The following is a 57,671-nucleotide window of genomic DNA, read 5'->3' as shown; positions in this document are numbered from 1 at the left end:
GCCGGAGCAAATGTGATCCAGGGAACAAATTCTGCTTTAAAAAAGGATGCGTCCTGGGCGAAGTTGGTCTGCTCGAACTCTGTTTTATCGCCGAAGCTCGCCTTGTCAAAGTATGCGACGTCTTCAAAGGAGGTCCTACGAAACGATGCTGTACCTTGAAATGCTGTCCCGTAGAAGGAGGCATGGCCAACGAAAGTTGCACCGTCAAATACTGCCATTTCCTCAAAGTACGTTGAACAAAACTCAGTTCTGCCGACAAAGGTGGCGTCGATGAACTTTGCATAGCCAACTGTGCACCAGTAGAGATCAAAGTCGATCAAGGTGGCGCCGGTGAGGTCGATTGTGATTCGTCCCCAGTGATCCGGGCCCTTCTCGCCGTGCTCTAGCTGTAGGTGGGTCTTGAATATGGCCTGGGCGGCGAGTCGGACTTCGCGTTCTTGTCGATGGTCAGTGGTGTTCTGGTGCTCGTCGGCCATGCCGTTGGCCGATTGATGCTTGCCACTATGGTCAAATGGCATACGGAGGTAGCCGCACAGCAAGTTCGCTACGGTTTGTCTCTGGGAGGGGTGGAAGGCGGCGAGGCGCTCCAGCGCGTAGAGTCCGGCCATGCGGATAGGTGCCTTATCGGAGCCGAGTTGTTCAGCAGCCTTGGCATAGAGCTCGGTGGCGCGTCGTTCAGACGCGTCGTACTCCGTCGCGCGGTTTGCATGTTCGACCGACCACTGGCGGCGGCCAGTGAGAACGAGGGCGACCGCTCCTCCGGTGCCAGCGCCGACTCCTAGTCCGGCTTTGACCAACTCGATGAGGTCTCGGGGCTCGGTGACATTGATGGTCGCCAGCAACACGCTGATTGCGAGTGCGGTCAGGGCTAGTATGGGGACGATTGTTGCGAGGAGGATAGCCCACCATTTGCCGGGCTTATTGAGGTGTTGGGCCGTTGGCATGGCGGCATCGGGTTTCATTATTGCCATCTCGACTCCATTTTAGTGCAGCCGGTTCAGGTAATTCGCGTCGCCTTTTGGAGCGCGGTCACCTTGTCGAAGAGGCGTTCGCCTCCCTTGGGAATTGACACTGGATGCCGAATCGAATCCAAATTGCGCGGAAGCTCGTCACTCACGGCCGACCAGCTGGCTTCTTTGATCGTCGGCGTGGGCCGCCGAGGTTCAGCTGTTGCTTGATGCCGCTGTCGAGTTTGAGCTGGTCGGGGGTGCCGTTGAAAGCGCGGATGGCATCGAGCAACGTCCGATCGCGGCGGCCGGTGAGTTTCGGTGTGATGAGGTCGAGGAGTTCAGCCCACTTGGTGCGCGGCAGTTCGTGTTGGAGCCGGCTGGCGATCTTACTATCGGCGAAGACGCGGAGCGCGATCCTGGCCTGACTGGTATCGAACTTGCCGATCAGCTCCTTGTAGATTGGATCAGCGCTCCAGGCGATTCCGTTGCCGTTGGTGAGGAAGACGTAGATGAGCTGGCGAACATAGGTCGGGCCGATGCCTGCCGGGACCTGACCGTATTTCCCCACGAGGTTCAACAGTCGTTTAGCAACGGGGGGTTCCTCGTAGAAGTTGTTCCAGCCTTCGTGGGCGTTGGTGAGCTCCTCGATGGCCTGGGTGAGCTCGGCTTCGCGGTCGGTTTCGGGCAGGTAGGCGGTTCCGTCGACGAGATCGAGCAGGTCCCGGGCGCGTTGTGCCCGGTCGGTGTCGCCGTTGGCCCGGAACCGTGCGAGCTTGATGCCGCACTCGTTGCGCTGCTCTTCGCCGACGTAGGGCCAGAGCTCCGGCCAGAGCTTGCGGACGTTATCCAGCGTATCCGGGGTGGCGTCAGGCGGGTTGAAGATGCCGAAGAGGCCTGCTGCGAGGTTGTCGGCCTGGTCGGGCGGGAGGTTGTCGAAGAATGCCGCGGCGTTCGTCAACTCGGTCTCGGTGAGGCGCTGTTTCCTGACGTTGCTCAGGAGGCGGCCGATCTCGGCGACGACGTTGTCTCGGGGAAGGGTGATGACCTCGCGGATGCAGGTCTCCAGCCATTCCGCCAGCTTCAGGCCCGTGAGTGCGACCTGGTTGGGATGCGCGGCACTCGCGTTGTTGCGCATATAGCGGATGTGGTCGAGTTGCTTGTAGCCGACGTCGCTGATCAGCTTGATGCGGTTGGCCGCCTCCATCAGCTTGGCGTCGTCGATCTTGGCCAAGTCATCTGGGGTGCGGAGGGTGCTGCGGCGGGCTGGGTCGGGTTCGGCGATCTCGAAGAAGTATGCGACGTCGAACGAGGCGACTCGGGCCCGCAGCTCGTTGATCGTCTCGTTCCAGAGGTAGTTCAACGCGGCGTCGAACAGGCCCACCGATGCGGCGAGGATCATTTTCGCGACGTACGAGGCGCGTGCTCGTTGGGTGTTGTCGAGTCCTTCAAGAGCGTCAGGTGTGTTCCGGAGCAGCTTCTCCCGTTCTCGGACGTTGATGATGATATCCTCGGTCGGCAAGCCCCACTGCTCGATCAGGGTGAGCATGAGGTCTTCGAACGCCTGCAGGTCCTTACCTGCCGCTTCGACCTGAGCACGTGGGTCCGCCGCCCGCACGACCTCCTGGCCGGTCGTAGTCCGATCTGCGTCACTGACAGCGCGATCGCTCATATTGATGCCCTCCGTAGGTGATGCTCACCAGATCGTTGCCGCCCGGAGCGTTCGTTAACGATTTGCAGCTGTGGGACCTCGATCGTGACTTCACTGTGCTCTGACGGGGCAAGGCGTGCCCAACTCCTGGCCAGCGGTGAGCGGCGGAACCAACTAGATTGCCGGAGGACCGGAAACCAGCCGGCGTCAAGGCGTACCGGTTGAAACGGGCATACCACCACGGGGGACATCTGTGCGCTGTCACACGCGTTCTGCGTCACGGCGTAGGCCAGCTGCTTGTTGGGGCCGGGCGGCGGGCGAACTCGGGAGCTGTTAGGCCAGTCCGGCGCCGACATCGGCGCGACCGACTTGCCACCGGTGGTTTTGCAGTTCACAGAACATCGGGTAGGTGCGCAGCAGTGCATACAGGTTGTACATCCGTTGGATGTGGGTGTGACCGGGAAACCCTGGCACCGCCTGCAGGATCTCGGTGCGTGTCATTGGCTCGGGTGAGCAGGCCAATACCCGGGCTACCTGGTGCAGCAGAGCCTCCCCGATCGAGCCCCGCTCGGCGTCGGCCCAGACCGTCGTGCCTCTTTCGTAGCGTTCGTGCACCTCGGCGGCATGGGTAACCACGGCCTGTCCGACCTCCCGCAGGAACGGCCTGATCTTGACGGCCGCCAATGAGCGCGAACGCCGGTAGGTCAAGAACCCGCCAGCGGCGATTGCTGCAGCGATCATCACGGCCGTCATCGGGCGTTTCCACGCGGCGCGAGCGGTGGCCACGACCGTTCGGGCGGTGCCCTCGACGGCGAGCGTTGCAACCTGCAGGGCGGCGCGGGCTTCGCCCTCGGCTTTGCCGACCTGGCCGACCGCCGACCTGAGTTGAATCCAGTTCTCGTGTGCGAGGCCGCTGCGCTGAAGGTCGCGGTCGTGTGAGACGAGCGCGGCAGGGCCGAGCACCCCGTGCAGTTGCAACATCCCGACGTCGCTCGGATCTTCCTTGGCCAGTTGCTGAGCTTGGGTGGTGTAGGGCAGGCGGTCGGTGTCTACCGTGTAGAGCAGGGGAACATAGGTGCGCCACCAAATCCGTAGCGCTGTGCCAAGGTCGAACGCGCCGCCGTCTTCGCGCCACCGATCTTCCAGCACACGGGGCACTTCGGCCCAGACCCGTCGCGTGATGAACCCGCGAACGGTGCCGTTCTGCATCGCGGCGACGAATGAGGAGGGCGGGATCCGACGGGTTGCCGCGATGACGTCGGAGGTCAGCACCGAGCAGTCGAACACCGCCAGTCGCGGCGGAGCGTGCAATACGCTGAGTCGCTGAAACGGCGACGGGGTGGTGAGCTCGGCTGTCATGGTGACAAGCGTACGACGCCGTACTGACAGGTTCTCCGTGATCTCCGGCTGCAAAGTCGTGCCCAGGACGTCTGCTACGTCGGTTGTCGCTGGTCAGAGCGGCGGGGTCGGCTTCCGAGGACCAGCGATGGTGCGTTCAGCTGGGCGCTACAGGGCCGTGGTGCAAGGTCCGGGCTCCGCTGCGAAGGTAGCTGACGCAGGCCCAGAAGCGGCCGGACATGCGGGTCGATGAGGTCGGGCTGGACCATCGAGCCGTCGACGTAGCGGGGTTTCGGACCGGGAACTCGTCCGGGACGGGGCCGGCTACCCCGGCTTGTTCGCGAAGGGCTCGTAGAGCTGCGCCGCGGTTCGCACGGTCACGAACCCAACACAAACTGGGGTTTTTCAAGCCTGAGTAGTTCATGCGAGGTGATACAAGGAACGCCCAACTCCTTGCACGCGTTAGGTATCTTGATTCTCTTCTTGCAATTGGGGTCGTATTTTTCCCGAGTGACAACGGTGAAGTTGTATGTGAGCGCCTCGGCTACGAGGTAGTAGTCCGCCTTCCGGAGAAAGTCCGACACTGCCGCTGCATCGAACCCCCTGGTTGTCGCCCACGTGCTTACCTTGGCCAGGTTGGGAACCGTCTTTTCGCTCACCTTGATAAAAAAGTTCGCATGCAGTTGCTGTGCCCACTTGGACAGGTCGTCCTGCGCGTCGATCAACTCGTCGCGCACCTTTTCGACGCTCCAAACCAGGCCACTCTGTCCAGCCTTGACGATCCAATCCCAGAATGCGGGACAGAACTCGAATCCGTAGTACGAGTTCTTGGCCTCTATGAAGACGTTCGAGTCGAGAAGGTACACGGCTAGGAAACCCCCAGGTGTTTCGCCAGCTTTTCGAACGTCTCCCTAGTTTTCAGTCCCAGTAGTTGCATCGCTTCGCGTTGAAGAGTTCTGCCCTCGGCGGCGCTTGTCAGAACTGCGCGCGCGAAGCTGCGACTGGTGCGAACGACGTGTGTGTTGTAAAAATTTCCGCCTGGCGACTCTCGTCGATTGGCTAGCAAGGCCTGCAGACGCGCTTCCTCCTGCGCGTATGCTGAGCGGTAGGTTGCCCAGTCGAGCAGTCCTGCCTCGTGTAGTCGACTCAAGATCACAAGAGTGCTCACTTTGAAGAGGGATGCGAGCCTTTGAGTCTCGCCTTGAATATCTGAATCGCGTTGAAAGATTGATCGAACTACGTTCAATGGCGCGAGCACTTCGGCGGCTACTGCGTTGCACCACTTCTCGGAGGTGTTCTCGTCTCCTGTCGAGTGTGGGTCGATGCCGCTCAGGGCTGTTTCTCCCAGCCAAATATGTGCCAGCTCGTGAATAAGTGTAAAGTTTTGCGCGGGCTTCGTGTCGGCGGCGTTGACAAAGACGATCGGAGCGTAGGCGTCGGCTAACGCGAATCCCCGGAACTCGTTCGGGTCGAGGCGGCGATGGGTGTTGCTGCCGACGATGCCGTTCGCCATCACTAGGACGCCGACCTCCTCGGCGGCCTCCGAAATCAGGCGGAACGCGTCAGCGGGGTCCTTCGGGCTGAAGCTTTCCCCTCCGCCGGGGCGGAGGGCGTCACGAATGAGCTGCGCGGCGGTTGCAGCAGGGGTGCGTGTCGTGACTGAGCCGACAATTCCAACTGGATCCTGACCCAAAGAGATCGCGTGGTTGCGATACCACTCTTGGCGTTGCTGCACCATGTAGATGGTGTCCAGCAGGTCTGGGCTCGGCTGAGTTACGCCGGCGTCTCGCCTGGTGCGGAAGTCCGGCAAGGGCACGTCCTCGGCGGGCGGCTCAGTCAAGAAGAAGAACCCAACGGGCGTATGCGTGGCCTCGGCGAATTCCTCAAGCTGGTTGATGGTTGGCGCGATAGACCCACTTATCCAGCTGGGGAGCCTGGGGAAGCGGCGCTCAAGGTCGGCTGCGGGCAAGCCGGAGCGATCGCGTGCCCACGCGATCACGTCTGCCTCCACGTCGACTCTGGTCACCACGCCTCCAGTATCGGATTCAGGCCCAAGATTGTCACAAGATCACCCAGTTGGCCTACTTACTCTGTGTGATCTTTGCTGTTCAGTGCTTCGGGAGGTGCTGATGCGAGGGCCAGTGCCTGGGCCTCCAGGCGACGAATTGACGCCAAGAGGCCTCCGGCGTGCTTGCGCGCCCGAAACGTGTCCGCGGGGGCGTGGCCGCGGTGGCCCAGATCAGTGATCGTGACGTAATGACGCCCGACGCCTCGCAAGGCGATAGCTCACGCCCAGTGCGGTAGCTGGTGAGCAGTCGGCTACAATGCGTGCCGAGTCAAGGCGCGTACGTTCTCCGTCGCTGTCGCTGCCGTCCACGCCGGCTGGTGACGATGTCGACCAAAGGTCCCTGCGGTCCCGCGTAGCAGCAGTCAAGCCCGTTGTCGGTAGGTCTCGTCACGGCAGGGTGTGCGTGGTAAACCCTGCGGAACAGGCGAAGACATGCCCAAAGACAGCCACTCCGCGCGACGTCAGGACGCGAAGCTGCTCGGCCTACTTGTCGACATACCGCACAGCGAGGCGGTGAAACGCCTCGCAGGCGACCGCGGCCCTGAACCCGCTGGCCAAGCCCGGCGCGTCGTCGAAGACTTCCACCAAGCCGCACGCGCTCACACAGCGGCAACCGGCCAATCCGTGCGATCGGCGAAAGACGACCTGCTGCGCGAGCGCGGCCTCCTGCCCGCGGACGCCGCGTTCCCCATCCTGCACGCCAGCACCTACGACTGGTCGGAGATGCACGGTCTCCACACTCGCTGTGAACGCCGAACCGCAGACGTCACACAGTCGCTGACCGGTGTCCTGCTGCCCCCAGTGCCGGGCCAACCAGCTCATCGGCTGCGTGCCGTGCTGACCGCACCTGTCCGTGGACGGGAGCCTGGCGACGTTGTGTTCCTGGATGCCCGGCGGTGGCAGTTCGATTCCAACGTGCCGCAGGCGGACGCATCGACTCCTCGACGTACGCGCTGCACGGCGGGACGTCCCGTCTACACGGAGCTGACGTTGCCGGCCGACATCCTCCTTCCGCTTCCGGCGCTGCGTCGTCGGCGACTGATTCCCGCCCGGACGCAGGCGCCGGTCGCCACGCTGCGAGCAAACTCGGGCCGGCACAGTCCGCTCTACGCTGTGGCTGATGCTGTCCCGATCCCGGCGGAGACACCTCGGCAGGCCCGCGCGCTCCAACGCATTCGTACCTGTGGAACCTGCGACATTGCCTCCGACGAACCGTTCCGTATGGCTCGTGACGGCCAGCGTTACTGCGAGACGCACTTCGACGCTGCTGTCGAGCGGGTGAAACGAGGCGGGCGCGCCCGTGGTCGTGCGGTCAGTGCCGTCTGGGCACGAGACGTGCTGGGTGACCCGGCGACCCTGATGCTCGCACTGCTCGGCGCCGACAACGACAAGATCATCCTCCACGCGGAAAGCCTGGCGGGTGAGGTCGTCTTCGACCACGTCCTGTGCCTGGCTGACGTACCGGACAAGACTGACGTGCTCCTGGGGCAGGTGCGGCTTGACCTGCTGCCGCCGTGGGTCAACGACACCGCGATCCAGACCGTCTTCGGTCGTCGCCTACTGACTGCAGTAACCGAAGGTGCCGACAGCGCGTTCGTCAGCCTGCTTAACGCGGCGCGTGACAGTCGCCAGAGGCACTTCAGTGTCAGGTCGGAGTGGCGCGACCAAGTGTGGCGGCGTTACGAGATTTGGCAGGGGAAGAGGCGACCGGAGCCCGCCCGCTTTGAACTCCGCCGCGCCTTCTTTGAGCCGCAATACCTCGACGCGCCGGTGGGGCGACGTCGTGGTCCGCAGGTGGAGTACGACGCGGCGACAGTGCTGGCCAGCATGCGCGCCATGCTCGCCGAGATGGCAGCAGACGACCTGACTCAGGCAGAGATCGCACACGCCGAGCGCTACCTCGCCGACGAGCCACGTCCGGGGGCCTCCCCGTTCGACCGTCGATCGGACCGCGCCAAGCTGCCAGCGAGCCTGATGCAGGTCTTCGGCGACAAGGACGTGCCGAGCGCCTGAGCACAGACTGGGGTGCCGCGGGCGACCGGGTCCGCAGCACCCCAGGTCCGTCGGGGCTGCAACAGTCAGGACTCCCTACTGGAAGCTTCGGGAGCCACTTCTGTCCATGCGGGGTGGTTTTGCAGGGTGCTGGCGGTGAGTACGCGAGCTTCCTCGAACTCGCCCGGTCTGCGCTCGTAAATCACGGTCATGTCGGGCAGGACATGCCAGCGGTCAACGGCGTTGGGCTGGTCAGTGACGACGTACGTGGTGGCGTTGGCGAGGTCGGGGGCGTCCATCGGCTGTTCTAGCGGCGGCGGTAGCGGCTGGGCTTCTCTTCGAGCTTCATCTCCTTGAGCAGCTGCAGTGCAGCTTCTCGGCCAGGGGCGTGCTCGGCGGTCCCAGCGGAGGCACTGATGAGCTTGGCGAGTGCCATGCCGGCAGTGCGGCGTCCGATCATCTCGAACCAGTGGGCCATCTCGGCAGCATGAACGCCGTGGAATGTGGCCAGCGGCGGGCCGTCGAGGTCGCGGATTATGATCTCGTCGCCGGTATCGTCAAGCCGCCAGAACGGCACCCGCGAGGCGACGGCGTGCACGGCGTCCGCGTGTGCCCGCATACGCTTCGCGACCTCCGCACGCTGCAACTCGCGTTCGTACTTCGTGACCATGGCGTTCTCCTTGGGTGGCGTCGGGCAGGTACTTCCCCTACCTGCCCGACGCTCACCCGAATGTAGAACGCATGTTCGACTGTGACAAGTTGGCGCTGATCACGGCCGCCACTCGTCGCGGTAGCCCGATCGGTCCGCATACGGCAGCGCGAGACGTTGAATCACCGACCAGATGAGCCGGCACTCCATCTCGACGGCGGGATTGGTCGAAGCCTCGCGGCATTTCTGCTCGTAGTGGTCCAGGACCAGCTCGGTGCCGTGCGCTGCACGGGGATCGCCTGCGGCGACCTGGGCACGCAGCCAAGTCGTCAAATCCTCATCCAGCCGGCCTTCACTGTCGTGGCGGAAGTAGACGACGTCGCGCGTCGGGACGGGCTTGCCGTCGTCGGCTTCGAGATCGGTATGGGCCGGTTCGTCCACCATGCCGATTTCGCCAGCTCTGCGCGGCGGGGACCGCTCGTCTAACTCGGGCGGTAGTTCACGACCAGGTGACCTGCTCAGAACGGTCCTCAGTCGACCAGGTAGTGGGCTTCGATGTATGCAACGGTGGAGTCATACGGCTCCCCGACTGGCTTCAACGCGTATCGGCGGAAGACAGCGGCGGTGGCGCGGCGGACGCCGCGGTTGCGGGCGTCGGCGTTGTCCCATGATCGGGCAAGGGTGCGGGTGACTACTTGATCGATCTCCTCGGCCAGGTTCCGCTCCGTCACCGTAAGACCGGGCGGGGCATGATCGTGGATGATTCGCGACAGGACACCCACACGGTCCTCGTCCAACACGATGACGGCTTCGTCAGGGCGCTTCTCGGCGTCCACGATGGCGCGGGCGACCCGGAGTGCTTCCTCCAGGAAATCCAGGGCGTCCTGGGCGTTCTGGATGATCCGGTCACGAAGCTGCCTGATCCGCTCTGCGAGGGCGGTGAACTTCGCGGACCCGGGTTCGACACCCTCCTCGAGCGCGGCTTTGATGCGGTCCAGGATCTCCGCAGCGGACGGCGGCGTCTCGTCCTCGCTGTCATCCTTGCCAGGCTTGGGACGAAAAAGGGCGAGCAGTTCCTTGAGTACGGCGATGCCCTGGGCGTCCAGGACGAGGGCCTCCTCCCGAGCGGCCGCCACGGAGAATGAGTGGACGTGGGCATTGATGATCTCCAGAACCATCGGCCCCAGCTCGCTGAGCCGTTCCCTTCTTTCCTCGTCGGAAGCCTTCTTGAACAGGGTCGTGTAAACGGACCCGAAGAGTCCGAAGCCGTCTTGGTACTTGGTAACCCGCTTGTCGGTGTTGATCAGCGGGTACAGGCGGGCCAAGAGGCGGTAGTCCTTGGTGAACACCTCGGCGGCGCCCGGATTGGCGTCGAGGAAGGCGTTGATGGCTCGAACTGACTCGTATCCGTGGACGGTGAGGTCCAGGTCGTCCACGTCGACGAGGAGATCTTCGATACGAGCGAAGGTGGTACGGAACTCGGCGACCAGCTCGGATAGGTCGGTGACGAATCCGCCACCCTTGCCGGCGGTGGCAGAGGCAGGCTCGACGACGGCCTTCTGCACTTCTTCGGCCAGGCCGATGTAGTCCACGACCACGCCGGATGTCTTCACGAACCCGGTCGGGGCAACCCAGGTGCGGTTCGGGCGGGTGATCGTCTGGAACAGGTTGTGTGCCTTCAGCGGCTTGTCCAGGTAGAGGACGCCCTCGTTGGGTGCGTCGAACCCGGTCATCAGCTTCGCGGTCACCACCAGGAAGCACAGCGGGTCATCCGGGGTGAGGAACCTCCGCTTCTGCTCCTCCTCTGCAGCCTCCGAGAGCCGGAACGGCCGCATGGCGGGGTTTTCGTCCTTGGCATCGGAGACGGAGATGTTCACCTCGGCGGAGATCCGGCCATGCTTTCCAACCTCAGCGAGTACCTGTGTCGCCTCGAAGCCGGCCAGCAGTTCGTTGATCTTGTCGGTGTAGGCGACAGCCAGCTCGCGGTTGTAGGCGACGACCTGGGCCTTCAGACCGTTGCGGTAGGCACCGGCCAGGTAGTGGTCGACGATGTCCTGGCAGACCGCGTCGACGCGGTCGGGGTTGGCGAACACCGAGGTGAGACGCCCGAACTTGCGCGAGAGAGCATCACGGTCGGGATCGTCGAGGTCGAACTCGTCGGCGAACTCGTCGAACTCGGCCTGCAGCTCTTCGTCGTTCATCTCGAAGGCCACCGGGCGCGGGTCCAGCATGACCGGGACGGTCGCTTCGTCCAGCAACGACCGAGACACCGAGTACCGGTGCAGCACCCTGCCGGGGTCGGTCTTCTCGCCGAAGAGGGCGAACGTGTCGGTGGCGAGGTTGCGGACAGGGGTACCGGTCATGCCGAAGAACTTCGCGTGCGGCAACGCCGCGCGCATCTGCCCGGCCAGGGACGCCGTCCTGGCGGACTGGGTGCGGTGTGCCTCGTCGACCATCACGATGATGTTGTCGCGGGTCGAGAGGTTCTTGCCAGCCTCGCCGAACTTGTGGACGGTCGTCGATATGACGCCGCGCACATCGTCGGCCAGCAACGCCCGCAGCTCGGCGCTGCTAGCCGGCTGGTGGAAATAGGCGTCGCCCATCGCAGAGGTGAACACCCCTGAGGTCTGCCGGACGAGCTGGGTCCGATCGGAGAGCAAGATGATCGTGGGCGAGTCGGTACGGGTGTCGGCCAGAAGCAGCGAGGCGGCGAACACCATAAGCAGCGTCTTTCCGCTGCCTTGGTGATGCCAGATCAGACCCTTCTGGCCGCCGGCCAAGACTCGTTGGTGGATCAGGTGGGCGGCTTCCATCTGCGGGTAGCGCGGCAGGTACTTCTGGTCTGCTCCACCACCGGAGGTGTCGAACAAGGCGAAGTTGGCGAGCATGTCCAGGACGGTCGCTGGGTTGAGCAACAGTTCAACGGAGCGTCGCACGTCGGCTTGCCCGGCCAGGTTCTCGTCGTCGGCGGTGGACCGGAATGGCTGCCACAGGTTCGTGGGCGCACCGGCGGCACCGAACCGCAACTTCAGCCCGTCGGAGGCGACAGCGAAGACGTTGGGCGTGAAGAACCACGGGTACTCGGTGGCGTACACGTCATTGATCTCGCGGGCAGCGTCTGTCCACCCGGACTTCGCGGTCGGCGACTTCACTTCGACCACGACCAAGGGCATGCCGTTGACCCAGTACACCAGGTCGAACCGGCGAGAGGTCTTGCCCGGGACCGTGATGGTCACCTCGTCCGACACGACCAGGGTGTTGGCGGTTGGGTCCTCGAGGTCGAGAATCTTGAGCGCGTGCCACACGCCGTCGGCATCGCGGAACTCCTTGAGCCCCCGTAGTAGGTGCAGCACCTGCTCGTTGGCCCGCACGAGACCACCATCTACGGCGTTGACCGTGGCGACGATTTCCGCCACCACCGCGTCCACATCGAACCCGTCGATCACCCCCGGGTTGAGCTCGACGAGGGCGTTTCGCAGTTCGCCGACGAGCACCGTCTGCGTCGTTTCACGCGGCAGCGACCTACCCGCAGTGAAGCTCCAGCCCATCGGGAGGGACCACTGGATCATCAAGTTCTGAAACTCGCGCTCCCGAACGCCTTTCGCCACGTGCTCAGCCCCCCTGCTCGACAGACTCGATGTCGATGGTGTGGTCCAGCAACCCTGCCAGCAGTCTCGCCCGCACGGAACGGAGGCGGTTCGCCTCCGCTCGGGTGGTGGCGACGACTTCGCTCATAGAGTCGAGCTGGAGAGCTATCCGCTTCTGGTCTGCGACGGGTGGAAGGCGTACCGGCATTCGAACTGCACGCATGGCGGTAATGTGCTTGATATTGGTGCCTCCCGCGATATCGAGGAACGTGCCCGACTCATAGGCCCACAAGCACCAATGGTTCACGAAGCCCGAGACGCTGACGCCCTCAATGGCTCGATATCGCATGAGCGTCTTCTGAAAGCAGATTGGCTCTGGTAGCTCTCCGCGCCACACCGCCGGCATGCCGACTGCGGACTGGCTTGCGCTGCCTTCAGACACGAGTACATCGCCGGGTACGAGACCGAATACCTTGCGTTCCTTCAGGTCGAAGTTCATCTCCAACACATCGGTCAAGTCGAGCGTTCCGTACCCTACGTTGGCGGAACGCAGGTACGGCGTCATGTAGGGCCCCGTCGCATACTTGGGTGCCCTCTGTCGTCCCATCGTGATCTCGAACGCCTCGTCAGCACGGATTGCCGGAGTGTCTTGGTTGTTGACCAGTTCGGCACGAAGCTGTCGCAGCACCATGTGTACTGCCCCCGCTTCGGCTTCGAGTGCGGTGATCTGGTCGTCGACTGCGGCGATCACCTCGACGATTCGCTCTTGTGTGGGCAGCGGAGGCAAGGCGAACGGGATGGCACGGAACGATGCGTCGGAGATCGTCTTGCGGCGCAGAACCGTTCCCGAGGCGCGGTCTCGCATCTCATCCCAGAACACCGGTGTCTGGAAGTACAGCCCCAGGAACTCAGGGAGAGCACTCTGGTCTACCTCGTAGGTGATGAAGGCACCAGAGACGTGGGTTCCATCATGTTCCACCCGTGCGACGCCTGCCGGGGCTTCGAACGCTGTAATCGTGCGGAGAACGACATCGTTCGCGCGCACCATGTTCAGGGTTGTGTATTTCGAGACACCACCGACGAATGGTTCCTTCTCGCCGAGGCCGCGCCCATACATCTGGACACTGACTGCCGGGTAGCTAACGCCATCCTGTACCACCACCTTGCGGCGCACTCGAGCCAGCAGGTCACCGAGGGTGATCTGCTTCCAGTCACTCATCGAAGCCCTCGATTCCGGCAGCCGCAAGGACGGCGTGCATGCGTTGCTCGGACTTCTGGCGCTCAGCTCGGGCAACGTTGTAGATGTCGATGAGAGTGCCGAGATCTTGCTGCTCGGCGGCGGCCTGTTTGATGTACTTCCCGATGTCGAGGTTGTACCCGTTCGCTGAGATCTCCGTTGCGGAGACGAATCGCGCGGCGAGTCCACCGTCGCCGTCAGGGTCGGCCGGGTTGCCTTCAGAATCGAAGCTCGAGTGGTAAGCGGTTACCACATCGGCAATGTCCACTTCAGTCAGGACGTTGCGGTTCTTGGCCTTAGTGAACCGCTTGGAGGCGTCGATGAACAGCACCCCGTTCCGGCGCTCCTTCTTCTTGGTGCCGGGCGCGCGAAACACGAGGATGCAGGTCGGAATGGAAGTCGAATAGAAGAGGTTCACCGGCAGACCGATCACGGCTTCCAGGAGGTCGTCGTCCAGGACGCGCTGACGGATGGCTGCTTCCTGGCCGCCGCGGAAGAGGACGCCGTGGGGGAGGACGACGCCAGCGCGGCCTTTCTCGGGGTTCATGCTGGCGATCATGTGTTGTACGAACGCCCAGTCAGCGGACGACTGCGGGGCGACGCCGCCGATGGCGCGCGGGTCGTCGGTCCAGGGCTTCCACTTCAGACTGAAGGGCGGATTGGCGACGATCACGTCGAACTGGGCGACGGACCCGTCGGGCTTTTTGAATCGCGGGTCCTTCAGGGTGTCCCCGACCTCGATTTGAAACTCGGTGAGGTTGTGCATGAACAGGTTCATACGCGCCACACCCGCAGTGTCCGGAACGGCCTCTTGTCCGTGCAGCTTGAGCGTGTAGCCACGCCCGCCGCTGGCCTTCAGAAGGTTCGCGGAGGCAATGAGCATGCCGCCTGACCCGCAGGTCGGGTCATACACCGACTCGAAGTTCTTGGGATCCAAGATCTCGACGATCAGCTCGACGACCTCGCGCGGGGTGAAGAACTGGCCGGCGCGGGTGCCGGACCCATCGGAGAACCGTTTCAGGAGGTATTCGTACGCCCCACCGAGCACGTCGTGGGACATGTTGCCCTCGTGCATCTTCGGAGTACGGTTCATCGCCTGCATGACTGCCGCCAAGACATCCCCTGATAGCACCGCCTCGGAGGTCCAGTTCATCGATCCGAATAGGCGGGAGAACTTGTCAGGGTTCGCCGTTTCGATGGCCTGAAGGGAGGCGCGAACCCTCATGCCGAGGCCTGGCATGGCGACGGTGGCGAGGATGGACGACCAGGATGCGCGACGTTCACTGACCGTGCCGCGATGAATGAAGGGGATCTCGAACGACTGGTAGTCTCGGTACTCGATCTCGTGGGCTTCCTCGGCGGAGAGGTCGTCCAGGCCCTCGTTGTCGGCCAGGAACTCCTGGTGTTGGTGTTCCCAGGTGTCCGATAGGTACTTCCAGAACATCAGCGGGAAGACGACCGAGGAGTATTGCGCTTCGGGCATCACCGCGCGCAGCTCGTCGGCGGCGTCCCACAACCTGTTCTCGATCTCCTGCTGAGTCACTGCCATCAGTCGGTCTGTCCTTCGTCGTGAAAGAGTGGCGGCCGGCAGGCCGTGGCGGTCCTGCTTGTCACCTTATTTCGAGAGTGTGCGGCATGTACACGCCGGGTGCGGCGCTAGTTGACTACCCTGCGTGAACATCACTGCTAACCTGGTCTGAAGGAACCTGGCCGACCGCCAAACCTACGACGAAGGACAGGCAAGGCCATCGTGAAGGTGGACTTCGAGGAGATGCCATTCGCCTGCGGCGAAAGTGCCAGTGGCGGATGCCGATGAAGGGCGGTGGTCCCGGCCGTGGGTGCTGTGCATCGCGGACTTCGACGGGTTCGGCGGCCTCCGCCGGCATCGTCCACGGATGTCCGTGCCGGGGCCTAGCGTTCTCCCCGGTCGGCTGATGCAAGATCTCTGCGGTGACGACGCGGGAGAGCGCGGTGCAGTCGCGTTCCCAGTCGTCGGAGGCTGCGGCTGCGGTGCGGTCAGCGACGCTCGTCCGTCTCCGTAGTGCCAGTTAGACGTCATAGCCGAGATCGCCCGGTTGCGGGCTCGCCCACCTGGGTGATGAAAAGCAACCCTTGAAGAAGGTACTTGCGCGGAGTTGGTTGCGGGACAGGTCCGTCGACGACACGTCGGCCAGCGCCACGGCCCTCCACGACGATCTCGTGGGACTTGGGGGCCGACCCGTCGGCGGCTGCCGTCACGGTGCTCGCATACGAGAGCATCACCAGCTGTACCGCTCGCTCCGAGCGGTCAACGGGGCCCTGGGCAGCGGGCTTGGGCGCGCCGGTTGACCGACCGAAAAGCCATCTCGGTGTGGTGGTAGGCCGCGCCTGGCGGCGTCCTATCTCATGCGCACGCGCGCCACAGCGCCTGTGCAGCTGTGGTCTTGGAGTCCGCGACTGCCTTGTCCCACCTGGCTTGCAGGCTTTCGAGGAGGCGTTGTTCGACGGCGGCGGCGACGTGGGAGTAGGTCTCTTGGACTTTGTCTTGGAGGACGTGGCCGAGGCGGAGGGCTTGGGCAATTTCGGGGATGCCGTCGTCGATCATCCAGGTTTTGTGGCTGTGGCGGAGGCCGTGGAAGGTGAGGCCGGGCTTGGCCGGATGGAGGCGGATGGCCGGGTTGGCGATGTGGAGGTTGCCGTCGGCGGCGGGGCGGAAGGCTCGGCGGGAGAAGTTGCTACGTCGGTGCCATTCGAGGTTGGGGGTGACGAAGACCTGGCGGTGGTTGTGGGAGGTCAGGTGCCAGCGCAGGAGGCGGACGAGGAACGGGGGCAGGCTGATGGTGCGTTCGGATTCGTCGGTTTTGAGGTGGCCGAGGTAGAGCGGCCCGCTGCAGGGTTCGTGGAGAGCGCCGATGTCGGGGTCAAGGTAGATGTTGCCGGTGTCGTCGTCGTAGAGGTGGACGTTGTCGCGGTCGAGGCCGGTGAGTTCGCCCCAGCGGGCTCCGGTCCAGCCGCCGGTGACGATGAGGACGGCGCCGCAGGGCCCGTACTTGAGGGCGGCTTGGTCGGCGACATGGAGGACTTCGGCGGGTTCGCCCCAGATCTTGCGTGGGGTGCGCTGGGCTCGGCGACGGCGCCCGCGGCGGCGGGCAACGAGAGGGTTAGCGGCGATCAGCTTCTCGGGGACGGCGTCGGAGAGCAGGAGTGAGAGGCATTTGATGATGCTGTCGACGGTGGTCTTGGCCAAGCCGGAGGCGCGGAGTTTCTTCTCCCAGGTGCGGATGCCGAGGTTGGTGAGCTCGGCGAAGGCGGTGTTGCCCCAGCGGGGGAGGACGTGGACTTTGAGGAAGCTGCGGTAGTTCTCTTCGGTGCGCTGGTCGATGTCGAGGGAGTCGAGCCAGGCGGGGGCGAACTCGGCGATGGTAGTGCGGCCGTCTTCAGGGGCGATCCAGGTTCCGGCGCGTTGTTCGTGGAGCATCGTGCTGATGTGGTCGTCAGCGGCGTCTGGGGTGGGGAAGCCGGAGATGGCGCCTTTGGTGCCGTCGGTGCGGCGATAGCGGACTCGCCAGGTGTCGTCGCCGGCGGGTTCGGTCCAGGGCACGGTGAACTCCTGCGCTGTGGTGAGGGGGTCGCGTGGTGGTGCGTGTCCAGGACCGCTCCATAGGCGACAGAGAGGAAGCTGATTCGGCGAAGAACCTCGTCGTGGTACCGGAACGGGTGTCAGCGACGGGTGCGGCGTCGGCGTCCGGGGCGGCCGGTCTGGTCGCGGTTGCGCGGTCCGCGGTGGCCTGCGGCGATGATCGCGCGGAGGTCGTCTTCGGTGAAGCGCAGATGCTTGCCGACGAAAGTGCACGGGATGAGACGCTGGCCGGCTTTGCGGCGGAGCCAGGACTCGCCGACGGTCAGCCGCTCAGCCGCGGCTGCCGGCGTGTAGAGAAGCTCGCCCGCTTCGGCGGTGTAGGAGTTGGCGGGCTGGGAGTGGCTCGGTGGCTCGAGTGCTATGGGGTCGGATCGCCGCAGGGCTTCATCGTCAGTTTGCATGGCTGCCTCGCAGTGAGCGACGGGTCGTGGTCGCTGCTAACTCCGTCCAGCCGCATCGGAGGAGACAGGACTGCGGTGATGCGCGGCGAACCGCTTCGTGACGACGCTCGGCGAGAGAGCTGAGCTTGCCGCCGATGGCACGAAGGTGCGCGCAAAGAACCTTTGGCGTCCACCTGTCCGGGGGACGCTACTGGGGCACTTTTCGTGACCCCATTTCGCCGCCCTCGGGCCGGTGCCCCAGTTGTGCCCCAACTACTAGCCGGTAGCTGAACTTCTTCTTGACGAAACTCAAGATCCGGTACAACGAAAAAACCGCCCTACCTGGATCTTTAGATCCGGTGGGCGGTGTTTCGTCACTGTGGAGCTAAGGGGACTCGAACCCCTGACCCCCTCACTGCCAGTGAGGTGCGCTACCAGCTGCGCCATAGCCCCGAGGCGAAGGTGAACTCCGCATCTCGTATGGCCATACAGTACACGCCGCTCCGACGCCCCTGACGCGGGGGTGCCCGCAAGGTCACCAACTAGAGCCCAGCCTTGTGACCTGCAGTTTTAGGACTTATTTTTAGGCGTGTATTGACTCCCGGTGTGTCCGCCGTTACATTTTCGGCGGTTGTGACGCCGAGGTCCCCGCCCGTTACGCCGCGTCTACCCCTAGACCGGGCACGCCTCTGCCGTTTCCTGCTCGAAGGTTGCCGCGTGTGCGGCGGAGGAGGTTTCGCATGAAGACGAGACGGCGGGTGATGACGCTGCTTTCCGCGGCGTTCGTCCTGGTCGGGAGCGTGATCGCGGTGGCGGCGCCGGCGGCTCAGGCCGCGATCACCCCGGACGGGTGGTACACGGTCGCCGCGGTGAACAGTGGGAAGTGTGTCGACGCGCGGGCCGCGGCCAGCGCGAACGGCACCGTCGTGCAGCAGTACAGCTGCAACCAGAGCGCCTCTCAGGAGTGGCAGTTCCAGTCGACCGGTGACGGCTACTTCCGGGTCAACACCCGCAACAACCCGGCCGCGGCCTGGGACGTCACCGACGTCTCGACCGCCGACGGCGGGCTCGTGCAGCTCTGGACCTACTCGAGCGGCCTCAACCAGCAGTGGCAGGCCGTCGACGAGGGGAGCGGGCGGTACCACTTCGTGAACCGCAACAGCGGGAAGTGCCTCGACGTCCCGAGCGCGTCCACCGCGGACTCCGTCCAGCTTCAGCAGTACTCGTGCAACAGCACCACCGCGCAGTCCTTCACACTTACCCCCGTGGGTGGCACGACTCCTCCGACCTCCGGGCAGCCGGACCTCGGCCCGAACGTGGTGATCTTCGACCCGTCGATGTCGAGCGCCAGCATCCAGAGCCGGCTCAACAGCATCTTCAGCCAGCAGGAACGCAACCAGTTCGGCAGCCAGCGCTACGCCGTGATGTTCAAGCCGGGCACGTACTCCAACGACGTGAACGTCGGCTTCTACACGCAGGTGCTCGGCCTCGGGCTCAGCCCGGACGCCGTGACGATCAACGGCGCCGTGCACGTCGAGGCCGACTGGTTCCCGCCGCAGAACGCGACGCAGAACTTCTGGCGTGGCGCCGAGAACCTCTCGGTGAACCCGACCGGCGGCGCCGACCGCTGGGCCGTCAGCCAGGCCGCGCCGTACCGCCGCATGCACGTCCGCGGCGACCTGCAGCTCGACGACGGCGGCTGGGCCAGTGGTGGCTGGATCTCCGACTCGAAGATCGACGGCCAGGTCCGCTCCGGCTCGCAGCAGCAGTGGATCTCGCGCAACTCGCAGTTCGGCAGCTGGAACGGCTCGAACTGGAACATGGTCTTCGCCGGCGTCCAGGGTGCGCCCTCGAACACCTTCCCGTCGCCGCCGTACACCACGGTCGCCCAGACGCCGGTCACGCGCGAGAAGCCGTTCCTCTACATCGACAACGCCGGGAACTACCAGGTGTTCGTCCCGGGTGTGAAGACCAACGCGTCCGGCACGAGCTGGGCGAACGGCACGGCGCCCGGCAGCTCGATCCCGATCGACCAGTTCTACGTCGCCAAGCCCGGCGCGTCCGCCGCGGACATGAACGCCGCGCTGGCGGCGGGCAAGAACCTGCTGGTCACGCCGGGGGTCTACCACCTCAACCAGGCGCTGCACGTGACCCGGCCCGACACCGTCGTGCTCGGCCTCGGCATCGCCACCCTGGTGCCGGACGGCGGCGTCACCGCGATGAACGTCGACGACGTCGACGGCGTGAAGGTGGCCGGCCTGCTGATCGACGCGGGCACGACCAACTCGAACACGCTCATGCAGGTCGGCGCGGCCGGCTCGACCGCCGACCACTCGGCCGACCCGACGTCGCTGCACGACGTGTTCTTCCGCATCGGCGGTCCGGCCGTCGGCAAGGCGACCAACAGCCTGGTGGTGAACAGCAACAACGTGATCGGCGACCACATGTGGATCTGGCGCGCCGACCACGCCGACAACGGCAACAACGTCGGCTGGACCACCAACACCGCGGACACCGGGCTCACCGTCAACGGCAACAACGTGACGATGTACGGCCTGTTCGTCGAGCACTACCAGAAGACGCAGGTCGTCTGGAACGGCAACGGCGGCCGGACGTACTTCTTCCAGAACGAGATGCCGTACGACGTGCCGAACCAGGCGGGCTGGATGAACGGGTCCACGAAGGGCTACTCCGCCTACAAGGTGGGCCCGAACGTGACCAGTCACGAGGCGTGGGGGCTGGGCAGCTACTGCTTCTTCAGCACCAACCCCTCGGTCGCCAGCGCGCACGCCTTCGAGGCGCCGAACACGCCCGGTGTCAGGTTCCACGACATGGTGACCGTCTCCCTCAACTACCAGGGGACGATCACCCACGTGATCAACACGACCGGTGACACCACCCCGCAGGGGACCAAGCCGGTCAACCTGGTCAGTTACCCCTGATCAACCGGCGTGCGCCGTGGTGGCGGCCGCGGCGCACGCCGGTCCTCATGCTTCGTGAATCCTCCGGGCCGGCATCCCGCCGATGGACGCCTTTCCCGTGTGGACGGTCCAAACCGGACAGTCCGAGGCCGGCTGCCGGTCGCGGTGTCGCTGTTCAGCGCCTCTGGAGCAGGTCGAGGCGGGTGAGGTGCTCGTCGAGGGCTCCGACGTCGTCGGCGTGCCGCTGAAGCCGGCCGAACCGGGGGAGCGGACGGCACGACGGTGCTCGCGGACCTGCCCAGCGTGACGGCCGCGGAGCTGCTCCCGGGCACAACGGCGGCAGCCGGCCGCGGACGCGTGAGCCGACGGGCCACTGTGGACCCGTGGCCCGAACGGGTGGTGAACCGCGCCACGCGCCCGAACTGCCGCGATACTGGTCGTCCCGGAGTGCAAAGGAGCGGGACATGACCGCCTTCGGAATCGTCGTCGAACCTCGCCAGGCCTGGCCGCTCACCGCCGTGCGCGGTGTGGTCGCCGTGCTGTTCGGGATCTTCGCGCTCGTCTGGCCGGGCGCGACCGTGCTGGTGCTCGCGATCCTCTACGGCGTCTACGCGATCGTGGACGGCATCGGCGGGCTGATGCAGGCGTTCCGGCCGGGCGACGGCGCCCACCGCGCCGCGTACGGCGTGCTGGGGGTGCTCGGCATCCTCGCCGGGATCCTGGTACTGGTGTGGCCGGGCATCACGGTGCTGCTGCTGGCGCTGCTGGTCGGCCTGTGGGCGATCGTCACCGGCGTCGCCGAGATCGCCGCGGCCATCCGCCTGCGCAAGCAGATCCAGGGTGAGGCGTTCCTCATCCTGGCCGGCGCGATCTCCGTGCTCGCGGGCATCCTCATCGTGATCAACCCGATCGCGGGCGCGTACGGCGTCGCACTGCTGGTCGGCATCTACGCGCTGATCTACGGGATCGTGCTGCTCGTGCTGGCCTTCCGGCTGCGCAAGATCGCGAACACGCCCGCCACGCCCTGAGTACCGTGCGGGGATGTGACCCGCGAACTGGTGGTGCTGGGCACCGCGAGCCAGGTGCCCACGCGCCACCGCAACCAGAACGGCTACCTGCTCCGCTGGGACGGCGAGGGCATCCTCTTCGACCCCGGCGAAGGCACCCAGCGGCAGATGGTGCACGCCGGCGTCGCGGCCACGGACGTCACGCGGATCTGCGTCACGCACTTCCACGGCGACCACAGCCTCGGCCTGTCCGGCGTGATCCAGCGGCTGTCGCTCGACAAGGTGCGGCACACCGTGCACGCCCACTTCCCGGCGTCCGGCGCGCACTACTTCGCACGGCTGCGGCACGCGACGTCGTTCCACGAGACCGCCGACCTGCGGGAGCAGCCGGTCGAGACCGACGGCCCGATCGCGTCGGGCAAGTTCGGCGTCCTCGAAGCGCGGCTCCTCAGTCACCCGGTCGAGGCGTTCGGGTACCGCCTGATCGAGCCGGACGGCCGGACCATGCTGCCCGAGCGGCTGCGCGAACACGGCATCAACGGCCCCGACGTCGGCAAGCTCCAGCGGGACGGACAGCTGGGGACGGTGAGCCTGGACGACGTCAGCGTGCCCCGGCGCGGCCAGCGGTTCGCGTTCGTCATGGACACCCGGCTCTGCGACGGCGTCTACGCCCTCGCCGAGGACGCGGACATGCTCGTGATCGAGTCGACCTTCCTGGCCGAGGACTCCCGGCTGGCCCGTGACTTCGGCCACCTGACCGCGCGGCAGGCGGCGCGGGTGGCCGCCGAGTCCGGCGTCCGGCAGCTCGTGCTGACCCACTTTTCCCAGCGTTACCCCGAGCCGCAGCGGTTCTTCGACGAAGCACGGGCCGAATTCGACGGTGAGATCGTGGTGGCCCGAGACCTGGAGCGGGTCCAGGTGCCGAAACGCCGGTCCTCCCCAGCGGGCCACCTCGCGCCGTAGGCTGCAGGACGTGAGCCAGCCGATCCTGATGACCGTCGACGACGATCCCGCCGTGTCCCGCTCGGTCGCCCGCGACCTGCGGCGGCGCTACGGCAAGGACTACCGCGTCATCCGCGCCGACTCGGGCGCCGACGCCCTCGACGCGCTGCGCGAGATCAAGCTGCGCGGCGACGCCGTCGCGGCGATCCTCGCCGACTACCGGATGCCGCAGATGGACGGCATCGCCTTCCTCGAGAAGGCGATGGACCTGTTCCCGCACGCCCGCCGTGCCCTGCTGACCGCCTACGCCGACACCGACGCCGCGATCCAGGCGATCAACGTCGTCGACGTCGACCACTACCTGCTCAAGCCGTGGGACCCGCCGGAGGAGAAGCTCTACCCGGTGATCGACGCGCTCGTCGAGACCTGGAAGGCCGTCGGCGACAAGCCGGTCGACGAGGTCAAGCTCCTCGGGCACCGGTACTCGTCGCCGTCGTTCCACATGCGCGACTTCCTCGCGCGCAACGCCGTGCCCTACCGCTGGTACTCGGTCGAGGAGGACGAGGGCAAGCGCTTGCTCAAGGCCGCCGACGCCACCGAAGCCGACATCCCGGTGATCGTCACCCCCGAAGGCACCGTGCTCAAGCGCCCCTCCACCAGCGAGATCGCGGACGCGGTCGGTTTGTCGACCCGGCCGGCGCAGGAGTTCTACGACCTCGTCGTCATCGGCGGCGGCCCGGCCGGGCTGGGCGCCGCGGTGTACGGGGCGTCCGAGGGCTTGCGGACCGTGCTCGTCGAGAAGAAGGCCACTGGCGGCCAGGCCGGCACGAGTTCGCGCATCGAGAACTACCTCGGCTTCCCCGACGGCGTCTCCGGCGCGCAGCTGACCGACCGGGCGCGGCGCCAGGCGCAGAAGTTCGGCGCCGAGGTGCTGACCGCCCGCGACGTCGTCGGCCTGGAGGCCCGCGGCTCGTCCCGGGTCATCACCTTCGGCGACGGCAGCGAGATCGCCGCGCACTCGGTGATCCTCGCCAGCGGCGTCACCTACCGCGCGCTGGACGCCGAGGGCATCGAGGAGCTGTCCGGCCGCGGCGTCTTCTACGGCTCGGCCGCCACCGAGGCGCCCGAGTGCAAGGGCGAGCACGTCTACATCGTCGGCGGCGCGAACTCCGCCGGGCAGGCCGCGGTGTTCTTCTCCAAGCACGCCAGCGACGTCAGCATCCTGGTGCGCGGCGAGTCGCTCGAGTCGTCGATGTCGCACTACCTGATCGAGCAGATCGCCGGCATCGGGAACATCCACGTCCGCACCCGCACCACCGTCAAGCAGGCCCACGGCGACGAGCACCTGGAGCGGCTCACGCTCTGCGAGAACGGCGTCACCGAGGAGGTCGACACCGGCCACCTGTTCATCTTCATCGGCGCGGCCCCGCGCACGGAGTGGCTGGGCGACGACCTCCACCGCGACGAGCACGGCTTCGTCTGCACCGGCCCGGACCTCCTGGCCGGTGGCCAGCGCCCGCGCGGGTGGACGCTGGACCGTGACCCGCATTACCTCGAGTCCTCGATCCCGGGCGTCTTCGTAGCGGGCGACGTGCGGTCCCAGTCGGTCAAGCGGGTGGCCTCCGCGGTCGGCGAAGGCGCGATGGCCGTGACGCTGGTACACCGGTACCTGGAGGAACAATGAGCGCACTGCCGCGGGAAGAGCTTCGCGGCCTCTTCCTGTTCGAACACCTTTCCGAGGACCAGCTCGACTGGATCGCCGACAACGCCGTGCTCGAGGAGTACGAGGGCGACACCGTCGTCATCCACGAGGGTGACGAAGCGACCTGCTTCTACGTCCTGCTGAGCGGCGCGATCCGGATGACGAGGATGGTCAGCGGCACCGAGGTGGAGACCAACCGGTCCGACCAGCGCGGAGCCTACTTCGGCGCGACGCAGTTCTTCGTGCACCAGGAGAGCGAGCACCGCTACAACGCGACGGTGCGCGCGCTGTCCGACGTCACGTTCCTGACGCTGCCGTCGCGGGAGTTCTCCTTCGAGTTCCGCCGGTGGTTCCCGATGGCGACGCATCTGCTGGAGGGCATGTACCTCGGCTGGCGCAACAGCGACACCGTGATCGGCTCGCGTCGCCGGCTGCTGGCGCTGGGCGAGCTGTCGGCCGGCCTGACGCACGAGCTGAACAACCCGGCCGCGGCCGCCGTGCGGGCGACGTCCGCGCTGCGCGAACGCGTCGCCGGGATGCGGCACAAGCTGGCCTTCCTGGCGAAGAGGGACATCGATCCCGAGCTGCTCTACCAGCTGATCGACGTCCAGGAGACGCTGGTCAAGCAGGTCGCGCAGGCGGAGAAGCTGACCGCGATGCAGCAGTCCGACCGCGAGGACGAGATCGGCGACTGGTTCGACGAGCACGGCATCGACGGCGGCTGGGACCTCGCCGACATCTACGTCCGCGCCGGGCTGACCACGGCCGACCTGGACCAGGTCCTGGAGCAGGTCGGCGACACCTTCATGGACGGGGCCGCCCGCTGGCTCGCGTACGCGCTCGAGACCGAGATGCTGATGGGTGAGATCGAGGACTCGACCACCCGGATCTCGGCGCTGGTCGGCAAGGCCAAGCAGTACTCGCAGATGGACCGCTCGCCGCACCAGTGGGTCGACGTCCACGACGGCCTCGACTCCACGCTCGTGATGCTCGCCGGCAAGATCGGCGACGGCGTCCGCGTCGTCAAGGAGTACGACCGGAGCCTGCCGAAGATCCCGGCGTACGCGGCCGAACTCAACCAGGTCTGGACGAACATCATCGACAACGCGCTGGGCGCGATGGGCGGCGAAGGCACGCTCACGCTGCGCACGTGGGGTGTCAACGACCAGGTGCGCGTCGAGATCGGCGACACCGGGCCGGGTATCTCCGACGACATCAAGGGACGGATTTTCGAGCCGTTCTTCACGACCAAGGCGGTCGGCGAGGGCACCGGGCTGGGCCTGGACATCTCGTGGAAGATCGTCGTCGAGCGGCACCAGGGCGACCTGCGAGTCGAGTCCGAGCCGGGGAACACACGGTTCGAGGTGTGCCTCCCGACCGAAGAGCAGGCTTCGCTCTGATGGCCACCGTCCCGACGGTCACGACCGAGCTCGGGGCGCTGGTGGGGCTGGCGGGTGAGGGCGTCCGGCGGTGGCGCGGGATCCCGTACGCCCGGCCGCCGGTCGGCGAGCTGCGGTGGAAGGCGCCGCAGCCGCCTTCGCTCTCGGGTGGCGTGCACGTCGCGGTGGAGTACGGGCCGCACGCGATGCAGTCGCCGGACCCGATGAACCCGCAGGCGGTCTGCGACGAGGACTGCCTGTACCTCAACGTCTGCACGCCGGAGGAGCCCGCGCCCGAGGGTGGCTACCCGGTGTTGTTCTGGCTGCACGGCGGCGGCTACCGCGTCGGTCACGGTGAACAGCTCGGTGACGGCGAAGAGTTCGCGCGGGCCGGGATCGTGGTCGTCACGATCAACTACCGCCTCGGCTCGCTCGGGTTCCTGCACCTCGCCGGGATCTTCGGCGAGTCCGAAGCGGACGCCGGCGTGGGCGGCCTGCTCGACCAGATCGCCGCCTTGAAGTGGGTGCGCCGCAACATTTCCGCGTTCGGCGGGGACCCGGCGCGGATCACCGTCTACGGCGTCTCGGCGGGCGCGAAGAGCATCGGGAACCTGATGGGCAGCCCGCTCGGCGCGGGGCTGTTCGCGCAGGCGATCAGCAGCAGCGGCGGCGCGGACCACGTGGCGACGCCGGAAACGGGCACCGCGCTGGCCCGGCGGCTGCTCGACGAGGTCGGCTGCCACGACGTCGAAGCGCTGCGAGCGTTGCCCGCCAAGGAGTTCGTCGAGGCGCAGGAACGGATCCTGACCGGGTTCCAGGCGCTGTGGCTGTGGCGCCCGACGCTGCACCCGCGCGTGCTGCCCGAGGTGCCGGTCGAGCCGATCCGCCGTGGCAGCGCGGCCGGCGTCCCGCTGCTGGTCGGCTGCAACAGCAACGAGGGCAGCACGTACGCGATGATGCTGGGCGACGAGATCGCGACGGCGCCCGCGGAGGACGTCCTCACCGAAATCCTTGGCGCGGAAGGAGCTTCGCAGCTCCTGGAGACCTACCTCCGCCGCGTCCCCGACCTCAAGTCCGCGAAGATCGCCGCGATGGGCGACGAACGCTACGGCGTCCCGACGCAGCGCCTCGCCGACGCGCAGTCCGCGCACGCCCCCGTTTACCGCTACCGCATCGACATCGCGGCCCCCGGGGTGCCCGAACAGCTCGACGGCGGCCACGGCACCGAGACGACGATGGCGTGGAAGGCCCCGCTGCCGCTGTTCGCGCAGGCGTCCGACGTGAACCCGGCCCGCGAGCGCGCGGCGTTGCTCGTTCACCGGTGCTGGGTGCGGTTCGTGCACGACGGCGTCGCGTCCGCCGACGGCCCCGACTGGCCGCGCTACGGCCCGGAACTGCGTCCGGTGATGGTTTTCCGGGAAGACACGGACCTGGTGCTCGATCCACGTGCCGAAGAGCGAAAGGCTTGGGGCGACACGGAATGGGCGTCGGGCACCTGGTTCCCCGTCACCTGACACTGTTCATCTTTCGTTCACTTCGAACTGGTCCCCTCGCGCGTCAAACGAGTCGAAGGCCCTGAAGGATCGGGCCGTCGAGGGGGGTGGCTCGTGAAACGCCGGGTATCGATCGGACTGGCCGTGGTGCTGCTGCTCGCGGTCGTGGCGGTGATCGTCTGGGGGCGCGGGGACGACAGCGCGCAGGGTGGCGACCTGGCCACCGTGCGGGGCGTGATCGGCTCCGAGAAGCAGGCCTTCTTCACCGACCAGCGCGTTGTCGACGCCTTTGCCCGGCACGGCCTGAAGGTCGAGGTCGACACGGCCGGGTCGCGCCAGATCGCAACGACCGTCGACCTCGGGAAGTACGCGTTCGCGTTCCCGTCGTCCTCGCCCGCGGCGCAGAAGATCCAGCGTGACCGCAAGGTGACCACGGTCTACACGCCGTTCCAGTCGCCGATGGCGATCGCCACCTTCGAGCCGATCGTCGCGCTGCTGAAGGCGAACGGCGTGGTGCACAGGGGCGCCGGCGACTACGACGTCCTCGACGTCGCGAAGTACCTGGACGTCGCGAAGGCGGGCACGCGCTGGGACCAGCTGCCCGGCAACACCGCGTACCCGGCCCGCAAGAACGTCCTGGTCACGACCACCGATCCGCGCGAGTCGAACTCCGCGGCGATGTACCTGTCGATCGTCTCGTTCGTGGCCAACGGCAACACCGTCGTCAGCACGCCGGACCAGGAGGCGAAGGTGCTGCCGTCGGTGTCGAAGCTGTTCCTGGACCAGGGGTACACCCAGAACAGCACCGAGGGGCCGTTCGAGGACTACCTGTCCGCGGGCATGGGCAAGACACCGCTCGCGCTGATCTACGAGTCGCAGTACGTCGACCGCGTCGTCCGCGGCGACGGCTCGATCCGGCCGGACATGCGGATGATCTACCCGGCGCCGACGGTCTATTCGAAGCACACGCTGGTGCCCCTGTCCGGCGACGGCGACAAGGTCGGACAGCTGCTCGCGACCGACCCGGAGCTGGGCAAGCTCGCCGCGACGTTCGGGTTCCGCACCACCGACCCGAAGCTCTTCGCCGACGTCGGTGCCCAGGCGCACGCGCCCGCCGATCTGGTGGACGCCGTCGAGCCAACGTCGTTCGAGACCCTGGAGCGTCTGCTCGACGCCGTCGGCAAGCAGTACTGACATGGACGAATTCACCCTGACGCCGCCGGAGCCGGTGACGGCGATCCCGGCCGAGCGGGCCGCCGGGCTCATCACCCTCGGCGAGGACACGCGGTCGGAAATCACCGTTCGCGCCGGGAAGTTCGCCGAACGGCTCGAGGCGCTGGACGTCAAGTCGCCGGAGTTCACCGACCTGCTCGACGAGCTGCTGGCCGTCGGCGAGGCCGACATGCGGGCCGCGGCCGGCGTCGCGGGGGCGATGCTGGACCGCACCAGCCGCGCGCTCACGGCGTCACCCCAGGAACACGTGACGACCAGCCTGACGAGCCTGCGCCGCACGGTCGCCGAGCTGGACCCGGCGAAGCTGCCGCTCACCGGGCGCAAGCTGCTCGGGATGTTCCCGGTCGCGGCGGGCGCCAAGCGCGCGCTGGACCGCTACCGCGCGGCGAACGAGCCGGTCAACGCGCTGGTCGTCGACCTCCGCGGCCGTCAGGACGTCCTGCGCCGCGACAACGCCGCGATCAAGGGCGAGCGCCAGCGGCTGTGGAAGGTGCTGGGGAAGCTCGCCGAGGCGGCCGCCTTCGCCGAGGCCGTCGACAGCGCGATCGAGACCCAGGCCGGGGTCTACGACTTCACCGATCCCGCGCGCGCCAACGCGTTGCGTGGTGACGTGCTGTACCCGATCCGGCAACGGCACCAGGACCTGCTGACCCAGCTCGCGGTCAGCGCGCAGGGCTACCTCGCGCTGGACCTGGTGCGCAAGAACAACGACGAGCTGATCCGCGGCGTCGAGCGGGCGGTGTCGACGACCGTGTCCGCGCTGCGCGTCGCGCTGCTGGTCAGCGGGGCGTTGGCGAGCCAGCGCGACGTCCTGGACGAGGTCGCGGCGCTCCAGGCGACGACCGACGGGCTCATCCGCGCCAACTCCGAGCTGCTGGAGCTGCAGTCCGCGGAGATCCGCAAGGCGAGCAGCGACCCGGCGGTCGCGACCGAGACGATCCGCGCGTCCTTCGACCGGATCTACGCCTCGATCGACGCGATCGACGGGTTCCGCGCCGACGCCGTCCGCACCATGGCGACCACGGTCGAGTCCCTGTCCGGCGAGATCCGCCGGGCCGAGGACCACCTGCGCCGCTCGCACGAGGGGGAAGTATGAAGAAGCTCTTTCTGGTGGCGCTGAGCGCGGTGTTGCTGGCGGGGTGTTCCGACTCTTCTTCATCGGCGCCGCTGGGGGATCCCGAGCCGGGCACGCTCAGGATTCTCGCGGGCAGCGAGCTGGCGGACATGCAACCGGTGCTCGACGAGGCCGAGAAGGCCACCGGCGTCAAGGTCAAGTTCACCTTCACCGGGACGCTGGAGGGCGCCGAGTCGCTGGCGAACGGCAGTGTCGACGGCAAGTACGACGCCGTCTGGTTTTCGTCGAACCGTTACCCGGCGGGGATTCCCGAAGCGGCGAAGCGGCTGGGGAACCAGGTCAAGATCATGAGCTCGCCGGTGGTGCTGGGGCTGTCGGCGTCGTCCGCGCAACGGCTCGGCTGGACGGGGAAGCCGGTCGGCTGGGGCGAGATCGCCGCGCAGGCCGGCAAGAAGGCGTTCACGTACGGGATGACCGACCCGTCGGCGTCGAACTCCGGGTTCTCGGCGCTGGTCGGCGTCGCGTCGGCGCTGGCGGGCGCGGGCAACGCGATCGACGCCCGGCAGATCGCCGCGGTCACCCCGCAGCTGACGCAGTTCTTCAGCGCACAGGCCCTTTCGGCCGGGTCGTCGGGCTGGCTGTCAGACGCGTACACGCGGCGCGCGACCGGCCAGGACCCCGGCCAGAAGGTCGACGGGCTGATCAACTACGAGTCCGTGCTGCTGTCGGCGAACGCGTCCGGGAAGCTGCCGGAGCCGCTCAAGGTGATCTACCCGAGCGACGGTGTCATCACCGCGGATTACCCGCTGACGCTGCTGGCCTCCGCAGGGGATGACGCCCGGTCGGCGCATCAACGACTCGCGGACTACCTGCGCACCCCGGACGTCCAGAAGAAGATCATGGACACGACGCAGCGGCGGCCGGTGGTGCCCGGCGTCGCGCTGGGGTCGCAGTTCGCGCGGCGCGACCTCGTCGAACTGCCGTTCCCGGCGACGCAGCAGGCGGTGGACGCCCTGCTCCAGGCCTACTTCGACAAGATCCGCCGTCCGTCGCGGACCTTGTACGTGCTCGACACGTCGGGTTCGATGGAGGGTGACCGGATCGACGCGCTGCGCACCGCGCTGGCCGGGCTGACGGGCGCGGACAACTCGCTCACCGGGCGGTACCGGCGGTTCCGGAGCCGGGAGGAGGTGACGATGCTGCCGTTCAACACCGGGCCGCAGGCGCCGCGGACGTTCACCGTGCCGGAGCAGGATCCCGCGGCCGAGCTGGCCCGGATCAAGGCGTTCGCCGAAGGCCTGAAGGCCCGCGGGGGCACGGCGATCTACGATTCGCTGTCCCAGGCCTACCGCGTGCTCGAGCCGTTGGCGGCGCGCGATCCCGACCGGTTCACCTCGATCGTCCTGATGACCGACGGGGAGAACGCGAACGGCTCGTCACTGCCGGACTTCCAGGCGTCGTTCGGCTCGCTGCCGCCCGCGATGAAGGGGGTGCCGGTGTTCACGGTCCTGTTCGGCGAGGGTTCGAGCGACGAGCTGACGCAGGTCGCGACCATGACCGGCGGCAAGGTTTTCGACGCGCGAAAGGTCCAGCTTCCCGACGTCTTCCAGGAGATCCGCGGGTACCAATGATGCTGCGTTATCTGGGCTCGACCAAGAACCTCGCCGGCTGCGTCGGCGGGCTCGTCGGCCTGGGGCTGTACCTGACCGGCGTGGTCGGTGCGATCTGGCCGGTGGTCGTGATCGCGCTGTACGCGGTGGGTGCGCTGCTCGCGCCGCCGGAGAAGGTCCGGCTGCTGCCCGACACCTCGGGGGAGCTGCGCGCCTCGTTGGAAACGCTGGTTTCGTCGGTGTCCACCCAGGCGTCGCGCATGCCCACGTCCACTGTGGACACCGTGCGGCGGATCGCGGAAGTGCTGCACGACCTGCTCGCGCAGCCCGCGCGGCTGTCGGCCGATCCGGACCTCCGGCACTCCGTGGTCCGGCTGGTGCGGACCGACCTGCCGCTGTCGGTGGAGACTTTCCTGAACCTGCCGTGGTGGTTCGCGTCCCGGCGGGCCGGGGCGTCGGAAGAGCTGGTGGCGCAGCTGGGTTTGCTCGAGGCGGAGGCGCACCGGATCGCCGAGCGGTTCTACTCGGCGGACGTCGACCGGCAGGCGGACCACACGCGCTATTTGCGGGATCGTGACGCCTGATTCCTTGCTGTGTCAGGGTTTCCTGGTTGTACCCGTGTGAGTGATGTGTTCGAACGGGCGTTCGAGTAGCTTCGGGGGAGCAGGTCAACTCCGGCGAAGGGAAAGCTATGAGCGCGTACCGAGTTTCGGCAGGGTCAGGGTCATCGCCGCGGTGGTCAGCCAGCTCAGCAGATCGGTCAGGGGAATGCGGGAAAGCCGTTCCGGCCATTCCTCCGCCACGGTGTGGAGCACGAGTTCGTCCTGCCGCGGCTCCACCTTCGTCAGCTTTATCCCGGGCGGGAGTTCCGGCAGCGGAAGCACGATGGGGCGGAAGCGTGCCGGTGGTTTCAGCTGCCGGCGTCCGATGTGGAGGGTGCGCGGCACGAGCACAACGGCGTCGTCCTCCACCCGGGCCTCCAGGGTCAGGTGGCCCCACTGCGGGCGCTTGGCCCAGTGGATCTGGAGCAGCCCGCTTTCGGCCGGCGCGGCGACGATCCCGGGGCGGACTGCCGCCACCCGTTCGCGCAGCACGTCCGCGGACACGGCGATCCGCAGCTCGACCCGAGCGGGAATGGCGGCCGGCGTGGGCAGCGAGCGGAGGCGGACGTCCTCGGCGAGCACGGTGACCCGCTTGAGGAGGATGCTGCTCTGCTCACCGGTCTCGTCCGCGGGCTCGGGCCAGTCGACGTCCTCGGCGACGATGCGCACGTCGCCGACGCGTCCGGTGGCCAGTCGAAGGGTGTCGGCCGGGTAGTGGAGTTCGGTGAGCGTGAGGCCGACTTCACGGCCGTCCACCTTGGTGGTCAGCCGCCGGCTGACGAGCTGCTCGGTGACGCTCCGCAGCACGGCGGCGGGGGTGACGGGAACGTTCGGCAGCAGCGAACGCCCGGCCGCGGCCAGCCCGGCCAGCTCAGGCCAGGGAGCCCAGCCGTCGAACCATCTGCCGTCACTCATCCGTCCAGTGTCGCCGAAACGCCCACCGGCCGCTGAAGCCGGGTCGCGGCACGAACGAGTGAGAGGGGGTCCTCGAAGCGAAGGGCCTTGGTGACCAGCCCGAACGCTCAGGCGGGCTTTCGTCAGCCACCAGTGCGGTGGGAGAACTGCTGTCCGCCGAACTCGTGCTTCGTGGACCGCGCACCGCGGCCGTTCGTCGTGCAAACGATGCACCGTCGGCGCTGAGCACCGAAGGACTTGCTGTTTGCAGCGGTAAGAAAGTCGTGAAGTGAAGCCAGATCACCCGATCTGGCCACTCGCACCATCAGCCGACCTACCGCCGTTCACCGTCAGGTGGTCACCCGAGTGGGGTGCCACCTGCCGTCACCGGAGGGGGCGGTGACGGCAGGTGGCCGTTCAGGGGTGTCGGCGGGCGGCGGCCGACCATTACCGGCCGGCGAAGCGGGCGATGATGCCCGTGACGACCAGCCAGAACACCGCGGCCAAGCCGAAGTCCAGGATCACGGCGAGGCTGGGGTTGCTCACCGGGAACAGGCCGGGCCAGAACAACGCGAGAGGAACCGCCAATGACTTGATGAAGACGAAGAAGGAGTTACCGGCATTCGCGCCGGCGAGCACCATGATCATGTAGAGAACTTCGATCCCCGCGAAGATCGCGCCGATCGCCGTGATGACCCGCACGGCCGTGTTCCGTCGAGTGGTGGTTCGCCAAGGAGACATGCCGCCGAAATTCCCGGATGGGGTGGCCCGTCAAACGCTTCAAGGCCCAGATTGCGCCGTTTGGCCGCTGTTATTGCTCTCCGCTCGGTAACGGGCACGCTCAGTGAGTCAGGGTCGGTGTGCCCTTTTTTCGCCGAGCAACCGCGCGATCGCCCAGTCCTGCACCGCGACCCCGACGGACTTGAACACCGTCCGCCCGCCGGCCACCGGAGGCTCCTGAAGCGCCTTTCCCAGTTCCACCAACGAGTCCCGCGGAAGCAGGCCGTTGTCCACGGCGTGGATCACCTCGCCGGCCTCCTCGATGGCGGCATCGATCTGGTCCACCACAACACAGCCGGCCGTCGCGAGCAGCTCGGCGGGGAGCTCCCGCATGGACGGCAGGTACGAACCGATCGCGTTGACGTGGACGCGTTCCGGCAGGGCGTCGACGTCGAAGAGAGGAGTGGCCGATGAAGTAGCACAACACACGATCTCCGCGTCGGAGACCGCGTCCTCGACGCTCGGCGCCACGCGCACGCCGGGGAACTCCGCCCGCATCCGGTCGGCGAACTCGGTCGCCCGAAGCCGGGAGCGTCCGAACACCGTCACCTGCCGCACCGGGCGGACCGCCGCCACCGCGCGGATCTGGTCCGCGGCCTGGGCGCCGGTGCCGAGCACGGCCAGCCGGCTCGCGTCCGGTGGTGCCAGCAGGTCGGTGGCGACGCCCGACACCGCGCCGGTGCGCAAGGTGGTCACCTCGATCGCGTCGGCGACCAGCTGCGCCTCGGGGGTGTTCCACACCAGCGTCCCGAGGATCATCGGGTCGCGGCCGGCGACGAGGCTGAGGGTCTTCACCGCCGTCCGGCCGGTGGGGGTGTGGCAGGCACTCATGACGAGCGTCGTGCCGCCGTCGAACGACAGGCGCTGCGGCACCTCGAAATGGCCCGCGGCGAGGTCGAGGAAGGCCTCCCGCACCGCGTCCACGGCGGCCGGCATCGGCACGGCCGCTCGGACGTCGTCGGCGTCCAGCATGCTTCGGCACCCCTCGTGGTCGGTGGCCGCTAGCCTGGCCGAGTGCCCGATGCCACGCAAGATCCACCCGTCGAAGACCAGCGGTTCCTCCGTGACGACTGGTACGGCGAGGAGATCACCGGACGGCACTACGCGCGCTGCGAGTTCCACGAGGTCGACCTCTCCGAGGCCGTCACCCGGAACTCGACGTTCACCGACTGCGTGTTCGGCAACGTGCGCTTCAACGCGTCGCGGCACGCAGATTCGGCCTTCACCGGCTGTGCCTTCAAGCGGTGCAACTTCTTCGACGCCGAGTTCACCGGGTGCAAGCTCGTCGGGGCCACGTTCAGTGAATGCGAGCTGCGGCCGCTGCGGGTCACGGGCGGCGACTGGTCGTTCGCCGGGCTGGCGGGCGCCGACCTCCGGTCGGCCGCCTTCCACGGGGTGCGGATGCGCGAGGCCGACCTCACCGGGGCGAACTGCGCCGACGCGGTGTTCGCCGACGTCGACCTGTCCGGGGCGATGCTGCACGCCGTCAAGCTGCCGCGCGCCGACCTGCGGGGCAGCGACCTCTCGGCGCTCGACCCGGTGAACGCCGAGCTGGCCGCGGCGATCGTCTCGCCGGAGCAGGCTGCGGTGCTCGTCACGTCGCTGGGGCTGCGGGTCCGGGCGTAGGCTCACCCGCAGCAGGAAGGGAGTGCCGGATGGGTGTCGTGACACCGGGGTTCCAGGGGCGTGCCCGCAGCGGCAACCCGCGCCTGCCACCCGGCCAGTACCTGGCCGAGGACTTCCCGGTGCTGTCGGCGGGCCCGACGCCGCGCGTGCGCACCGAGACGTGGGAGTTCACGGTCACCACCGAGACCGGTGAGAAGCACGCCTGGAGCTGGGCCGAGCTGATGGCCCTCCCGAGCGAGAAGTTCACTGTGGACATCCACTGCGTCACCCAGTGGTCCAAACTGGACACGCGGTGGCGCGGCGTCCCGGTGGACACCCTGATCGGCGGGCTCGACACGGCGGCCGACTACGTGATGGTGCACTCCTACGGCGGGTACACCACGAACCTGCCGCTGGCCGACCTGCTCGACGGCCAGGCCTGGGTCGCCTACGAGTACGGCGGCAAGCCGCTCACCCCCGAGCACGGCGGCCCGGCGCGGCTCGTCGTACCGCACCTGTACTTCTGGAAGTCCGCGAAGTGGGTGCGCGGGCTGGAGCTGAAGACCCGGGACGAGCCGGGCTTCTGGGAGAACGTCGGCTACCACGACTACGGGGATCCATGGCGCGAACAGCGGTATCAGGGCGACTAGCGTGGCGGGTCGCCCGCCTGGCCGAGTTCCGCGACGAGACCCCCACGGCCCGCACGCTGGTGTTCGACCTGCCCGGCTGGCCAGGGCACCTCGCGGGACAGCACGTCGACGTCCGCCTGACCGCCGCCGACGGCTACCGAGCGCAGCGCAGCTACTCGCTCGCCGCCCCGGCCGACGGCGACCGCGTCGAGCTGACCGTGCAGCGCGTCCCCGGCGGGGAGGTGTCCGAGCACCTCGCCGGCCCGTACGCGATCGGCGACCCGGTCGAGATCCGCGGCCCGGTCGGCGGCTGGTTCGTCTGGCGCCCCGCCGACCCCGAACCGGTGCTGCTCGTCGCCGGCGGTTCGGGCATCGTCCCGCTGATGGCGATGGTCCGCGCCCGCCGCGCCGCGGGCGTCCGCACGCCGTTCAAGCTGATCTACTCGCTGCGCACCCCGGCCGAGCTGTACTACGCCGAAGAACTGCGCAAGCCGACCGCGGGCCTGGACGTCACCTACGTCTACACCCGCGAACTACCGGACGGCCGCGAGGGAATCCCGCGCCGCATCGACGTGGCAACGCTCAACACGGCAGCCTGGCCCGCCGAGTTCGGCGCGACCTCCTTCGTCTGCGGCCCGACGGGTTTCGTGGAGACGGTGGCGGACATCCTGGTCGCCCTGGGCCACGACCCCCACCGCATCCGCACGGAACGCTTCGGCCCCAGCCGCGACTGACATCCCGTCGGCCACTGAGTGACCCGGCCGCGCAGCCCCGCCGACGCCGGGCGTCGAGGACTCTCGAGACCCGGCCGGGCCGCCACCTGCCGCGATCGACCCGTGCTGTCGACGACGCTCGAGCAACCGGGCCGCGCCGGGTCCGACCGCACCACCCCGACGGCACCGGGTGCCGAAACCCAGCCGCGACGGGGAAAGCCTCCAGCGCCAGGTGCGGAGGCCGCCAGCCGGCCGCGACTGACCGGCCCGCTCACGTGGGGGTGCCGGGTCTGCCGTTCTCCTCGGCCGAGCCGAGCCTTGGCCGCGCTGCGCGACCCGCCGGCGCCGGGGCGCGGGACAACGGTGCCCAGCCGCGGCCGAGCGACCCGACACAGCCGTGGCTGAGCGACTCGACACAGCCGGGGATGCCGGATAGTGGCGCCTCGGCCGTGGCTGAGCGACCCGACAAAGCTGGGCTGCGGGATAGCGACGCTGCGGCTCGACAGCGCCGGGCGTGCGGCTCCCCGGCCGAGGCTGAGCGACCCGCCGTCGCTAGGAATGTGAGACAGCGGCGCGCCAGCCGGGGCTGAGCGACCAGACAAAGCCCGGGGCTGCTGCGCCTTGGCCACGGCTGAGCGACCAGACAGCGCCAGGCGTGCGGGCCAGCGGCGCGCAACCCCGGCAAAGATCAACCGAGCCGCACAACCAGTTCCTTAGGCGCTGTCGGGCCGAGACAGCAGTTCCCGCAGGGTCGCCAGCAGCTCCCGGCGATCCGCGGCGCCCAGCTTCCCGCGGATGCGGGGCTGCGACGCCCCGGCCACGGCTGAGCGACCAGACAGCGCCAGGCGTGCGGGACAGCGGCGCGCAACCCCGGCAACGATCAACCGAGCCGCACAACCAGCTCCCTAAGGACTATCGGGCCGAGACAGCAGTTCCCGCAGTGTCGCCAGCAGCTCCCGGCGGTCCGCCGCGCCCAGCTTCCCGCGGATGCGGGCCATGTGGTGCTCCACCGTCTTGCCCGAGATGAACAGCTTGCTGCCCGCCTGCTTGTACGTCAGCCCCTCGACCACCAGGCGGGCCACCTCGAGCTCACGCTCGCTCAGCGCCGCCAGGCCGGTGCCCGAGGACGTCGGTTCCGCGGCACCCGCCTCGCGGCGGAGGCCTGTTCCCTGGAACTGGCGGGCCGCCTCCAGCAGCTGGACCATCGCCTTGCGGTCGGACGTGCGGATCGCCGCCTGGCCGGCCAGGCGGGAGGCGTCCCAGCACAGCCCCAGGTCGTGCAGCTCCGCGGCGGCCGCCGAGATCTCGTCCGGGTCGAACGTGCCGCCGAGGACGGTCAGCCAGCCCTTCGCCGCCGCGGCCAGGGCGCTCGGGTGGCGGCCGCAGTGGGCGTGCGCGGTCAACGTCGCCAGGTGCGCCTTCGCGGCTTCGGCGTCCTCCAGCGTGATCGCCGCGTGCAGCTCGTGCCAGACCAGCGAGACCGTCCACAGTGGAGGTTCGCCGAGCCGGGTCAGCAGCGTGTGGGCGCGTTCGAGCTGGCCGGCCAGCTTCGCGTGGGTGCCCGTGCGGGCCGCCGCGATCGCCAGCTCGCCCAGCGGCAGCAACGTGAACAGGTCCGTCTGCTGCCGCATCGACGCCTGGTACGCGCGGGCCCACGACCGCTGCAGCCCGACCAGGTCGCTGGCCCGACGGGCCAGGCCGAGCTCGAGCGTCGCGAAGAACAGTTCGTCACGTGCTTCCAGCGTGTGGCCCGAGACGGCGTCGCGGTGTTCCGCGGCGGTCGCCAGGTCGCCCGCGGTCATCGCCACCCAGCCCAGCAGCAGCCGGTGCCGCACGGCGAGGAGGTCGCCGCCGATACGGCCCTGCAGGGCGCGGCTCAGCACCGACTCGGCCAGCGCCAGCTCACCGGTGTGCAGGGCGGCGAGCGCGGCCAGCGCCGCGGGGCTGTCCGGCAGCAGCGTGCCGCCCAGCGCCGGTTCCAGCATCGCCGCCGCGCCGAGCAGGGTGGACAACGTCTCCGTCGCGCAGCCGGACACCGAATCGACGATGCCGCGGGCCATCCGGGTGGCCGCGCCGGCGAACAGCGTCGGGGCGAGGCCGGGGGCGGGGGAGTCGAGCAGCCGGCGGGCGCCCTCGACGTCGCCGGTGCCGACCAGCGCCGTCGCCGCGAACGCGTTGGTGCCGCCGCTGCCCGCCGCGAGGTGCACGCCGGCACCGGCGGCCCACTGGTAGAGCTCCGCGCCGCGGGCCAGCTCGCCGCGGTGGGCCAGCACGGTGGCCGCGATCTCCGCGCCGGCCGCGCGGCTTTCGGCGTCGGCGGCGCCGAGCATCCCGTCGCCGAGGCGCAACGCCGTGTCGAGGTCGCCGGACAGGCCCGCCGCGCGGGCCCAGCCCGCCGTGACGGCCGGGCCGCGCTCGCCCGCTTCCGCGGCGGCTTCGAAGAGCTGCGTGGCCAGGCGGGCGTCCGTCGGCAGGGCTTCGGCGGCGGCCGCGGCGAACGCGGCCGCCGCGGACGCGCCGGTGCTGCCCGTGCCGAGGAGGGACCGCGCCAGGTCAAGCACCGGGAGACCGTTCGCCAGCTGCAGCTCGACCAGCCGCTGCACCGTCGTCAGGCGCCGGGCGGGCGGCCCGAAGTCGCGGACGGCGCCCGAAGCCAGCGGCAGCAACGTGTCGTCCGGGGCGAGCAGCCCGGTCGCGCGGGCGCCGTCGACGATCCCCGGCAGCTGGTCGGGCGTGCGGTCCAGCAGCGCGCACAGCAGGTCGAGGTTGCGCCCCGCACCGGCTTCGGCGGCGATCAGGTAGTGCAGGACGTCGTCGTCGAGCTCGTCGAGCTCGGGCCGGAACTCCTCCAGCCGCCCGAGCAGCGCGCGCTCGGCCAGCCGGGGCACCCCGCCACTGCCGGCGTGCAGCTCGGCCACGGCAGCCGGGTCGGCCGGCTTGCCGGTCACCGTCTCGACCAGCCGCGCGAGGTCTTCGACGCCGAGCGGGCCCAGCTGCACCAGCGTCCAGCCGGGCGCGATCGCGGCCGGCCGGTGCGCGACGACGATCGGCCCCTCGGCGCCGGCCAGCAGTTCTTCGAGCTGGTCGGCGCCCAGCCGGTCGGCGTCGTCGACGAGCAGGGCGTTCGCGCCGGCCTGCCGGTAGACGCGGGCGAGCGCGGCGAGCAGCACGCTCTTGCCGTAACCACCGGGGGCGACGACGGCGACCCGCAGCGGCGCGCCCGGGTCGGCGGCGACCTGGTCGAGCAGCTGCCGGGCCGCCGGGTGCACGGGGACGGGGTGGAGCGGGGCGGCCTGCGTGAGCAGTGTGTTCAACAGTGACCTTCACCGGAGGGGGCGCCGGGAGCGGCGCAGTGGCTCGGGGTGGACTGGCTCGGGGTGTGGGACTGGTCGGGGCCGGCGGTGGCTTCGCGGGCGGTGAGGGTGATCAGCACGGCGGAGATGGCCGCGGCGAGCACGAGGACCGCGGCGGCGAGCGGGCGCCGGCGCCGGAAGAGGTCCATCGGGCCGCTGCGCTCGGGCAGTTCGAACGGCGTGATCTCGACCGGCGGCCGGGGTGGCCGCTCGCCGAGCTCACCGAGCGTGTCCACCCGGGGGAGCAGGGTGGTCTCGACGGCCGGGGGTTCCTGGGGGGTGGCCCGGTGGTCCGCGCGCAGCCCGGCGAGGGCGGCCGCGCCGAGCGCGGTGGTGGCCGGCGGAACCGGTCCCGCGAACATCGGGCACGGCGGCCGGGCGGGCAGCGCGTGCGGCGGGACGTCGCCGCAGAACACCACGCCGGCGAGCCCCTTCGGGGACATCGAGGCGGTGCCCGTTAGCGCGAACAGCGTGCTCAAAGCGGCAGCGGGGGAGACGCCTTCGGCACTCGCCCCGATCTGCCAGCCGTTCGCGGCGGTCGGCGTCGCGAGGCTGACGTTCACGCCGTCGGCGCCGAACTCGCACACGCCGGCGGCGGTCACGCCCGGGCCGGGTACGGGCAGGTGCGCGCCGAGCGCCGCGATCGAGCCGGGGACCAGCGTCACCGCCGTGAACCCGGCGTCGGCCAGGGCCCTTCGCAGCACGTCACGGCGGTAGCCGCCCCAGTCGCCGGGGTGGGTCAGCACCAGGTGGCGCGGGCGGCCGCCGAACTGGTTCTCCGCGTGCTCGGCGATGCCTTCGACGAGCACCGTGGTCAGCGTTTCGGGCGGGAAGGACTCGCCTTCGACGACCATCGGCACGTCGTCGCCGATCCGCCGGTGGAAGCCGGTGAGCAGCCGGGACGGGACCCGGGCGCCCGCCTGGGCCGCCGCGTCGCCGGTCAGCAGGTACCCCTCGTCGTCCAGGAACAGCGCGGACGCCGCGGCGGGGGACCGTTCACCCAGCCAGAGCAGCTCGGGGTCACTCCAGCCGGGGCCGTGACGGTGGCAGATCGCGGCGTGGGTCCGGCCCGGTGCCACATCGATCCCGAGGACGTAGGGCAACGGCGCTTCCTCCTCACCTCGCGGGGCCGATCGGGGGCTCGAAATCCCCCTAGGGCTCGGGGCATCCTCACCCAAACGGGTTAGTCAATCAAGGGTCTGGAGGGATTTAACCCAACTGAGTGCGTCTCGGATGAGCCCCTAACTCCCTAACGATGACATATCGATCCCCTATCGGCTGAGCCGGTGGCGACTCGGAGTGATCCCCGATGTGTGCCGGGGGTCCGGCTCCCTAACTTGGCCATGGACACCGGTCCCAGCGGCCGATGCCGTCCCCCGAACACCGGATCAGGAGAACCCCCATGGACTCCGTGCAGACGTTGCACGACTTCGCCCTCAACCTGCTCAACGACCCGACCGCCCTCGCGGCCTTCGGGACGGACCCGCAGCAGGCCCTCGCCCTCGCCGGCCTCGGTGACGTCAGCGCCGCCGACGTGCACGAGGTCATCCCGCTGGTGCTCGACTACGTGCCGGTCGACAGCCTCCCGGCCGTCGGCAACCTCCCGCTGGTCGGCGACCTGACCTCGGTGGGCACCGACACCACCGGCATCCAGGGCGCGATCGACCAGCTCACCGCCCTCACCCAGGGCCTCGGCCTGCCGGCCACCTCGGCGCTGCCGGGCGTCGGCGACCTCGGCGTCGGCGAGCTGCCGGGCCTGGGCGACCTGCCCGTCGGCGAGCTGCCGGTCGCGAACGAGATCACCAACGCGGGCAACGTCACCGCGCTGGCCGGCAACGTGACCAGCGTCATCATCGGCGGCGACCTGGCGGGTGGCCTCGACTCGGCCGCGCTGGCGAACCTGACCGCGGCTCCGGCCTACCTGACCGACGCCAACCAGATCGCCCAGCTGACGACGCTGGCCGAGCAGCCCCTCGTCGGCGGGGTGGGCACCGCCCACACCATCGGCACCGAGGTGCTCGGCGCCGTTTCCAGCCCGGTCGACCAGGTCGCGTCGCACACCGGTGACCTGACCGGCAGCGTGTCGAACCTCACCGACGCCGCCACGCACGTCGGCGACTTCACCGGCATCCTCAAGGGCACGAGCGACCTCGACGTGAAGCACGTCACCAGCGAGGTCTCGCACGTGGCGCACGGCGTCGGCGACGTCACCTCCACCGTGACCTCGGCCACCGGCCTCGACGTGGACCACAACGTCGCCGGTGCCGTCGGCGACATCGCCAGTGGCAACGGCTCGGCCGTCCACGACGTGGTCTCCGATGTCGCGGACGTCAGCCACAACGCGCTGGGCAACCTGCACCTCGGTGACATCGCGTCCAACGACATCCACATCGGGCACTGACTCCCGAACCGGTCACCGGTGCCCGTCCCGCGGTCTGGGTGCAGCCGCGGGACGGGCACCCGGTGTGCGTACGGGGAGTAAACCGGGGACACTCGTCCGCTGTGACCGCACCGGCTTGGCTCGAAGTGCTCAACGAGACGTTGGACGCGTGCCGCACGCACGGCCGCGCCGATCTCGCCGAGCGCCTCCGCAGACGTCGTGACGCCCCCGAAGGGCAGATCCGTCTCGGCGTGCTCGGCTTCCCCAAACAGGGCAAGGGATACCTGCTCAACGCCATCCTCAACGCGCCGGTGTGCGCGGTCGGCGACGCCGCCACCCCGGCCGTGCCGACCGAGATCGCCTACGCCCCCGAACCCGCCGCGACCCTGGTCGCCCGGTCCCTCGAACGGATACCCGTCGCGGTCGACCGGCTCACCGGCGAGCTCGGCGCCCGGCCGGCCGGCACGCTCAGCCGCGTCGAGGTCGGCGTGCCCCGCGAGCTGCTCGCGGCCGGGCTCGTCCTGGTCGACACCCCGCCGATCGGCGACCCCCGGTCGCCGCGGACCGCCGCCGCGCTCGACCTGCTGGCCGAAGCGGACGCCGTGATCATCGTCTCCGACGCGACCGCGCCGCTGAGCGCCGCCGAACTCGCGCTGGCCCGGCACGTGCGCACGTGGTGCCCGCACGTCGTGCTGGCGCTGACCAAGATCGACGCCAGCCCGGGCTGGCGCGCCGTCGCCGAAGCCGACCGCAAGATGCTCGCCGAGGCCGGGATCGACTCGCCGGTGCTGCCGGTGTCCGCGGTCGTGCGCCAGGCCGCGGCCAAGGCCGGTGACGCGGATCTCAACGCCCGCTCGGGTTTCCCCGAGCTGCTCACCTGGATCACCGAGCAAGCCGCCCGGCCGCCGGAGCAGTCCCGCGCGCTGCTCGCCGCGGTCGGCGTGCGCGCCGCCGCGGCGGAACTGGTGGAGTCGCTGCGCGACCGCGCCGAAGCCGCGGGCCAGGACGCCGGGCTCGGCCAGGCGGCGCTGCTGCAGCGGGCGCAACGCCGGGCCGACGACCTGCGCCGGCAGAACACCCGGTGGCAGAACCTGCTTTCCGACGAGATCACCGACCTGCTGTCCGACGCCGAGTACGACCTGCGCGAGCGGACCCGCAAGATCGTCAACACCATCGACCAGACCTTCGACGAGGGCGACCCGGCGAAGGTGTGGGACGACTTCGCGCCGTGGCTGGACGACGCGCTCGCCGACGCGGTCGAAACCAACTACGCGTGGCTGACCGACCGGTCCCAGTGGCTCGCGCAGGCCGTCGCGACGTGTTTCGGCACGCAGTACGACCACGCGCTGCCCGACCTGCCGCTCGACGGTTCGGGCATCGAAAACCTCGACGACGTCCGGCGGCCGAAGATCGAGAAGTTCAAGATCGGCCAGCAGGCGTTCACCGGGCTGCGCGGGTCGTACGGCGGTGTGCTGATGTTCGGCCTGGTCACCAGCCTGCCCTGGCTGGGGCTGCCGCTGATCAACCCGGTCTCGATCAGCGCGGGCGCGGCGTTCGCCGTGAAGACGATCCGCGACGAGGGCGGGATGCGGCTGCAGCGCCGCCAAGCCGTCGCCAAGCAGGCCGCCCAGCGGCACGTCGACGACGTCTTCCTGCGCTTCAGCAAGGAATGCCGGGACGCGGTCCGCATGGTGCAGCGGCGTCTGCGTGACCACTTCACCGGTCTCGCCGAAGAGCTCGCGGACGAGCTGACGCACGAGCGCGAGACGATCCTGGCCGGCACGGCCGAGCGTGAACGGCGGACGGTGCACATCCGCCGCGAGATCGACCGGCTCGCCGGCCTGCACCAGCGCGCGGGTGAGCTCGGCACGATCGCCGGACGGCAGCGGCGGGAGCTTTCGGCGTGACCCAGGACGTCCGCGACCTGCTGGCCGCCGCGGCCGGGCTCTACCGCGAGGACCCGCGCGCGTCGGCGATGTTGCTCGACTGCCAGCACCGGCTGGAGCAGCCGCTGCGCGTCGCGTTCGCCGGGGCGCCGTCGTCCGGGAAGACGACGCTGGCCGCCGCGCTGGGGGAGTGGCCGACGCGGGCGCTGCGCGACCTCGTGCTGCTCGACGACCCGGGCCCGGCCGACGACTTCCCGGACGCGACGGTCCGGCTCGTGCGTCACCTCGAGCCGGACGAGCTCGCCGCGGCGCACCCGTCCGGCGGCTCGGCCTTCGCGAGGCAGAGCGCGGTCAACTCGGTGCTGGTGCTGTCACGGGCCGACGAGGTCGGCGCGGGCCGGATCGACGCGCTGCTGACCGCGAAGCAGCTCGCGCGGCGGGCTTGGCGCGAAGACCCGCTGTGCACCGGGTTCCTGGGCGTGATCGCCGTCGCCGGGCAGCTGGCGTACGGCGGCCGTTCCCTGCGTGACGACGAGTTCGACCTTCTGGCCGCGTTCGCCGCGGTGCCGCGCGAGGAACTGGAACGGCACGTGCTTTCGGTGGACTCCTTCACCGACCCGGCGTTCCCCGGCCCGATCCCGGTGGAGACGCGCCGGTCATTGGTCGTGCGCTTCGGGATGTTCGGCGTCCGCCTGGCGTTGACGCTGATCCGCACCGGCTGCGACGACCGCGTCAAACTCTCGGCGGAACTGGTCCGCCGCAGCGGCCTCGGCGAGCTGCGGGACACCCTGGCGGGCTGTTTTGTCGCGCGGGCCGAAGCGCTGAAGGCACGCACGGCGGTGATCCGCCTGGAAGCGTTGCTGGCGGCACAGCCCCGCCCGGGCGGCGACCGCTTGGTGTCGCGAGTGGAGCGCTTCGCGGCGGCCGCCCACGACTTCCGCGAGCTGCGCCTGATCGCCGACATCCGCGGCGGCCGCACGGCGTTGTCCGGCGACCCGGCCGAGGAAGCGGTGCGGTTGCTGGGCGCCCAGGGCACCGCACCGGCCGACCGCCTCGGCCTGGAGCCGGACGCGGACCCGGGCGAGATCTACGACTCGGGCCTGGACGCGCTGCGCCGCTGGCGCCACGAGGCCGAGCGCCCGGACCGCCCGCACGCGGAACGCACCGCGGCGCACGTCGTGGTCCGGTCGACCGAGGGTCTGCTGGCCCTGTTCGCCTGAGGAATCCCGTCGGAGAGTCGGGGCGACCGGCCGCGCCTTGCCGGCGGAGCGAGGCCGTCGGCGAGTTTCGGGTGACCGTTGGAGCGTTGTCGGTTGAGCAAGTCCGTCGGCAAGCTTTCAAGCGACCTGGCTGTGCATTGTCGGCTGACCGAGCCCACTAGCGAGCCTCCGGGCGACCGTCGCGCATTTCGCCTGAGCAAGTCCACCGGAGAGCTTTTGGGCGACTGGCCGCGCATTGTCGGCTGTGCAAGTCCGCCGGAGAGCTTTTGGGCGACCGGTCGCGCATTGTCGGCTGGGCAAGTCCGTCGGCAAGCTGTTCAAACGAGCCGGCCGCGCATCGTCAGCTGAGCGAGCCCGTCGGCGAGTTTCAGGTGACCGCTGGAGCATTGTCCGCTGGCGAGCTTTCGGCGACGGCCGGCGCATTTCCGCCTGAGCAGTCCGCCTGCGGGCTTATGGGCGGCTGGCCGTGCGTTGTCGGGCTGCTCGAGGCCGTCGGCGACCTTCCGGGCGCACCGACCGCGCATTTGCCGGCAGAGCCCCACTCCCGGCACTCGCGCCCCCACCCACCTCGGGGGGCGTGCCCTTGTCCAGTCTATCGGTGCCAGGGGCGCAAAGCGGGTGCTCGGGAAATCTGTGGACAACTCAGGCCGATGTGGACAACTCCGCCGTTCGGACCGGTTCGCGCTTGACAGACCACGTGCCGAGCATTCACCCGGTGGCTCCGCGGCTCGGCAGTCCTTGTCCGGCCTTGACGCCCCGCCTGGGAGCGACGCACCATAGAGCGGTCTACGGCTCGAAGGGAATCCCCATGCCCGAAGACCACCGCCCCCGGGTCCGGCTGTTCGGCGAGGTTCTCGCGCACTGGGCCCGGGAACGTCCCGCGGACACCGCGCTCATCTACGGCGACCGCAGCTGGACCTGGGCGGAGTTCGACGAACGCGTCCGGCGGCTGTCGGGCGCGCTGGCGGCGGCCGGGGTCGGCCGGAGCGATCGTGTCGCGTTCGTCGACAAGAACCACCCGGCCTGCCTGGAGACGACCTTCGCGGCGGCCGGGATCGGCGCCGCGAACGCCGTGGTCAACTGGCGGCTTTCCGGCGACGAACTCGCCTACGTGCTCGCGGACGCCGGCGCCAAGGTCGTCTTCGTGGGCGCAGAACTGCTACCCGCCGTCGAGGCGGTCCGGGATCGGCTGCCGGCGGTGGAGCGCGTGGTGGTCATCGGAGACGAGTACGAGTCCCTCCTGAGCGCGGAACCCCCGGGACCACAGGAACTCGACGAGGACGACGGCGTCCTGGTCATGTACACCAGCGGCACCACCGGCTTCCCCAAGGGCGCCGTGCTGACCCACCGCAGCGTCCTCGCCCACGGCCTCGCCGCGGGCACCGCGTTCCCGATCGGGCCGGGTGACGTCAACCTGGTCGCGATGCCGCTGTTCCACGTCGGCGGCAGCTGCTACGCGGTTTCCGGCTTCCTGTACGGCGAACCGTCGTACCTGACGCGCGAGCCGGACGCCGCCTCGCTGTTCGCCGCGCTCGTGGCCGGGATCACGCACGCGTTCCTCGTGCCCGCCGTCGTGGCCGGGATCGCGCAGGCCGGCGAGCAGGCGATGCAGGCGTTCTCGAAGATGAAGTACCTCTGTTACGGTGCCTCGCCGATGCCGCTTCCCCTGCTGCGCAAGGCGTTGGCCGCCTGGCCGGACGTCAGGTTCGCCCAGGTCTACGGCATGACCGAGCTGTCCGGCGCGGTCACCGCGCTCGACCCGGAAGCGCACCGCGACGAGTCCCGCCCGGAGCGGCTGGCCTCGGCGGGCACCGCACTGTCCGGTGTGGACATCCGCATCGTCGACCCGGTCACGCTCGAAGACGCCGACGCCGGCGAGGTCTGGATCCGCACCGACCAGCGGATGGCGGGGTACCTCGGCAACCCCGAGGCGACCGCGGAGACCATTGTGGACGGCTGGGTTCGCACCGGCGACATCGGCCGCCTCGACGACGGCGGGTTCCTGTTCCTCGAGGACCGCGTCAAGGACATGATCATCACCGGCGGCGAGAACGTGTACTCGCCCGAGGTCGAGCGGGTGGTCGCGGAGTTCCCCGGCGTCGCCGAGGTGGCCGTGATCGGCGTCCCGGACGAGCGCTGGGGCGAGCAGGTCAAGGCCGTCGTCGCCGGTGACCAGCTCGACGCCGGCAAGCTCATGGAGTTCTGCCGCGAGCGCTTGGCGCACTACAAGTGCCCGCGCAGTGTCGACGTCGTGGAAGCGTTGCCGCGCAACGCGACCGGCAAGATCCTGAAGCGGTCGCTGCGCGAGCCGTACTGGCGGGACCGGAGCCGGAACGTCTGATGCCATCGGTCACGCGGCGGGCCTACTTCGAGGCCGCGCTGGAGGTGCTGGCGGAGCACGGGTTCACCGAGCTGAACGTCGGCCGCCTCTGCCGCGACCTCGGCGTCACGAGCGGATCGTTCTACCACCACTTCGGCGGCTGGCCGGGGTTCGTCGAGCAGCTCCTGGACCACTGGGAGAACCGGCAGGTGCGGATCCTGCGCGAGCGGGACTTCGGCACCGGCGGGCCGTCGGCGGACTTCGCCGCGCTGATGGACCTCACGCTGGGGCTGCACCACGAGGCCGAGGCGGCGATCCGGGCGTGGGCGATGAACGACGAAAGCGTGCGGGCGGCGCAGAAACGCGTCGACGAGGCCCGGCTGCGGACGGTCGGAAAGGCGGTCAAGGGCATCGTCGGCGACCGTGAACTGGCCCGGACGCTGACGTCGCTGGGGATGGCGATGCTCGTCGGGCACCAGCAGCTGACGTCGGCGGGCGAGCACAGTGAGCTGGCGGCGCTGCTGGCCGAGTACACGCGGCTGGTGCACTCGCGCGCGGGTTAGGCGTTGCCGAGCACCCGGTTCACGGTGATTTCGAGGACCACCCGCTGCGGGTTCGGCTTCGGCTGGCGATAGCGCGCGGCGTAGCGGTTTTCCGCGTCGCGCACCGAATCCGGGTCGTCGCGCAGCACCGCGCGTCCCTCCAAAGTGGACCACTTGGGGCCTTCGAGCTGGCAGACGGCGACGGGGATCCCGTCGGCACCCGTGGCCCGGACCAGCCGGGCCTTGACCGACGAGTCGAACGTGATCACGCGGGCGATCCCGGCCTCGAAGTCGACGGTCACGCCGACCGCGACGACGTGCGGGGTGCCGTCCGGGCGGACGGTCGTCAGAGACGCCAGGCGCCGTTCGGTCCAGAACGCGCGGAAGTCCGGGCCGCGGCCGTCGAGATTCATGACGTCCACGCTAGCCCGTCCGGGCACACCCGGGAGGGTGAAACCACTCACGGTAATTGTAAGGAAAGGTTGCTAACAGTCTTGACCAGGTCTGGAACTTTTCTGTCACGCTCTGAACCGCCTTGGCCGCCGGGCTGCTGAGCGTACCGACGACCGCGGCCGGCACGCCGTACGGGCCGGGAACCCTGCGGCCCTCGGTCTTGCAGGCCACTCAGGACCAGGTGCTCCAGAGGTACTACGACTTCTGGAAGAAGAACTTCCCGACGACCAAGTGCGGCAGCGGCACCTACGCCGTGCTGTCCAAGGACGCCGACCACTTTTTCGTCGCCGAGGGCGAGGGTGAAGTTCGTCAAGGCACACCCGTCGGTCAACAACAATCAACGCGGGCAAGAAGAGCGAAGTCAACAACAGCACGAACCGGTTCTTGCGTGAGACCGGGGCGAAGCTCTTCGGCGACGACGAAGTGGCCGTGCGGGTCCTGGCCGCGGTGCACCCCAAGCAGGCGAAGGACCTCGGTCGTCGGTGCGGCGTTTCGACGAGGCGGCGTGGGTCGCCTGCCGTCGCGAGATCGTCGTCGACGGCAATGTCGCGAAGTTCGCCCAGCACCCCGATCTCGGCCGCTACCTGACCGGCACCGGCGATCGTGTGCTGGTCGAAGCGAGTCCTGTTGACCGGGTGTGGGGAATCGGCCTGGCCGCAGACCACTCGGAGGTGGGGAAGCCGCGCAGCTGGCGGGGGCTGAACCTGCTCGGTGTCGCCCTCGCCGACGTCCGGGCTCAGCTCGGTTCGCGCAGTGGGAGCCCGGCGGCGCGGTAGATCGCGTCGATCACGCTCATCGTCTTCACGGCGTCCTCGGCTGACGTCTTCACCGGCGCGCCTTCCAGGACCGCCGCCGCGAAGGCGTCCAGCTGGTAGGCGTACGACGCCCGCCGCGGGAGCCGTTCGACGCGGCGGGTGCCGCCGGCCCGGACCGTCAGGCGGTGGTACACCTGCGGGGACGCTGGGTTGAGCACGCTCAGCGACCCCTGCGAGCCGGTGACCTTCGCGCTGATCTTCAGCACGGCCGACGACCACATCGAGCACTGGACCCGGCCCGTGTGGCCCGACGGGTAGCGCAGCTCGGCCGTCATCGCGCGGTCGATCTTCGCGTCACGTAGTTTCGCCTGTGCCGAAACGACTTCCGGGGTCTCGCCGCCGAAGGTGCGGGCCATGTGGACGGCGTAGCAGCCCGCGTCCATCGTGGCGCCGCCCGCGAGGTCGTAGTTGTAGCGGATGTCGGAGAACTTGGGCAGCGGGAAGCACAACGCGGTCTCGACGCGCTGGAGCTCGCCCAGCTCACCCGACGCGACGATCTCCTCCACCCGCAGGGCGAGCGGGTGGTAGCGGTAGTGGAAGGCCTCCATCACGACGCGGTCCGAGGTGGCGGCGAGGTCGGCGATCTCGCGGGCTTCGGCGGCGTTGGCGGTGAAGGGCTTCTCGCACAGGACGTGCTTGCCGGCTTCGAGAGCCGCGCGGGTCCACCGGCCGTGGAGGCCGTTCGGCAGCGGGTTGTAGACGGCGTCGACGTCGGGGTCTTCGAGCAGGGCCTCGTAGGACGAGTGCACCCGGCCGATGTGGTGCTTGGCCGCAAACGCTTGCGCCCGATCGGCGTCCCGGGCGGCTACTGCCACGACTTCGACATCGGCGTTGGTGGAAGCGGGCTTGACCAGGGCGGTGGGTGCGATCCGGGCCGCACCCAGAATGCCGATCCGCAGGCTCATGGCGCGAAGCTAGCACCGGCCGGGTTGGGCTCGGTTGTCAGCTGGGCGAACGGTCCGTTCGTGCTGTTATGGGTGCGAACGGACCGCTCGTGCTTGGTTGTTCTTTGGGTGGGGGTGCGCGAACGGGCCGTTGGTGCCTTTGGGGGTGTGAGCGGGCCGTTCGTGCCTCGACGGTGGTTCACCGGAGGGCCGTTCGTGCTCGGCAGTGGTCGCGAACGGGCCGTTCGTGCTCGGCGGTGGTGGCGAGCGGGCCGTTCGTGCGCTTTCGCGTCCCTCCGCTGGGCGTGAAAGGTCCGCTCGCGCCGCGGTGGCGGTCACCAGTGGACCGTTGGTGCGCTGGGGACGGTCGCGAACGGCCCATTGGCGCCTGGCGGGGGTACCGAACGGACCGTTCGCGCACGTCCGCAGTCGCCAATGGCCCGTTCGCGCCCCGGTGGTGGGTCGCCGGTGGCCCGTTCGTGCCCCGGTGGTGGGTCGCCGGTGGCCCGTTCGTGCCCCGGTGGTGGGTCGCCGGTGGCCCGTTCGTGCCCAGCGGCGGTCACCAACGGGCCGTTCGCGCGCCCGGCCGGCACCAGCGGCCCGTTCGCGCCCAGCCGAAACCAACCCACACAGATTTCAACAGCCAGTTGACCTCTTCAACAACGAGTTGTACCGTTCCCGCCAGCCGAACAGTGGAGGTCCGCTATGTCCCGTTCCCGTGCAGTCCAGGCGGTGTTGCTCGCGAGCCTGGCCGCTCTGGTGACCGCCTGCGGTGGTGGCCCCGACGGTGCCGGCGGGACCTCGCAGGCTCCCGGTGCGCCCGCGTCCGTCATTCCGGACACCGCCGCCATCGTGCAAGGCGTGCAGAAGGATGCCCAGCTCAACGCCGCTCTCCCGGCGAACGTCAAGCAGGCCGGGGTGCTGCACCTGGCGTCGAACCTGCAGTCCGCGCCCAACAACTTCTACGCCGCCGACGGCAAGACGCCGATCGGCTACGAGGTGGATCTCGCCAAGGCGATCGCCGCCAAGCTCGGGGTGACCGTGACGCACCAGGACATGGCCTTCGGCTCGCTCATCACCAGCCTCCAGTCCGGCCGCATCGATCTCACCATGGCCGGGATGAACGACACCAAGGCCCGCCAGGCGCAGATCGACTTCGTCGACTACTTCACCTCCGGCATCACGATCATGACCCGCAAGGGCAACCCGGACGGCATCACCGGGCCGGACGCCCTGTGCGGCAAGAACGTCGCCGTCGTTCAGGGGACCAGTCACCAGAAGTTCGCCGCCGAGCAGAGCGCCAAGTGCACCTCGGCCGGCAAGCCCGCGGTGAACGTGACCGCGACCGACAGTGACAACCAGAACCAGAACCAGCTGCGCACCGGGCGCGTCGCGGCGATCCTCAACGACCTGCCCAGCGCCGTCTACATCTCGCGGACCGCCGGCGACGGCAAGTTCTTCGAGGTCGTCCCCGGTGAGCCGATCGAAGGCGGGCCGTACGGCATCGGCGTCAACAAGCAGAACAAGCCGCTGACGGACTCCGTGCAGAAGGCTCTGCAGGCGCTCATCACCGACGGTACCTACGGCAAGATCCTGCAGGCCTGGGGTGTCGACCAGGGCGCCATCAAGGAGGCCGCGGTCAATGGCGGAAGCTGAGCCCCTGCCGATCGTCCGGCTCCGCCACTGGGGCCGGTGGGTCGCCGCCGTCGTGATCCTGGCGCTGCTCGTGCTGCTGGGCGTCGCGCTCGGCAACGCGCAGATCGCGTGGAGCCAGGTCCCGGACTTCGTTTTCTTCAAGGTGATGGCGACCGGGCTGCTCAACACCGTCGTCCTCGCCGTGCTGTCGCAGGCCGTCGCGATCGTGCTCGGCATCGTCATCGCCCTGCTGCGCCGCAGCGCCAACCCGGTCGCCCGGTGGTTCGCCGCCGGCTACATCTGGATTTTCCGCGGCCTTCCGGTGCTGCTGCAGATCCTGCTCTGGTACAACCTGGCGCTCGTCTTCCCGGTGATCCACATCCCGTTCCTGGTCGACGAGCCGACGAACGTGCTGATCAGCGCGTTCACCGCGGCGTTCCTCGGCCTGGCGCTGAACGAAAGCGCGTACATGGCCGAGATCGTGCGCGCCGGGCTGAACAGTGTCGACAGTGGACAGACCGAGGCGGCGAAGTCGATCGGCATGACGCCGGCCGCGACGCTGCGCCGGGTCGTGCTGCCGCAGGCGATGCGCGTGATCATCCCGCCCACCGGCAACGACTTCATCAACATGCTCAAGGGCACGTCGATGGCGTCGGTCATCGGGGTGACCGAGCTGATCCACGCGGCCAACAACATCTCGTCGAACAACCTGCTGGTGATGGAGACGCTGCTGGCCGCGGCCGTCTGGTACATGGTCGTGGTGACCGTCGCCGGGGTCGGGCAGCACTACCTGGAACGCGCGTTCGGCCAGGCCGATCGCGGGCCGCTCGCTCGCGCGGGCAAGGCGTTGCGTGGCGTACCGCTGGTGAGGAGTGCCCGTGTCTGAACCACTGCTGCGCGCCGTCGGCGTCAAGAAGTCCTACGGCCACACCGAAGTCCTCGGCGGCATCGACCTGGACGTCCACAAGGGACAGGTCGTCTGCCTGCTGGGCCCGTCCGGCGCGGGGAAAAGCACGTTCCTGCGCTGCATCAACCACCTCGAGACGATCGACGCCGGCCAGATCTGGGTCGACGGAGAGCCGATCGGCTTCCGGCAGCGCGGCGGCAAGCTGTACGAACTGCGCGAACGCGACGTCGCCCGGCAGCGGCGGGACATCGGCATGGTGTTCCAGCGGTTCAACCTGTTCGCGCACCGGACGGCGCTGGAGAACGTCGTCGAGGGGCCGATCCGGGTGCTGGGCCTCAAAGCGGACGAAGCCCGCAAGCAGGGCCTCGAGCTGCTGGACCGCGTCGGCCTCGCGCACCGCGCCGACGCCTACCCGGCGCAGCTGTCCGGCGGGCAGCAGCAGCGGGTCGCGATCGCGCGGTCGCTGGCGATGAAACCCAAGCTGATGCTGTTCGACGAGCCGACGTCGGCGCTGGACCCGGAGCTGGTCGGTGAAGTGCTCGAGGTGATGAGTACGTTGGCGGGGGAGGGGATGACGATGGTCGTCGTGACGCACGAGATGAGCTTCGCCGCGGAGGCCGCCGACGAGGTGGTGTTCCTGGCCGACGGCGCCGTCGTCGAGACCGGGCCGCCTTCGGAGGTCTTGAGCGCGCCGAAGCACGAACGCACCCGGCAGTTCCTGGCGAGGATTCTCGCGTGACGCGGATTTCGCCCCGGTACCTGCTCCAGTTCGACGAGCCCGCCGGCTACCTCGACTTCGCCCGGTTCGGCCCGCCGTCCCACGCGGTGCTCGACACGACGGCCGCGCTGCTCGACCAGGCCACCACCGCCGGTCCGTCCACTGTGGACGAGCTGATGCGGCAGGAGATCCGGGCCAAGGCCGCCGCCGCGCGGCTGTCCGGTTCGGACACCGACCACACGGTCCTGCTGCCGCACACCAGCTTGGGCTTGTTCCAGGCCGCGTTCAACAGCAGCGGCGACGTCCTGGTGTCGGCCGCGGAGTTCCCGGCCAACACCTACCCGTGGGCCCGCGCCGAGCAGGCGGGCCGTCTGCGTGTCAGGCGTCTGACCGGCGGTTACGTGACGCCCGAGCGGATCGCCGAGGCGTTGACGCCCGAGATCACGACCGTCAGTGTGAGCGCTGTCGACTTCCGCACCGGGTTCCGCGCCGATCTCGCCGCCCTGCGTGACGTCGTCGGCGATCGGCTGCTGGTCGTCGACGGCATCCAGGGCTTCGGCGTCATCGAAGCGCCGTGGGAGGTCGCGGACGTCCTGGTCGTCGGCGGCCAGAAGTGGCTGCGCGCGGGCTGGGGCACCGGCTTCGCGGTGCTGTCCGATCGGGCTCTGGAGCGGATGGATCCGGTGTTGTCGGGCTGGACCGGCGCCCGGGACCCCGGCCTGTTCGACGACGAGATCCACCCGCCGGACGTCACCGCCCAGGCCTGGTCGATCTCGAACCTCAGCCCGATCACGTCCGGCGCGTTCGCCGAGGCACTGGAGCTGGTCGAAGACGCCGGGGTCGGGGCCATCGCCGCGCGGATCGCGGAGCGGATCGCGTCCTTCGAGGACGTCCTGGCCTCCTGCGGCGCGGAGGTCGTCTCGGCGACCGAACGGCGCGCCGGGATCCTGGCGTTCACCCTGCCCGGCCACCCGGCCGAGCAGGTCGGCGCCGCGCTGGCCAACGCCGGGATCGCCGCGACCGTGCGGCCCGAGCACGTCCGGCTCTCGCCGCACGCGTCCACGCCGGCCGCCGCCGCGGACCTGCTCCGGGAGGCGTTGGAGACGCTGACCAAACCGCGGGAACCCCTGGCCGTCCCGGCCGCGGGGGCGACGACGCACGAGGTGCTGACCGCGCTGGTGCCGGCCATCCCCGGGCTCGCGGCGATGCTCGGCCCGGGCAACGAGGTGTTGCTGCACGACCTGAGCCGGCTGCCGGACTCGATCGTCGCGATCGCCGGCGACCTGACCGGCCGCAGTGTCGGCGGCCCGATGACCGACCTGCTGCTCGGGCTGGTCCGCCGCGGCACCACGCAGGACCTGACGAACTACCGCACCCACGGTCCGGACGGCCGCGCGATCCGCTCGTCGACGCTGTTCCTGCGCGACGCCGACGGGGTCGCGGTCGGGTGCCTGTGCGTCAACAGCGTCGACACCGCCGCGTCGGCGGGTGGCAACGGCGAGCCGGAGACTTTCCCACCGGACGTCGACAGCCTGCAGCGGTTCCTGGTGGACCGGGCGGTCGGCAAGGCGGGGATTCCGGTGGACCTGATGAAGAAGCGGCACAAGGCCGCGGTGGTGAGGGAACTCGACGAGGCGGGTTATTTTCTGATCAAGGACGCGGTCGACCACCTGGCCGGGCGGCTCGACGTCACCCGCTACACGATCTACAACTACCTCAACGAAATCCGCGCCTGACGCTGCCCGATCGGACCTTGTCCGCGCCCGTGGCGTGGCGGACGATGTGCCGATGACCGGACCGGACACGCGGCGGGCGTTGCTGCGGCTGGAGGCGGAGCACGACGCCGACACCGAGGAACTGGACCGGCTCGCCCGGCGGTTGCGGGCCGAGCTGGGGGAGCTGGACGTCGACGTGCTCGCCGTCCCCGCCGGGGAGCTGCCCGAGGGGGCGAAGGCCGCCGACCCGGTGACGATCGGCGCGCTCGTGGTGGCCTTCAGCGCGGCCGGCGGGGTGTTTCCGGGGCTCGTCGAGACGTTGCGCGAGTGGCTGGGCCGTCAGTCGGGCAAGCACCGGATCAAGGTGACGGTCGACGGTGACACCGTCGAGCTGGAGCGCGCCACGGCGGCCGAGCGGCAGCAGCTGATCGACGCCTTCGTCCGCCGGCACGGCTAGCCGTGGCCGGGCGGCACGCGCTGCTGATCGCGACCGAGACGTACGCCGACCCGGCGCTGCGGCGGCTGACCGCGCCCGGCGGCGACGCCCGCGCGCTGGCGGAGGTGCTGAGCGACCCGGCGATCGCGGGGTTCGAGGTGACGACGCTGGTCGACCAGCCGCACCACGTCGTCGGCGAGGCCATCGGCGAGTTCTACCGCGGCCGGCGCCGCGACGAGCTGACGCTGCTGTACTTCACCGGCCACGGCGTGAAGGACGACGACGGCCGCCTCTACCTGGCGATGGCCAACACCCGCCGCGACAGCCTGATGTTCACCGCGCTGGCCGCCGAGCAGGTCGATCGCGCCATGGCCGGCTGCGCGTCGCGGCAGAAGGTGCTCGTGCTCGACTGCTGTTACAGCGGTGCCTTCCCGGCCGGCAAGCTGGCGAAGGCGGGCACCGACGTGCACACGCTGGAGCGGTTCCAGGGCCGCGGCCGGGCGGTGCTGACCGCGTCCGACGCAACGCAGTACTCGTTCGAGGGCGACGAGGTGGTCGGCTCCGCGGCCCGCTCGGTGTTCACGCGCCACCTGGTGGCGGGCCTGCGTGACGGCAGCGCGGACCTCGACCACGACGGCGACGTCACGGTCGACGAGCTGTACAGCTACGTCCACGAGCACGTGGTGGCGGAGATGCCGCGGCAGCGGCCGAAGCACCAGTCCGATGTGGAGGGGCGCATCGTGCTGGCGCGCAACCCGCGGTGGACGTTGCCGGAGTACCTGCGGCACGGCTTGGCGAGCCCGATCGCTTCGGATCGGCTGACGGCTCTGGAGGGCTTGCGGCGGCTCAACCGGCTCGGGAACGAGGTGGTCCGGGAGCGCACGGAGGTGGAGATCCGGCACCTGGTGGACGACGACAGCCGGAGGGTCTCGGCGGCGGCCCAGGCCTGGGTGGCGGCTGCTGCGGAGCCGTCGGCGGCTGAAATGTCAGTGGGTGATGTGCCGGTCACTGAAATGTCAGTGGCTGAGGTTTCTGCGACTGGGGTCGTGGAGGAGGGGGACGGGCTGCCGGTGGCGGAGGCGCCGGTGGAAGCTGCACCGGCGGTGGAAGAGGCGCGGCTGGCGGAGGGAACGCCGATAGAAGGTGCACCGGCGGGGCGACAGGCGCCGCTGGTGGCGGGAGCGGCGCCGGCGGAACCTGCGGTGGAGGAGGCGCTGGCGGCTCCTTCGATCGCCCCGGTTGCCGAGCCGTCGGTGGCCGTGCCGACAGCCTCGGCGGTCGAGGCCGTGGAGACCTTGGCGGCCGAGCCGCCGTCGCCGGTGCCGGTGACGAAGCCGGATCCAGGGGTGCCGGTGGCGGCGGAGGCGGACCCGGTCGTGCCGGTGGCGGTGGCGAAACCGGACCCAGTGGTGCCGACGGCGGTGGTGAAGCCGGATCCAGCGGTGCCGGTGGCGGTGGCGAAGCCGGACCCGGCGGTGGCGGTGGCGAAGGCGGACTCGGTCGTGCCGGTGGCGGCGCCGAAGAAGGCGGACCCGGTCGTGCCGGTGGCGGTGGCGAAGCCGGACTCGGTCGTGCCGGTGGCGGCGACGAAACCGGACCCAGCGGTGCCGGTGGCGAAGGCGGACTCGGTCGTGCCGGCGGCGCCGAGGAAGCCGGACCCGGTCGTGCCGGCGGCGGTGGTGAAGCCGGATCCGGCGGTGCCGTCGGCGTCGACGAAGCCGGATCCAGCGGTGCCGGTGGCGCCGGTGAAGCCGGGCTCGGTCGTGCCGCCGGGGCGGAAAGCAGGCTCGGCGGCAAAGGCGGCACCAGCCCAGCCGAGACCGGCGGGACCGTCCGTGAAACGGACAGCCCCGCCGGCCCCGGACCTGCCCGGCAGCAGCTCGGCTCGCGACGCCCGGTTCTACCTGGGGACCGCCGCGGTGATCTTCGCTCTGGCGACCGGGATTCTGCTGAGCGTGGGTGTGGGCAACTGGATGGTCCTTTTCCTGCTGCTGCTTTTCGCGGTCTTTCTCGGACTGGGCATCGCCGCCCTCAGGCGTCAGTCCAAATAGGACTCCACTGCGTCCGCCGCCGCGGTGACACCGCCGTGGCCGCGAATCTCCGCCTTCAGCGACGCCAGTTGCGCGGCCACCGAGGGCGACGTCGACACCTCGTCCACCGCTGCTCGCAACGACGAAGCGGTCACCGAAGAAGCCGGCAGGTGGCGGCCCACGCCGAGAGCCTCCAGCCGCGCCGCGTTGCCGAACTGGTCCGCGGCCTGGGGAATCGCCACCGTCGGGACGCCGAACCACAACGACTCCGTCGCGCCGCCCATTCCCGCGTGCGTGATGAACGCCGACGCCGCGGACAGCACC

At 69.0% G+C, this 57,671-nt stretch carries 47 protein-coding genes and 1 tRNA gene (2 of these 48 running past the window's edge); 26 read left to right on the top strand and 22 right to left on the bottom strand.

The features are described from left to right. The 5 genes from ACGFMK_RS20345 to ACGFMK_RS20325 form a co-directional block, all read right to left on the bottom strand. Positions 1-962: the 5' portion of a pentapeptide repeat-containing protein gene (locus ACGFMK_RS20345; protein ID WP_392765192.1), read on the bottom strand. It extends 295 nt beyond the left edge of the window; only the first 962 of its 1,257 coding nucleotides appear in the window; it begins with the start codon at positions 960-962; the stop codon falls past the left edge of the window. A gap of 151 nt (positions 963-1,113) precedes the next feature. After that, positions 1,114-2,619 carry a hypothetical protein gene (locus ACGFMK_RS20340; protein WP_392765190.1) on the bottom strand — a complete coding sequence of 502 codons (1,506 nt, stop codon included), beginning with the start codon at positions 2,617-2,619 and terminating at the stop codon, positions 1,114-1,116. A gap of 312 nt (positions 2,620-2,931) precedes the next feature. Continuing rightward, entirely contained in the window at positions 2,932-3,957 is a 1,026-nt protein-coding gene (locus ACGFMK_RS20335) for a hypothetical protein (protein ID WP_392765188.1), read from the bottom strand. A 356-nt stretch (positions 3,958-4,313) separates the two neighbouring features. Continuing rightward, a complete protein-coding gene (locus ACGFMK_RS20330) occupies positions 4,314-4,802 on the bottom strand; it encodes a DUF4411 family protein (RefSeq protein ID WP_392765185.1) in 489 nt (162 codons plus the stop codon). Between the two features lie 2 nt (positions 4,803-4,804). Further along, positions 4,805-5,962: an ImmA/IrrE family metallo-endopeptidase gene (locus tag ACGFMK_RS20325; protein WP_392765182.1), complete on the bottom strand. Its 1,158-nt coding sequence runs from the start codon at positions 5,960-5,962 to the stop codon at positions 4,805-4,807. 474 nt (positions 5,963-6,436) lie between these two features. Here ACGFMK_RS20325 and ACGFMK_RS20320 point away from each other — a divergent pair, with 474 nt between their 5' ends. Continuing rightward, positions 6,437-8,017 carry a hypothetical protein gene (locus ACGFMK_RS20320; RefSeq protein ID WP_392765179.1) on the top strand — a complete coding sequence of 527 codons (1,581 nt, stop codon included), beginning with the start codon at positions 6,437-6,439 and terminating at the stop codon, positions 8,015-8,017. A gap of 65 nt (positions 8,018-8,082) precedes the next feature. On the opposite strand, the gene ACGFMK_RS20315 is transcribed toward ACGFMK_RS20320, so the two are convergent. The 9 genes from ACGFMK_RS20315 to ACGFMK_RS20275 all read right to left on the bottom strand — a co-directional run bounded on the left by ACGFMK_RS20315 (position 8,083) and on the right by ACGFMK_RS20275 (position 17,921). Continuing rightward, positions 8,083-8,295, bottom strand: coding sequence for a hypothetical protein (locus ACGFMK_RS20315; protein ID WP_392765178.1), 213 nt, complete (start codon positions 8,293-8,295; stop codon positions 8,083-8,085). An 8-nt stretch (positions 8,296-8,303) separates the two neighbouring features. Then, positions 8,304-8,666, bottom strand: a complete 363-nt coding sequence (locus ACGFMK_RS20310) for a hypothetical protein (protein WP_392765175.1) — start codon at positions 8,664-8,666, stop codon at positions 8,304-8,306. Between the two features lie 99 nt (positions 8,667-8,765). Continuing rightward, entirely contained in the window at positions 8,766-9,089 is a 324-nt protein-coding gene (locus ACGFMK_RS20305) for a DUF6221 family protein (RefSeq protein WP_392765172.1), read from the bottom strand. A gap of 86 nt (positions 9,090-9,175) precedes the next feature. Then, positions 9,176-12,253 (bottom strand): type I restriction endonuclease subunit R, encoded by a 3,078-nt coding sequence (locus tag ACGFMK_RS20300; protein ID WP_392765170.1) that lies wholly within the window; start codon positions 12,251-12,253, stop codon positions 9,176-9,178. 4 nt (positions 12,254-12,257) lie between these two features. Then, complete coding sequence (locus ACGFMK_RS20295; RefSeq protein ID WP_392765168.1) at positions 12,258-13,451, bottom strand: restriction endonuclease subunit S; 1,194 nt, start codon at positions 13,449-13,451, stop codon at positions 12,258-12,260. Then, positions 13,444-15,018 carry an N-6 DNA methylase gene (locus ACGFMK_RS20290; protein WP_392765165.1) on the bottom strand — a complete coding sequence of 525 codons (1,575 nt, stop codon included), beginning with the start codon at positions 15,016-15,018 and terminating at the stop codon, positions 13,444-13,446. The genes ACGFMK_RS20295 and ACGFMK_RS20290 overlap by 8 nt, the downstream gene beginning before the upstream one ends. A gap of 834 nt (positions 15,019-15,852) precedes the next feature. Beyond that, complete coding sequence (locus ACGFMK_RS20285) at positions 15,853-17,049, bottom strand: tyrosine-type recombinase/integrase (RefSeq protein ID WP_392765162.1); 1,197 nt, start codon at positions 17,047-17,049, stop codon at positions 15,853-15,855. A 119-nt stretch (positions 17,050-17,168) separates the two neighbouring features. Next, complete coding sequence (locus tag ACGFMK_RS20280) at positions 17,169-17,489, bottom strand: helix-turn-helix domain-containing protein (RefSeq protein ID WP_392765159.1); 321 nt, start codon at positions 17,487-17,489, stop codon at positions 17,169-17,171. A 359-nt stretch (positions 17,490-17,848) separates the two neighbouring features. Beyond that, positions 17,849-17,921 (bottom strand) — tRNA-Ala (locus ACGFMK_RS20275). A gap of 287 nt (positions 17,922-18,208) precedes the next feature. On the opposite strand from ACGFMK_RS20275, the gene ACGFMK_RS20270 reads away from it, so the two are divergent. From ACGFMK_RS20270 to ACGFMK_RS20225, 10 genes are all read left to right on the top strand, one after another. Further along, positions 18,209-20,410, top strand: a complete 2,202-nt coding sequence (locus ACGFMK_RS20270; protein WP_392765157.1) for an RICIN domain-containing protein — start codon at positions 18,209-18,211, stop codon at positions 20,408-20,410. A gap of 443 nt (positions 20,411-20,853) precedes the next feature. Next, positions 20,854-21,417 carry an HdeD family acid-resistance protein gene (locus tag ACGFMK_RS20265; protein ID WP_392765154.1) on the top strand — a complete coding sequence of 188 codons (564 nt, stop codon included), beginning with the start codon at positions 20,854-20,856 and terminating at the stop codon, positions 21,415-21,417. Positions 21,418-21,432: 15 nt separating this feature from the next. After that, a complete protein-coding gene (locus ACGFMK_RS20260; protein WP_392765152.1) occupies positions 21,433-22,359 on the top strand; it encodes a ribonuclease Z in 927 nt (308 codons plus the stop codon). 10 nt (positions 22,360-22,369) lie between these two features. Then, positions 22,370-24,022, top strand: coding sequence for an FAD-dependent oxidoreductase (locus tag ACGFMK_RS20255; RefSeq protein WP_392765150.1), 1,653 nt, complete (start codon positions 22,370-22,372; stop codon positions 24,020-24,022). Further along, on the top strand, positions 24,019-25,440 hold the full coding sequence (locus tag ACGFMK_RS20250) for an ATP-binding protein (RefSeq protein WP_392765147.1): 1,422 nt from the start codon (positions 24,019-24,021) through the stop codon (positions 25,438-25,440). Before ACGFMK_RS20255 ends, ACGFMK_RS20250 begins: the two co-directional genes overlap by 4 nt. Further along, the gene (locus ACGFMK_RS20245) at positions 25,440-26,933 is read left to right on the top strand and encodes a carboxylesterase/lipase family protein (protein ID WP_392765145.1); all 1,494 of its coding nucleotides are present in this window, start codon (positions 25,440-25,442) and stop codon (positions 26,931-26,933) included. The genes ACGFMK_RS20250 and ACGFMK_RS20245 overlap by 1 nt, the downstream gene beginning before the upstream one ends. A 93-nt stretch (positions 26,934-27,026) precedes the next feature. Beyond that, positions 27,027-28,106, top strand: coding sequence for a hypothetical protein (locus ACGFMK_RS20240; RefSeq protein WP_392765143.1), 1,080 nt, complete (start codon positions 27,027-27,029; stop codon positions 28,104-28,106). A gap of 1 nt (position 28,107) precedes the next feature. Next, positions 28,108-29,241: a toxic anion resistance protein gene (locus tag ACGFMK_RS20235; RefSeq protein WP_392765140.1), complete on the top strand. Its 1,134-nt coding sequence runs from the start codon at positions 28,108-28,110 to the stop codon at positions 29,239-29,241. Then, on the top strand, positions 29,238-30,851 hold the full coding sequence (locus tag ACGFMK_RS20230; protein WP_392765137.1) for a substrate-binding domain-containing protein: 1,614 nt from the start codon (positions 29,238-29,240) through the stop codon (positions 30,849-30,851). Before ACGFMK_RS20235 ends, ACGFMK_RS20230 begins: the two co-directional genes overlap by 4 nt. Continuing rightward, entirely contained in the window at positions 30,848-31,414 is a 567-nt protein-coding gene (locus ACGFMK_RS20225) for a hypothetical protein (protein WP_392765134.1), read from the top strand. The genes ACGFMK_RS20230 and ACGFMK_RS20225 overlap by 4 nt, the downstream gene beginning before the upstream one ends. Positions 31,415-31,519: 105 nt before the next feature. Here ACGFMK_RS20225 and ACGFMK_RS20220 read toward each other — a convergent pair whose 3' ends face one another. The 3 genes from ACGFMK_RS20220 to ACGFMK_RS20210 form a co-directional block, all read right to left on the bottom strand. Next, complete coding sequence (locus ACGFMK_RS20220) at positions 31,520-32,347, bottom strand: hypothetical protein (RefSeq protein WP_392765131.1); 828 nt, start codon at positions 32,345-32,347, stop codon at positions 31,520-31,522. A gap of 426 nt (positions 32,348-32,773) precedes the next feature. Further along, positions 32,774-33,028 (bottom strand): hypothetical protein, encoded by a 255-nt coding sequence (locus tag ACGFMK_RS20215; RefSeq protein ID WP_247061574.1) that lies wholly within the window; start codon positions 33,026-33,028, stop codon positions 32,774-32,776. A gap of 147 nt (positions 33,029-33,175) precedes the next feature. Beyond that, on the bottom strand, positions 33,176-34,078 hold the full coding sequence (locus ACGFMK_RS20210) for an ornithine cyclodeaminase family protein (protein ID WP_392765128.1): 903 nt from the start codon (positions 34,076-34,078) through the stop codon (positions 33,176-33,178). Positions 34,079-34,120: 42 nt separating this feature from the next. Between ACGFMK_RS20210 and ACGFMK_RS20205 the strand changes: the two genes are divergently transcribed. The 3 genes from ACGFMK_RS20205 to ACGFMK_RS20195 are packed head-to-tail and all read left to right on the top strand — an operon-like array spanning position 34,121 to position 36,074. Then, positions 34,121-34,732: a pentapeptide repeat-containing protein gene (locus tag ACGFMK_RS20205; RefSeq protein ID WP_392765125.1), complete on the top strand. Its 612-nt coding sequence runs from the start codon at positions 34,121-34,123 to the stop codon at positions 34,730-34,732. A 29-nt stretch (positions 34,733-34,761) separates the two neighbouring features. After that, entirely contained in the window at positions 34,762-35,361 is a 600-nt protein-coding gene (locus ACGFMK_RS20200) for a sulfite oxidase-like oxidoreductase (protein ID WP_392765122.1), read from the top strand. After that, on the top strand, positions 35,331-36,074 hold the full coding sequence (locus ACGFMK_RS20195) for a ferredoxin reductase (protein ID WP_392765120.1): 744 nt from the start codon (positions 35,331-35,333) through the stop codon (positions 36,072-36,074). The genes ACGFMK_RS20200 and ACGFMK_RS20195 overlap by 31 nt, the downstream gene beginning before the upstream one ends. 884 nt (positions 36,075-36,958) lie before the next feature. On the opposite strand, the gene ACGFMK_RS20190 is transcribed toward ACGFMK_RS20195, so the two are convergent. Next, positions 36,959-39,367, bottom strand: coding sequence for a LuxR C-terminal-related transcriptional regulator (locus ACGFMK_RS20190; RefSeq protein WP_392765118.1), 2,409 nt, complete (start codon positions 39,365-39,367; stop codon positions 36,959-36,961). Further along, positions 39,364-40,509 carry a molecular chaperone DnaK gene (locus ACGFMK_RS20185; RefSeq protein ID WP_392765115.1) on the bottom strand — a complete coding sequence of 382 codons (1,146 nt, stop codon included), beginning with the start codon at positions 40,507-40,509 and terminating at the stop codon, positions 39,364-39,366. The genes ACGFMK_RS20190 and ACGFMK_RS20185 overlap by 4 nt, the downstream gene beginning before the upstream one ends. Positions 40,510-40,808: 299 nt before the next feature. Between ACGFMK_RS20185 and ACGFMK_RS20180 the strand changes: the two genes are divergently transcribed. The 5 genes from ACGFMK_RS20180 (at position 40,809) to ACGFMK_RS20160 (ending at position 47,775) form a co-directional block, all read left to right on the top strand. Continuing rightward, a complete protein-coding gene (locus ACGFMK_RS20180) occupies positions 40,809-41,807 on the top strand; it encodes an IniB N-terminal domain-containing protein (RefSeq protein ID WP_392765112.1) in 999 nt (332 codons plus the stop codon). A gap of 101 nt (positions 41,808-41,908) precedes the next feature. Next, a complete protein-coding gene (locus ACGFMK_RS20175) occupies positions 41,909-43,693 on the top strand; it encodes an isoniazid inducible protein IniA (protein ID WP_392765110.1) in 1,785 nt (594 codons plus the stop codon). Beyond that, the gene (locus ACGFMK_RS20170) at positions 43,690-44,892 is read left to right on the top strand and encodes a GTPase (RefSeq protein WP_392765107.1); all 1,203 of its coding nucleotides are present in this window, start codon (positions 43,690-43,692) and stop codon (positions 44,890-44,892) included. Before ACGFMK_RS20175 ends, ACGFMK_RS20170 begins: the two co-directional genes overlap by 4 nt. An 808-nt stretch (positions 44,893-45,700) precedes the next feature. Continuing rightward, positions 45,701-47,233 carry a long-chain fatty acid--CoA ligase gene (locus ACGFMK_RS20165; protein WP_392765105.1) on the top strand — a complete coding sequence of 511 codons (1,533 nt, stop codon included), beginning with the start codon at positions 45,701-45,703 and terminating at the stop codon, positions 47,231-47,233. After that, positions 47,233-47,775 (top strand): TetR/AcrR family transcriptional regulator, encoded by a 543-nt coding sequence (locus ACGFMK_RS20160; RefSeq protein ID WP_392765102.1) that lies wholly within the window; start codon positions 47,233-47,235, stop codon positions 47,773-47,775. Before ACGFMK_RS20165 ends, ACGFMK_RS20160 begins: the two co-directional genes overlap by 1 nt. Here the strand turns inward: ACGFMK_RS20160 and ACGFMK_RS20155 are convergent. Then, the gene (locus ACGFMK_RS20155; RefSeq protein ID WP_392765099.1) at positions 47,772-48,167 is read right to left on the bottom strand and encodes a TIGR03618 family F420-dependent PPOX class oxidoreductase; all 396 of its coding nucleotides are present in this window, start codon (positions 48,165-48,167) and stop codon (positions 47,772-47,774) included. The two genes, ACGFMK_RS20160 and ACGFMK_RS20155, sit on opposite strands and share 4 nt — an antisense overlap. 522 nt (positions 48,168-48,689) lie before the next feature. On the opposite strand from ACGFMK_RS20155, the gene ACGFMK_RS20150 reads away from it, so the two are divergent. Beyond that, entirely contained in the window at positions 48,690-48,983 is a 294-nt protein-coding gene (locus ACGFMK_RS20150; protein WP_392765097.1) for an NADAR family protein, read from the top strand. On the opposite strand, the gene ACGFMK_RS20145 is transcribed toward ACGFMK_RS20150, so the two are convergent. Then, the gene (locus ACGFMK_RS20145) at positions 48,944-49,927 is read right to left on the bottom strand and encodes a Gfo/Idh/MocA family protein (protein ID WP_392765096.1); all 984 of its coding nucleotides are present in this window, start codon (positions 49,925-49,927) and stop codon (positions 48,944-48,946) included. The two genes, ACGFMK_RS20150 and ACGFMK_RS20145, sit on opposite strands and share 40 nt — an antisense overlap. A 684-nt stretch (positions 49,928-50,611) precedes the next feature. Here ACGFMK_RS20145 and ACGFMK_RS20140 point away from each other — a divergent pair. From ACGFMK_RS20140 to ACGFMK_RS20115, 6 genes are read left to right on the top strand one after another with little or no spacing between them, the layout of a single operon-like run. Beyond that, positions 50,612-51,562 carry an ABC transporter substrate-binding protein gene (locus ACGFMK_RS20140; protein WP_392765093.1) on the top strand — a complete coding sequence of 317 codons (951 nt, stop codon included), beginning with the start codon at positions 50,612-50,614 and terminating at the stop codon, positions 51,560-51,562. Next, the gene (locus ACGFMK_RS20135; protein ID WP_392765092.1) at positions 51,549-52,427 is read left to right on the top strand and encodes an amino acid ABC transporter permease; all 879 of its coding nucleotides are present in this window, start codon (positions 51,549-51,551) and stop codon (positions 52,425-52,427) included. Before ACGFMK_RS20140 ends, ACGFMK_RS20135 begins: the two co-directional genes overlap by 14 nt. Continuing rightward, a complete protein-coding gene (locus ACGFMK_RS20130) occupies positions 52,420-53,187 on the top strand; it encodes an amino acid ABC transporter ATP-binding protein (RefSeq protein WP_392765089.1) in 768 nt (255 codons plus the stop codon). Before ACGFMK_RS20135 ends, ACGFMK_RS20130 begins: the two co-directional genes overlap by 8 nt. Further along, the gene (locus ACGFMK_RS20125) at positions 53,184-54,902 is read left to right on the top strand and encodes an aminotransferase class V-fold PLP-dependent enzyme (RefSeq protein WP_392765086.1); all 1,719 of its coding nucleotides are present in this window, start codon (positions 53,184-53,186) and stop codon (positions 54,900-54,902) included. The genes ACGFMK_RS20130 and ACGFMK_RS20125 overlap by 4 nt, the downstream gene beginning before the upstream one ends. Before the next feature lie 52 nt (positions 54,903-54,954). After that, complete coding sequence (locus ACGFMK_RS20120; RefSeq protein WP_392765085.1) at positions 54,955-55,338, top strand: hypothetical protein; 384 nt, start codon at positions 54,955-54,957, stop codon at positions 55,336-55,338. A 2-nt stretch (positions 55,339-55,340) separates the two neighbouring features. After that, positions 55,341-57,368 (top strand): caspase family protein, encoded by a 2,028-nt coding sequence (locus tag ACGFMK_RS20115; protein WP_392765082.1) that lies wholly within the window; start codon positions 55,341-55,343, stop codon positions 57,366-57,368. Here ACGFMK_RS20115 and ACGFMK_RS20110 read toward each other — a convergent pair. Then, on the bottom strand, positions 57,356-57,671 hold the 3' end of the coding sequence (locus ACGFMK_RS20110; protein WP_392765080.1) for a macrolide family glycosyltransferase. 857 nt of this gene lie beyond the right edge of the window; 316 of the gene's 1,173 nt are visible here — the last part of the coding sequence; the start codon falls outside the window, past its right edge; it ends in the stop codon at positions 57,356-57,358. The genes ACGFMK_RS20115 and ACGFMK_RS20110 overlap by 13 nt on opposite strands.

Source organism: Amycolatopsis sp. NPDC049252 (assembly GCF_043197175.1).
Taxonomy (GTDB): Bacteria; Actinomycetota; Actinomycetes; order Mycobacteriales; family Pseudonocardiaceae; genus Amycolatopsis.
The sequence above is the reverse complement of the archived record's forward strand: the minus strand, read 5'-3'. Positions and strand labels throughout refer to the sequence as shown.

What these genes read in the sequence shown, in the direction of transcription:
- ACGFMK_RS20335 (WP_392765188.1), bottom strand. Translation starts at nt 3,957, where the DNA reads ATGACAGCCGAGCTCACCACCCCGTCGCCGTTTCAGCGACTCAGCGTA.
- ACGFMK_RS20165 (WP_392765105.1), top strand. Translation starts at nt 45,701, where the DNA reads ATGCCCGAAGACCACCGCCCCCGGGTCCGGCTGTTCGGCGAGGTTCTC.
- ACGFMK_RS20200 (WP_392765122.1), top strand. Translation starts at nt 34,762, where the DNA reads ATGGGTGTCGTGACACCGGGGTTCCAGGGGCGTGCCCGCAGCGGCAAC.
- ACGFMK_RS20310 (WP_392765175.1), bottom strand. Translation starts at nt 8,666, where the DNA reads ATGGTCACGAAGTACGAACGCGAGTTGCAGCGTGCGGAGGTCGCGAAG.
- ACGFMK_RS20235 (WP_392765140.1), top strand. Translation starts at nt 28,108, where the DNA reads ATGGACGAATTCACCCTGACGCCGCCGGAGCCGGTGACGGCGATCCCG.
- ACGFMK_RS20140 (WP_392765093.1), top strand. Translation starts at nt 50,612, where the DNA reads ATGTCCCGTTCCCGTGCAGTCCAGGCGGTGTTGCTCGCGAGCCTGGCC.
- ACGFMK_RS20270 (WP_392765157.1), top strand. Translation starts at nt 18,209, where the DNA reads ATGAAGACGAGACGGCGGGTGATGACGCTGCTTTCCGCGGCGTTCGTC.
- ACGFMK_RS20230 (WP_392765137.1), top strand. Translation starts at nt 29,238, where the DNA reads ATGAAGAAGCTCTTTCTGGTGGCGCTGAGCGCGGTGTTGCTGGCGGGG.
- ACGFMK_RS20295 (WP_392765168.1), bottom strand. Translation starts at nt 13,451, where the DNA reads ATGAGTGACTGGAAGCAGATCACCCTCGGTGACCTGCTGGCTCGAGTG.
- ACGFMK_RS20250 (WP_392765147.1), top strand. Translation starts at nt 24,019, where the DNA reads ATGAGCGCACTGCCGCGGGAAGAGCTTCGCGGCCTCTTCCTGTTCGAA.
- ACGFMK_RS20225 (WP_392765134.1), top strand. Translation starts at nt 30,848, where the DNA reads ATGATGCTGCGTTATCTGGGCTCGACCAAGAACCTCGCCGGCTGCGTC.
- ACGFMK_RS20195 (WP_392765120.1), top strand. Translation starts at nt 35,331, where the DNA reads ATGGCGCGAACAGCGGTATCAGGGCGACTAGCGTGGCGGGTCGCCCGC.
- ACGFMK_RS20280 (WP_392765159.1), bottom strand. Translation starts at nt 17,489, where the DNA reads ATGCAAACTGACGATGAAGCCCTGCGGCGATCCGACCCCATAGCACTC.
- ACGFMK_RS20320 (WP_392765179.1), top strand. Translation starts at nt 6,437, where the DNA reads ATGCCCAAAGACAGCCACTCCGCGCGACGTCAGGACGCGAAGCTGCTC.
- ACGFMK_RS20160 (WP_392765102.1), top strand. Translation starts at nt 47,233, where the DNA reads ATGCCATCGGTCACGCGGCGGGCCTACTTCGAGGCCGCGCTGGAGGTG.
- ACGFMK_RS20180 (WP_392765112.1), top strand. Translation starts at nt 40,809, where the DNA reads ATGGACTCCGTGCAGACGTTGCACGACTTCGCCCTCAACCTGCTCAAC.
- ACGFMK_RS20290 (WP_392765165.1), bottom strand. Translation starts at nt 15,018, where the DNA reads ATGGCAGTGACTCAGCAGGAGATCGAGAACAGGTTGTGGGACGCCGCC.
- ACGFMK_RS20315 (WP_392765178.1), bottom strand. Translation starts at nt 8,295, where the DNA reads ATGGACGCCCCCGACCTCGCCAACGCCACCACGTACGTCGTCACTGAC.
- ACGFMK_RS20145 (WP_392765096.1), bottom strand. Translation starts at nt 49,927, where the DNA reads ATGAGCCTGCGGATCGGCATTCTGGGTGCGGCCCGGATCGCACCCACC.
- ACGFMK_RS20155 (WP_392765099.1), bottom strand. Translation starts at nt 48,167, where the DNA reads ATGAATCTCGACGGCCGCGGCCCGGACTTCCGCGCGTTCTGGACCGAA.
- ACGFMK_RS20120 (WP_392765085.1), top strand. Translation starts at nt 54,955, where the DNA reads ATGACCGGACCGGACACGCGGCGGGCGTTGCTGCGGCTGGAGGCGGAG.
- ACGFMK_RS20245 (WP_392765145.1), top strand. Translation starts at nt 25,440, where the DNA reads ATGGCCACCGTCCCGACGGTCACGACCGAGCTCGGGGCGCTGGTGGGG.
- ACGFMK_RS20135 (WP_392765092.1), top strand. Translation starts at nt 51,549, where the DNA reads ATGGCGGAAGCTGAGCCCCTGCCGATCGTCCGGCTCCGCCACTGGGGC.
- ACGFMK_RS20210 (WP_392765128.1), bottom strand. Translation starts at nt 34,078, where the DNA reads ATGCTGGACGCCGACGACGTCCGAGCGGCCGTGCCGATGCCGGCCGCC.
- ACGFMK_RS20265 (WP_392765154.1), top strand. Translation starts at nt 20,854, where the DNA reads ATGACCGCCTTCGGAATCGTCGTCGAACCTCGCCAGGCCTGGCCGCTC.
- ACGFMK_RS20340 (WP_392765190.1), bottom strand. Translation starts at nt 2,619, where the DNA reads ATGAGCGATCGCGCTGTCAGTGACGCAGATCGGACTACGACCGGCCAG.
- ACGFMK_RS20220 (WP_392765131.1), bottom strand. Translation starts at nt 32,347, where the DNA reads ATGAGTGACGGCAGATGGTTCGACGGCTGGGCTCCCTGGCCTGAGCTG.
- ACGFMK_RS20305 (WP_392765172.1), bottom strand. Translation starts at nt 9,089, where the DNA reads ATGGTGGACGAACCGGCCCATACCGATCTCGAAGCCGACGACGGCAAG.